Source organism: Paraglaciecola sp. (assembly GCF_039964565.1).
Lineage (GTDB): Bacteria > Pseudomonadota > Gammaproteobacteria > Enterobacterales > Alteromonadaceae > Paraglaciecola.
Genome location: NZ_JBDVXF010000023.1, coordinates 1 through 54,706, shown reverse-complemented (window position 1 = coordinate 54,706; position 54,706 = coordinate 1). Strand labels below are relative to the sequence as shown.

Below are 54,706 nucleotides of genomic sequence, written 5' to 3'. Positions count from 1 at the left end.
TTTGGTGTGACATTGACCAAGTACTTTGATAAAAGTTGTCTTACATTCATAGTGTTTTCCGTGATTATTTTTGTTTGGCGATAGAATTGATCACCAAACACTATGAATGTTCACTTTTTTCTAATTATCTCATTGTTTTTTTATGAGTATTTCGTGGGGATTCGTCAGGGTCAGAGATGTTGATATCGCAGAACTAAAGAGATATCTATAAGCTATGGGAGCCTAGAAAATTGTTTTGTGGTTTCTTGCTCAATGCGCTGACAAGTACAAAACCGAGTCGAGCCTTTTGATATATCTACAGTTCTGATTTCCCCTGCCCATTCAAACACATCTTGAAAAAGTTGTTGATGTAGTGTTTTTAGGTGAGTTAAATTGAATGAATTTATGGATGATATAGCGGATGAATATTCAGTATATCTAACGGAGGTAAATGCTAATTCTGCATCTTTTAAAGTAGCGTCATCTAGAATATTTAATTTGTTTTTCAGTACCTCGAAGTTGGGGTAACAATTATTATTCTGACTTATACCATACTTATCGCGCATACTTTAATTGTAGTTCTTTGATAGACTTGCCTTCATTTTCTTTTTTTAAAGATAAGCCCTCATAGCGAGAGCTTGTCTCAAAATTACTCAATTTAGGAGTGAAAATTCGAGCTTGTTGCTCTTTATTTTTTAAAATTACATTGGCCATATTGTCCCCCCAGAATTTGTTCAAATTATAAGTTATTCTAAGTATATGTTCTTTATGCTGACACTATTAACGCAATCCATTACCAACTTGTGCTTGAGGCGATATTAAGGTGTACAAGTGAGCTGTTTAATTAGAGTGCGTTATGGCACATCAGAATTGCAAAAACATTTACCTTAAGGTGGCTAGGTTGAAAAAGCTGAAAAAGAGGTCGCATTCCATTACAGGTCTCATTGTAATTGCTCGAAGTATAGGCGCTATTTATCCTTAGGTTCTGTCTGAAAATTTATAATACAAAATCACTACGTTTTTAAGGAATACGACCTCTTTACACTTTTATCCTTATCCCCTTATCCCCTTATCCCCTTATCCCTAGTCAGTGTGAATAACACCCAATTAGTATTTTAACGGTTAAAAGTAATTAGATTGATTGTGTCTGTAATAAAATCGTCATTTGTTAGCTGCATACTCCGCGCGGTTCGCCCCAAAAAGCCATAGGAGTTAGAGTTTGAAAATAATACGCCAAAACATAAGGAACAAGCTGTTGTTGTTGCTTTGTTCATCATTGTTGCTGTTGGTTGTCGCATTTTATATTGGGTTTTATTCGTTACGAGGGGTAATTGAAGATTATAGCTTTACCATTAACCAGGATGTGCACTTCATGACTGAAGTGGCAGAACTTAATGTTTTGTTTAAGACACAAGTTCAAGAATGGAAAAATACATTGATTAGAGGTAAAAACCCCAAACAATTAGCTAAATATTGGGGCAGTTTCAATAAACATGCTGATCTGATCCAAGAAAAGTATCAATACCTACTTTCTGTGGTGCCTAGGCAACAACCTGGCTATCAACATCTAAAAGTTTTCGCCGATAATTATCCAGCAATGGTGGCAGCATACCGTGAAGGTTATGCTGCGTTTATTGCGACTAAAATGGATATTGCGATAGCAGATGCAAGCGTAAAAGGCATTGACCGGTCGCCGACCAATGATTTAAATCAGGCTGTCATGGCCATGAATCGTCAGATCGACACTAAAAAAGCTCTTATGGATGACCGTGGTTCCTCAGCGTTTTTAATCACTATCATTGTGGTATTAATTGCCATTCTATTAACAATGACCTTAGTTGCATGGTTTATAGATTCTCGGATTGTGAAGCCTCTGAACAGGGTTAATCGTGTTTCCAAAAGCATAGCCAATGGCGATTTCTCTGATGAGATGCGCTGCAATATTTACGACCAAATTGGTCAGGTTTCCAACAACTTTAATCTAATTCAAGACGGTTTGAGTCATGCTCTAAGTGATATTAGAGGAGACGTAAAGACGCTTGGAGGAACCATCGAAGAGCTACTGCTTGCTTTTGAGGATGTTAGCCGTGGATTGACGTTACAAATTGAAGGAACGCAAAAACTCAGTACAACTATGAACGACATGACCCAATCAAATCATTCGGTAAACGAGGCAATTCATCAAGCCAATGCTTTCGTTACCGAGTCAAATGATCTCGCTGACAAAGGCCAACTTAAATTCGATGAAAACGTTAAAACCTGTCAAAAAATGCTTGATTCCACTCTTCATGCTTCGGATATTATTACCGATTTAAAAAATGATTCTGACAATATTGGTAGCGTGATTAATGTTATCAATGGCATTGCTGAGCAGACCAACTTATTGGCATTGAATGCCGCTATAGAAGCTGCAAGAGCCGGAGAAACAGGACGTGGCTTTGCCGTTGTAGCTGGCGAAGTGCGTACCTTAGCTAACAAAACTCAACAGTCTACTCAGCAAATTTCACATAATATTACCAAGCTACAAAGTGAAGCCGACAAGGCAGTAAAGGCAATGAGTCAAGGTAAAGAGCAAGCTGAAATTAGTTTAGAGCAAGCCAAAAGTTCACAGCTATTCGTCGACAAATTGCATGCGGCGTTTAATCAAATTAGCGGACTCAACCTAATGATTGAACAAGAAATGCAGATCCAGAAGCGGCAGACTGACCAAATTTCACAATTTCTAAAGGAGCTTGATATTCAAAGTAGTAAATCTTATCAACAAACTAAAGTTATGCAGGGGGCATCTGATGTTTTGACAAATATTTATGCAAGCATTGCATCGTCAATCAAAGGATTTAGACTTAAACATATTTAAGTTTGAGTGAGTTCAAATTCCAAATGTAGTTGTAGGGCAGTGTAGTATTTTTTCAAAAATACTACTTAGTTTAGGGCTGCTAGCAATTAAGAACTGGTTTCACTACTGCTATCGCGCTCGTAAACCACTACTTGGTCGCGGCCATTATTTTTGGCTCGATAAAGAGCCGTATCTGCCAAAAGCATAAAGTTCTCTATGCTGTCGTTGGGTGAGTATTCGACGATACCGATAGAGAGTGTCACCTTACACTCTGGGAGCCCTACCTTATGGCTCAAAGTCGACATTTTAGTGCGCAGGCTATCTGCAACTTTAAATCCATCTATGCTGTTAGTGTGGCTAAGAATTAATAAAAATTCTTCACCTCCAATACGACCAATTACGTCGGATTCTCGAAGATTCTGCTTACAAAGTAAGGCAAATTCCTGTAGCACTTTATCACCCGCTACGTGACCGTATGAATCATTGATTTCTTTGAAAAAATCTAAATCTAACATGGCAATACACAAGCTATTACCGTACCTGTTGCTAAGCAACATCTGTTGTTCTAATAAGGTTAAGGTATGTCGACGATTATATAAGCCAGTTAAATCGTCACGAGTAGCCAGTTTTACAAGGTTACGCTTGTGTGCTTTATTGCGAAAAACGATAATTCCCAATAAACCACAAACGATGGTCGCAAAAGCAGTACTAAGGAATAGCTGTACATTTTGGTTTTTTTTGTCCTTTAGCTGTAATCGTTGCAATGAATTTTTTTGTGAAAGGACCGCATTTTCTTGCTGTGTCAATTGCATTTCAAAACCTGATCGAAGCTGATGAAGTTGTCGAGTACTTTCAGAATTTTGCTGTTCTTTATGGTTTTCAAACGCCTGTTTTAGAGTTTCATACGCGACTTTAAACTGAGCTTGTTCATATAATAATCTAGCCTGCAGCACATCATAATCTGATGCGTGAATTAACATGCTGTTTCGATTAAATAGAGTTGTGGCTTGTTGAAAAAAGATTTCTGCTTCAGCGATTTTTTTTGTATCTAGGGCTAGCTCTGTCAATAACATATTAAGAATAAAATTCATTTGAGGATTGTCAGCCTGCTCAAAAATACTTGCTGCCTTTTTCAGCTTTATTTCGGCTTCTAAATAGTTTTCTTCTTGTATGTCTATGGATGCCAATTCTTTTAATGCATAACCGACGCCTTGTAAATCATCGATTTTTTCAGCTAATTGTAGCGATTCGCGTAATTGAGCTTTTCCAAGTTCAAGCTTATCAATGCCTCGATTCGCTCGACCTAATCCGTATAGGGCGATACTTAGTTCTAAATCTGCGCCATTTAGACGGTGTGCTGTAACGGCCTCTTCATAAAACGGAATTGCTAAATCATATTCACGACGATACTCATAGACTTGCGCCAACATTGACGCTACGTGGGCTTTACTTAATTCGTTAGGATCATTGCTAGCCAGTGAATAGGCTTGTTGGAAATCATTAAGCGCAGCCACATAGTTAGGTAGACTCGTTTGAATTATGCCTCTGGAGTATAATGCTTGCAGATACAGTTTGGATTGCTGGTTGCGTTTAGCCCAAACTACTGCTGAGTTGACTCCTTCCATAGCCTGAGCAGGGTTACCAATTAGTTCTAGCGCATCAGATTCTGCAATTTTACAGTTGTGATACAACCATGGCTGCTGTTTTTCAGACACAAAATTTAGGGCAGTGCGTGCATGGTTCAAAGACTTCTGAGGATAGGCTAGGTTGTAATAAGCCCGTGATAAAAAAAGATGATGTTGAGTATGAATTATATCAGGCTGATTTTTGTTCGGTACATCATTGCTAAGTTTATCAATAACTTCTTGGGGGGAATTAACTAATATTGTTGCGTAATCTACAAAAGGTGATGAAAATTCCATAATTTGCGTGTGTTGCGACTTAGCAGTAGCAGCAAACACAAGCCAACTAAATAAAATCAAACACCTTAGCAAAAGAGTTCCTCTGTTTTTTTACTCGATATCAGCCATTAAACGCGTCGTTCACTCTGTTATGGTGTCAATGTTATCACTAAACACTGGCAGTTGGTTAATCAATCAACAATCTCAGTCACCCATGCGATATATAATCAGTATAGTTGGGTGCATTAAGTACTTAAACACGCTTCAAAAAAAATGTTGAGATAAGATGAAAATAATTCTAAGTGGTAATTCGTTATGCAGTGTTTAAAAACAGCCTTTCATTCTGGTGTCGCTCCTAGCGATGTGTCACCTCTGAGTGAATATAAAGTCATCGAGCGTCATGCAACAAGAGCTATCGTAGTAAAGGGAGAAAAGATTCTCTTACTTTACACTCGGCGTTACGACGATTATAGCCTTCCTGGAGGTGGTATTGACAAAGGCGAAGAAGTAGAAGAGGGCTTAATTCGAGAGCTTAAAGAAGAAACCGGCGCATTGGGTATTTGCAATATAAAACCTTTTGCTAGGTATGATGAATATCGTCCATGGCATAAATCCGATGGAGATTTCATACATATGATTTCATATTGTTATGAGTGTGATGTTGACGAAGAGTTAGGGGACACTGCACTAGAGTCCCACGAAATAAAAAATGGTATGAAACCGCTTTGGATAAATATTTATGAGGCTATTGCTCACAATAAAGAGGTGATGATTAATAGCGATAAAAAAGGCCTTTCGATTGAGCGCGAAACCTATCTGTTACAACAAATTGTTGAAAAGATCTTGTGTATTGATGGCGACAATTAGTGTTTAAACTTAAATTATCGAATGGTTAGAGGAAGAGCATTATTTCAGGTTAAAGGTAGTGCGAAATATACTTTAAATGGATTGTACAAAGTATATTTCGCGAATGTCTAAATGAATTACTCTTGTTCTTTGTAGCGACGCTCTACCTTGGATAATAAAGCGGGATTTTCAATTTCTAAAATTACAACTTGATGTAAAACAATCCTTCCTTTTACATCAGACGATGCGTCTATAGTGAGGGTCGGAGGGTTATGTTCACGTGATTTTTCACTCCACCAACCTTGGTTTTCTTGCGACTCAAACTCGATATCTCCTGTTACAACCGATGCGTCAGTAAGAGTAATGCTGCCATTTTTAGTTGTAATGTCATCGCTTACAAAGGTTTGGGTGAGATAAATGTCGCCATTTACAGTGGTAATGTCTTTGCCTACCATGGACCCAGCGCCAATAGTAATATTGCCGTTTACAGTACTGACGTCACGTTTTACTGATAAATAGGATTGTGCTTGAATATCGCCATTAACAGTTGATAATTCATGAACTTGGACGTTATCTGCTATTTCAATATTGCCATTTACAGCATCAACATCACGAGCGCTTGCGTTGTTATCAAAAGTGATATTGCCATTAACTGAAGAAACGTCACCTACACTTTGGTTTTCCGCAACGTCTACACCACCGAATACACTGCTGTATTCGTTATCATCGCTGTAATTTTCACCGTGGCCACCTACATGGATGATGCAGCCTGAAGTGCTTAGGGTTAAAGCTGTTAGCAAGGCCGCGGTTGTTAGTTTAGAAAATCTCATAATTGCCCTTTGTGTGTAGTGAATAAATTATTTTTGTTGTGAAGTTACCTTTTATAGGCACAGCAGAATGTGTGCCAAATAGGTAAGTAATTGATAAATATAGGTACTTTTGTTTTCGCTGATAGTTGGTCGCTGTTAGATCGCAAAAAGTTGGTTAATTTAGCAAATAATTGGTTAATTAGATTGCTTGCTCTTCAATGGATTTTTTAGTTTCCCAAGGTTTAGATATAGTTGATTTGGCTACGGACAACAAAATTGGGATTAATCACAAAGATACTTGTATTTGTGTACCACTTAGGCCATCTTGCTTAGCTTGTTAAATTTTACCTCTTAGTAGTTCGAGACTCTTAATGCTTACATCAGAACAAAAAAAATCTTACCAAAAAAACGGCTATTTGGTTCTAGACCAATGCTTTTCTGCCGAGCAGATGAGTGTGCTAAAAAACTCAGCGAATAAAATAGTCGCAGACTTTGACCCTAACTCTACCCGAGCGGTTTTTTCTACTGAGGATCACAGCAAGACGCGAGATGATTACTTTTTATCCTCGGGTGATAAAGTACGGTGTTTTTTTGAAGAAGATGCCTTTGATGACAAAGGTGAGCTTAAACAAGATAAATCTTTGAGTATTAATAAAATTGGTCATGCCTTGCATCGCCTAGTACCGGAATTTAAAGATTTTAGCCATAGCCAAAAAATTCGAGACATTGCATTAGATTTAGGACTGGTTAAACCACAAATTCACCAATCTATGTACATATTTAAACAGCCTAAAATTGGCGGCGTGATCCGTTGGCATCAAGATGCCAGCTATTTTTTCTCGACACCTCTTTCTGTTGTAACATTTTGGCTTGCAGTGGAAGACGCCACTTTAAAAAATGGATGTTTACAAGTGCAATCGGGTGGGGATCCCATACCTTTAAAAGAGCAGTTTTTACGTTTTCCAGACGACACTACTGAATTAAAGGTATTACATGATATGCCTTGGCCAGATGATAACAGTGCTAAACCCTTAGAAGTTAAAAAAGGCACCTTAGTGGTTTTCAACGGGCTGTTACCACACTTTAGTGCGCCTAATATATCGGATAAGTCACGTCACGCCTTTACCTTGCATATTACCTGTGCAAATACTGCTTATGCCAAAGAAAATTGGCTGCAAGCAGCGCCAAGTCCACTTTAGTTTTTATCAAAGCAATACACGTTTACCACTGGCCGCTGATGCAAAGGCGGCCTGTACCACATGTATATCTCGCAGACCTTCTTCACCAGGCACTAGTAGGGGGCCTTTACCCAAAATGGCCAGAGCATCGTCATCCATTTGTATTGCTTGTTGCAAACCTTTAATGGGCGGAAAATGTCGCCCGTCACTTGTTAATCCTGTAACTCCACTATATTCCGACATCGGACTTAATTGATACCAACCTTTTTCACAGTCGAGTTTAATTTGGTTAAAGCCTTTCACCATGCTCGTGGCACATTCCGCTATTACCCCTTCAGGAAATTCCAGAGTAAAATAAGTGGTTTCGTCGACTTCTTTAAATATGTGTGGATGTGACTTGTCATGTCTGGCTGTAATTGCAATGGGTTCAAGTCCAGTTAAAAATCTCGCCCCGTTGAGCGGATACACGCCCATATCATACATAGCACCACCACCCATTGCCTTTTTCATGCGCCAATTATCTGCAGCCATACCGTTACCCGCATAACCGGCTTGGCTGAGAATACTTTGGACTTTTCCGTAGGGCTTAGTATTTTTAAAGGCCATCAATGCCCGGGTGTTGGGTTCGTGCTGCATGCGATAACCAACTGTGAGCTGGACTTTGTTTTTATTACATACATCGATTATTTGTTGGCACTGTTGGGTAGTCATCGCCATGGGTTTTTCACACCACACATGTTTACCGGCGTTGGCTGCTATCTCACAATATTTAAGGTGTAATGCGGTTGGTACAACGATATAAATGACGTCTATATCTGGGTTATTGGCGATTTCGTGCATGTTATCGTAGGAGTACACGTTTTTGTCTGGGATAGAATAACGTTGTTGCCAAGAGGAAATTTTACTTGGAGAGCCGGTGACAATACCGCGCAATTCACAATGTTGAGTAAGTTCTAATGCTGGAGCCAACAAACCTCTGCTGTAATAACCCAAGCCAACTAGTGCCACTCCCAGCTTTTTTGATGTCTGACTATGGGCATTAAATGCCAAGCTAGTTGATAAACTTGTGGCTATCCCTGAAGCTGTCATTTGCAGAAATTGTCTACGTGATAATTTAGACATGGCGTACCTTTATTTATTGAGGTTAACTTTAGAGCATATGAAATATCCTTATGCCCTATGTTTTGTTTCAGTTATCAGTGTTATTTAATGTAGTATTTGGGTCAAATTATATAGTCCTGCTATTTTAAGAACCCGAGTAAAAGACCAGTGTATCAATTAGAAAATTTCAGTTTAAAGGATCAGGTGTCACAGCAAGAGTGGCAAACACGCGTAGATTTAGCTGCATGTTATCGATTAGTAGCAGATCATGGCTGGGGAGATTTAATCTATACCCATTTGTCGGCAAGAGTGCCAAATACCGATCACTACTTAGTGAATGCCTTTGGTTTGACCTTCGATGAAGTGACGGCTTCTAATTTAGTCAAAGTGGATCTTTCAGGCAAGGTATTAGACGGTTCGCCTTATCAAATTAACCCCGCAGGTTTTACTATCCACAGTGCTATCCACCAAGTGCGTCATGATGCCCAATGTGTGATCCATTTGCATACCAAAGCCACAATATCCGTGGCAACAGTGCAAGGTGGATTAAAGCCTTGGAGTCAATATGCGATGTTTTCGTTGTCATCATTAAGTTATCACGGTTATGAAGGTCTGGCGGTAGACGAGGATGAAAAGGTGCGGTTACAAGCTGATCTTGGACAAAGCAACCACATGTTGTTGCATAATCATGGTGGACTGACTTTAGGGGCAACGGTTGGTGACGCCTTTATGCGTTTTTATGATTTACAACGAGCTTGCGAAATTCAAATGGAATTAATGCAAAGTGGTCAAGGTATAATCGAAATCCCCCAAGAGATTGTTGATGGTATTTATGCTCAAGCAAACATTGTGCATAGTGGCGAAACCGGCGGACAAAAAGCGTGGCCTGCTATGTTACGACGGGCCTACAAACTAGACCCTTCATTTTGTGAATAGCGTGTTCCTTGGAACGCTAAAGTTAAAGATCATTAAAAATAGGAAAAAATATGAAAGTTACCCGTGTTGAGATTTTCGACATTCATTGCCCTAAACGCCCACCTTGGAATCCTGTGTTTATTCGCATTCACACCGATGAAGGTATCTCTGGTGTAGGTGAAGCAGGCCTTGCCTATGATTTAGGCCATAGCGCAGCAGCCCATATGATCAAAGAAATTGCCGAAGCCATGTTAATTGGTTTTGATCCCATGAATACCGAACTGTTATGGTCGCGTATGTTACGTGAAAGTTTCTGGGGATTGGGCGGTGGACCAGTGTTATATGCGGCTATGAGCGCCATTGATACAGCGTTGTGGGACATTAAAGGCAAAGCATTTGGTGTGCCGGTGTACCAACTTTTAGGTGGTAAAACAAACGGAAAATTAAGAACCTATGCGAGTCAATTACAATTTGATTGGGATAAAGAATGCACTAAGTTGACCCAACCACAGCAGTACGCAGAAGCCGCACTTAAGGCTGTTGCCGAAGGCTATGATGCGGTTAAAGTTGACCCAATAGTATACGACGCAGAGGGGAATTCATCTTTTGACCGCACTAAGTTATTTACTAAACCACAAATGCGCTTATTTGGAGATAGATTAAGGGCTATTCGCAGTGCAGTTGGCGAAGATGTAGATATTATATTTGAGTCACATTCATTGATGGGCGCAGCCTCGGCAATTCAGATGGGTGAAATAATCGAAGAAGTTGGCTGCATGATGTACGAAGAGCCAGTGAATTATTTGAATTCGGCGGTACATAAAAAAGTAGCAGAAAACGTACGAGTACCTATTGCTGGTGGTGAAAGACTTTATCATCGTTGGGATGTGCGTCCTTATTTTGAAGACCAAAGTATAGATGTATTACAACCAGACGTAGGACTATGCGGCGGCTTTACCGAAACCAAAAAGGTGTGTGATTATGCTGATGTGTACGATATTCGTGTACAAGCCCATGTGTGTGGCGGACCTGTTGCTACTGCAGCAAGCTTACACTTAGAAACGGCCATTCCTAACTTTTTAATTCACGAGCACCATACTTACGCCATTAAAGAGTGGAATCGTGAGTTGTGTATTCAAGATCCCCAGCCAGTAAACGGTTTTTTTGAAGTATCGGAAACACCAGGTATCGGTATCGAGTTAAATGATGAGTTGGTATACCGTTCGCCTAATATGGAAGTGAAGTAGCAGATTTATTTAGAGTTCAAAGAGACAAAAAAAAGGGCGTTGATGCTCACCATCAACGCCCTTTTTTTAGTTTAGAGTGATTAAGCCGCGTCAGCCTGGATCCCTGGTTTTTCGTCTACCAAGTTTAGATCTTTGTCTAACAGCTCTAAATCAAACGTAAACTCATCAACACGTATCGCGACTTTACGTTTATCGTTGTAGTCGATGACTAAGGCTACGTCTTCTGGGGTTAGATCCCCAGCTTGCTGTAGTTTAGCTACCGCATTTTCAAAAGAAACGTAAGGTACCACTGGGGTTTTACGTAATGCCTTTTGAATTTTCTTAAGCTGTGGCATCACAGCGTGTTTGGCTTTGAACGCTTGCTCATTGATGTCGTTGCCGTCCCCAGGGATGACTTTCACTAAATGTGTTAACTGAGCTTTGATGCTGGTGTCTTGCATAGATGCTTCAGATAAGTTGCGTTTTAAATCGTCAGAAATGCCTTTCACTGCAGTAGTGTAGGTATTGGTTAATAGTCGCATTAAGCCACGTACTGCTGTGTTAGGGAAATTCCCAATAAATTCATTGAGTGCGGTTTCGCCTTTATTTAAACACCACTGAATAGCATACTCGAAGTAAGGTAAGGCTTCATTACGGCTTTCAACACGTTGCTCGTAAAAACGCACCACGGCCATAGCCCCATACATGTAGCTCATTACGTCACCTAGGCGTGCTGATAACATTTCTGCTTTTTTCAAATCGCCGCCTAATACTAGAAGTGATAAGTCAGCCATCGGCGCTAATTTAGCGGCGAGTGAATTCATGCGTTTTTCGTATTTGCGCACTTCTGGCAAAGCTGATTCGGCACCACGTGTGAAAGGTAGGTAACTTTTCGACAAACTGCGGAACGCATTTTTCACGCTAAAAGCAACGGTTTTACCTAATACCTTATTGAATCGTGAATCAGCGCCTTTTTCGTTGCTATGGATTAAATCGACCATTTCTTTCAAATGAGGATGACAACGCATAGTGCCTTGGCCAAAAATCATCAAACTACGGGTGAGAATATTGGCGCCTTCTACAGTAATAGCGATAGGCAAGGAAACATAAGCACTGGCTAAGGTGTTTTGTGGTCCGCGTTGAATAGCTTTACCCGCTTGTATATCCATGGCTGTATTTACCACATCGCGACCTAGTTCAGTCATATGATATTTAGCCATTGCTGTTACTACACCTGGTTTGAGACCAAGATTGAGACCTTCTGTGGTTAATACTCGCATGGCTTCTAGAATGAAAGTTTTACCTGCGATGTCAGCCATTTCTTCTTGAATACCTTCAAAGCGACCAATAGGTACACCAAACTGTTCACGTACAAATGAATATTCAGCTGTAGACTTAAATGAGGTTTGTGCAGACGCCACCCCCATAGCGGGCAATGAAATACCACGGCCTGCACCTAAACAAGCCACCAACATTTGCCAACCGCGACCGATATTGTCTTGGCCTCCGATAATGAAGTCCATTGGGATAAATACATCCTGACCACGTGTCGTACCGTTATAAAACTTAACACCCATTGGATCATGACGATTACCGAGTTCTACACCTGGGTGCGACTTTGGAATAAGCGCGCAAGTAATACCTAATTCTACTTGGTCACCTAACAATCCATCTAAATCGAATACTTTAAACGCTAAACCTAAAACTGTAGCGATAGGAGCTAGCGTGATGTAGCGCTTATCCCATGAAACTTTAAGACCGATTACTTCTTTACCTTCCCACATGCCTTTTGTGACTATGGCTGCATCTGGAATAGCACCAGCATCTGAACCCGCTTCAGGGCTAGTTAATGCAAAACAAGGAATATCTTTGCCTACTGCTAGGCGAGGTAAGTAGTGATTTTGCTGCTCGGCAGTACCGTAGTGCATTAACAACTCACCCGGTCCCAAAGAGTTAGGTACCATTACTGTTACTGCTAAGGCACCACTTTTGGCCGCTAGGGTGGCTACTATGGTGGAGTTAGCATAGGGAGTAAATTCTAAACCGCCAAATTTTTTAGGAATGATTAGTGCAAAAAATTTGTTAACAGATAAGAAATCCAAAATATCTTGTGGTAGATGCTTGGCTGTTTGTAAATCAAAGTCATCCACCATTGCCAGTACTTGTGCCACTGGACCGTCCAAAAAAGCTTGTTCCTCTGAACTCAGTTTAGCGCTAGGTACATTACGTAAAGCATGCATGTCAGGTTTACCCTGATAAATAGAGGATTCTAACCAAACATCGCCAGCTTCTAAGGCTTCTTGCTCAGTAATTGAAATAGGGGGTAATACTTTTTTAAGACTTGTTCTAATACTCATTTTTAGCTCATCCGCTCATCTGACCAGTTGAGGTTTATAATACTAGTTTTCACAAAAAGATCAAAATTCTTTGGTATGTTGCCGCATCGATTGTTACGTAAATGTATTCGTTTTCGGAATAAAAACTAAATTTATCAATGGTATAGTTGGCAATATCAATCATTAGATAAAACCCAATTATTTTTAAAAATAGTTGAAAAAAATTAGTTTTGAAGTGGTTTAAAAGTAATCTTTATTAGGCCGTATTGCATATTTAGGCCTAGAGTTTATGTCTAACATGCTATTCTCACTGTGGTGAATTTTGTGTGTAATAACTATAGATATTGTGGATCATTAGGTTGGAAAAATGAGGTTGGATGAATAAGTGAAAAACACCTGGCTAGACTTTGCGGTTAACCGACCAAAAACGGTTCTTATTGTAGGATTTTTAGTTATCTTTGCCACTGCGTTTGGTGCCAAAAATTTGTATTTTCGAGGGGACTATAAAGTGTTCTTCGAAGAGTCCAATCCGCAAAGAATGGCCTTTGAGCAGATGCAAAACACTTTTAGCAAAAATGATGGTGCCAGCATTATTATTGCCCCCAAATCAGGGGACGTCTTCAATTTGCAAACGTTAACTTTGGTCCATGAAATGACCAAAGAGGCAGAACAAACGCCTTTATCTATTCGCGTGGATTCGTTAACAAACTTTCAGCATACCTGGGCTGAAGATGATGACATGATCGTTGAGGACTTAGTGTATGACGTCGCTGACCTCAATGAACAACGCTTTGATGATATCCGCAGCATTGCTTTAAGTGAACCGAACTTGGTCAATCGCATTGTTTCACCTAATGGCGATGTCACGGTAATTAACGTATCAGTAAACCTTCCTGATGGGGATCAAACCGCTGATGTGAATCGAGTCACTCAGTCAGTTAAAGCGTTAACTGAACAGTTCAAGGTTAAATATCCAGAGCACGATTTTTATCATACAGGCGTGGTCCTGATGAATTATTCTTTCGCGACATTTGCAGAGCGAGATTTTGTCACTATTGTTCCCCTGATGTTCTTGACAGTTATTATTATCATGTGGCTGTTGTTAAAAACTGCGGTAGGGACGTTTTCGACTATCGTGGTAATAGCGACCAGCATAGCCGCAACTATGGGAGTAGCTGGTTGGTTAGGAATGTTTATGAGTACTGCCACTGTCAATGTGCCTACTATGGTGATGACACTTGCTGTTGCTGACTGTATTCATGTGATTTCAACTATGTTGTACGAAATGCGTCAAGGTAAAGATAAAAAACAAGCGTTACTTTATAGTCTTTCTCTTAATAAAATGCCTATTTTTATTACCAGCGCGACTACTGGAGTTGGCTTCTTAACTCTTAACTTTGCAGCTGTGCCTATTTTGGCTGATTTAGGTAATTTAACCGCCTTAGGTGTCATCTTTGCGTGTATTTTTTCACTAACAATATTGCCAGCCTTAGTGATGGTTCTACCTATCAAAGCGCTACCTCAACAACTCGCTAACACTCAGTTGAGTTTTACGGAAAAGTTTGGTGAATGGGTGATTAAACACCATAGGAAAATCTTACCCTATACTTTGTTGGTTACGGTAATCGCAATTAGTTTTTCATTTAAAAATCACTTGAATGATGTACCCACTGGTTATTTTGATAAAAGCACAGAATTTAGGCAGTCCACCGATTTTCAACAGCAACATCTTAGCGGCATGACTAATTTGGATTTCACAGTATTTACTGGTGAGGATTCTGGTATTAATAATCCGCAAACGCTTCAGCACATAGAAGCGTTCAGCCAGTGGCTTAGAGCACAACCCGAAATTGACCATGTTTCAACGATCACTGATACCTTTAAACGTCTAAATAAAAATATGCATGCTGATGATCGTAATTATTATCGGATACCAGACGATAGAGAGTTGGCAGCGCAATATTTGTTGTTATATGAAATGTCGCTGCCATATGGTTTGGATTTGACTAACCAGCTCGATATGAACAAATCGGCAACCCGTGTTATGACCATGGTCAAAAATGTTGGCAGTAAAGAACTCACCGCCCTTGAAAGCAAAGCGCAGCAATGGTTTAAGACAAATGCACCTAGTTTAAAACTGACTGCGGCAAGCCCTGGTTTAATGTTTGCGCATATCGGTGAGGCCAACATGGCGAGTATGTTGGAAGGAACAGTGGTGGCATTGGTGCTTATATCTGGCCTTTTGGTCTTTGCTCTTAGATCTTTTAAGATGGGTGTAATAAGCCTGTTGCCAAACTTACTACCTGCAGGTATTGGATTTGGTATTTGGGGAATTTATTCAGGCGAAGTCAACCTCGGGCTTTCTATCGTACTTAGTATGACATTAGGGATTATTGTCGATGATACGGTGCATTTTTTGAGTAAATATCGCCACGCTCGCGTAAGCGGCAAAGATGCAGAGCAAAGTGTACGCTATGCCTTTGCGAGTGTAGGCAGAGCGCTATGGATTACAACTTTAGTATTGGCAACTGGATTTTCTATTCTGATGCTGTCACCATTTGCGCTAAATTCAGAAATGGGCATGTTGACCAGTATTATTATTGTGGTTGCCTTGGCGGTCGATTTCTTGTTTTTACCGCCGTTTTTAATGACCTTTGATAGAAAAAATATCTCCAGGAGTTGACCCATGAACAAATATCTTCTTTCTTCCTCTACAATATTTACATTAGTTTTCACACTTTTATCCTATTCTGTGAATAGTTATGCCCAGTCTGAGCAAGAAAAGGGCTTAGCGATAGCAAAAGAACGTAAATTAAGAGATCAAGGCTGGGGAGATAGTACCGGCAATATGAGTATGATTTTACGCAATGCCCAAGGAGATGAAGTTGTGCGTAAGATGCGTTTGAAATCTTTAGAGCTAGTCGATGATGGCGATAAAGGTATGACGATTTTTGACCAGCCATTAGATGTAAAAGGCACAGTGTTTTTAAATTTCACTCATGCCAGTGAGCCAGACGATCAATGGATGTATTTACCTAAATTAAGCAAAGTAAAACGCATCCGCTCTCGAAATAAATCAGGTCCGTTTATGGGGAGTGAGTTTGCCTTTGAAGACATGAGTTCTTTTGAGATTGAAAAATATGAATTTAAGTATCTAAGGGATGAGACTTATGAGGGACAAGCGAGTTTTGTGATACAGCAGGTGCCTACAGATAAAAACTCTGGTTATTCAAAACAAATAGTTTGGGTCGACAAAGAACATTATAGAGCCTTAAAAATTGAATTTTATGACCGCAAAGGTAGTTTACTAAAAGAACTTGTTAATCTAGATTTTGCTTTGTATTTAGACAAATATTGGCGTCCCATGCGAGTTGAAATGTTTAATGAACAAAATGGTAAAAGTACCGAACTTATTACCCACGAATTGAATTTTGATACAGGATTAACTGACAACGATTTCAATAAGGGTACGTTGAAGAATGTTCGATAATAAACACTATGATATTGAAAATGGCTAATGAAAATTTTTAAAGGATCCACATTGAAGAGATTGCTCCCATTTATCGCATTTTTGCCAACAGTTGTATTCGCTGACATTGAATACAGTGGCAATGCAGCTGTTGAACAGCGTTACTTTTTCCAAGATGCGCTGTATCCACAGCAAGAACGAGCAAATTTGTCAGGGTATTTTGCTCCTCAAGCCTACACTTCATTCAATGACGGTAGTGATAGCATAGAGTTCAAAGGTTTTTACCGAATTGATCAACAGGATGAGGAACGGACTCATGGAGATATCCGTGAGTTTAAATGGACACATAGTGGTGATGAATGGGAAGTGCAGGCAGGAATAGGCAAGGTATTTTGGGGGCAAGCTGAATCATTGCACTTAGTGGATATTATTAATCAAACCGATGCCATAGAAGCCATTGATGGTGAAGACAAATTAGGGCAACCCATGGCGACCTTTTCTCTGTTTAAAGATTGGGGAAATACCACTGTTTTTGTCTTGCCTTATTTTAGAGAGCGCACGTTCTCGGGTGAAGACGGCAGGTTTAGGGCTGCCTTGCCAGTAGATACTGACAACCCCATTTTTGAATCACAAGACGAAGAGAAAAACCTCGATTGGGCTTTGAGATGGCAACATACACTCGGTGATTGGGAAGTAGGCTTATCGTACTTTGATGGTACCTCAAGAGAGCCTGATTTTGTGTTAAACAGTGAAACCTCAGAGCCAAGCTTGCGCCCATTTTACCCGCAATTGCAGCAAGCTGGTATAGATGTATTGGCCTTGTTGGGTGACTGGATAGTCAAGTTTGAAGGTATTCAACGTAAAGTGTTGGATCAAGACTATACCGCTTTTGTTGGCGGTTTTGAGTATTCGTTTATTGGCTTGTTTGATAGTGTTTACGATATTAATTGGTTAATGGAATACCAATATGATGGTCGAGAAGATATCACTAATGTTATTTCACAAAACGATTTAATGCTTGGTACTCGACTAGTGTTTAATGATATTGATGGCACTGAAATTTTAGCTGGCGTGGTGCAAGACTTGGATTATTCAAATGTGAGGTCTGGGTTTATAGAAGCGTCGAGTAGGATTAATGATCACTGGAAGTGGCGGGTCGACGCATGGATGTTTTCTAGTGATGAACCTGCTGAACCCAGCTTTATGCTGCGCCGTGATGATTATGTACAATTAAGCTTAGAGTATTATTTTTAGTATAGTGTTTTATGCTAATCATCTTGCCAACGATCTTTTATCTCTAATATCGCGGGAAGTTGTTGTTGGAATAAATCTACAAGTTTAGGATCAAAATGGCGCCCTTTTTGTTCCTGAATATAGCCCATGGTCTTTTCTATTGACCAAGCTTCTTTATATGGGCGTTTACTCGTTAACGCATCAAACACATCAGCTAAGGCAACAATTCTTCCTTCAATAGGAATATTGTCACCTTTTAGTTGCTTAGGGTAACCTGAGCCGTCCCACTTTTCGTGATGTGTCATCGCGACCAATTTGGCTAATTCGATTAAATCAGAGTCGGATTCGCCAAGGATTTCAGCACCAATTTCTGGGTGTTGTTTCATTATCGAAAATTCTTCGTCAGTTAGTTTCCCGGGTTTTAACATGATGCTATCCGGAATACCGATTTTTCCAATATCATGCATGGGTGCAGCATGTAATAAGTTGTCGGCGTCCGCTTCTGAAAAACCATAGGCTAAAGCAATGACTTTGGAAAAATGACTCATTCGCATAACGTGCATGCCAGTCTCGTTATCTTTGTATTCAGATGCCCGTCCTAAACGCTGGATTACTTGCAAACGTGTACGTCTTAGTTCTTCTGCATCAACTAATGAAAGATGAGTTTGTACTCGAGCTTTTACTACGGCTGGCGAAATCGGTTTGGTTATATAGTCAACTGCGCCAACACTAAACCCCTTGGTTTCGTCGGTACTGTCACTCAACGCTGATACAAAAATGACCGGGATAGCCCTTGTTAACGCTTGGCTCTTTAATGTTTCGCAGACTTGGTAGCCTGTCATTTCTGGCATCATAACATCGAGTAATACTAAGTCTGGTTGTTCGGTATCTACTAGCCGTAAGGCTTCTTTACCACTTTTTGCAAAAGTCAGACGATACTTATCGTTTAAGGTTTGATTCAACACCCGTAGGTTTGCGGGCTCGTCATCTACAATTAATATTTTGGGGCGACTATCTATCATTTTGCACTACTCGTAAATTGATTGTTACTGACTATCCACTTCTGTCAATTGGGTTCTGAGGTCTTGAAGCAATGTTAACGCTTGTTCAAATTCAAAGTTATTAAATGCCGAAATAATTGCATGAATTTGTTGGTTACCCACTAAGTCTACAGTAGCCAAGGTGTCTAACAATTCATCATCAAATTTATTATGAGAGGCATGTTGCTCAAGGGTTGCAAGCATCTGCAGCAATACTTGTTTAGTTATCTTGGGCCCTGGGTGATTTTGGTTGTCTACTACCTCAGTGGCTGAGTTCGACACTGACGCTGCCACCCTAGTCAATTCTTGTTTGATTTTTTGTATTGTATTTTCGCATTCTTGGCTGTTTTGTCGGCTACAGTTTTGTTCCAAAGTGGTGAACAGCTCATGTATGTTTGGCAATGCCAAGTTGCCAGACAAACCTTTTAGACCGTGGGCTTTTTGCTCAATATTAGACCAATCACCCTCTACCAAGAAGCCCTGTAACATTTCGATTTCGGCTGTGGATGTTTGCATGAACAGTTTTAATTCATTGTAATGTGTCGTTTTTGAGCCCCATAACGCAATTCCGGTATCGGTGTCTATGCTGATATTAACTGCTGTTGAAGGATTAACCTGAGAATTTTCAAAATTGTTTAACTTAAGTACTCTGGCTATCTCATGTTTTAATTGCGCGACATTTACTGGTTTATTCGCAAATCCTTCCATGCCAGCTAGTTCGGCTGATAATTTATCTTCTTCTAAAACACTGGCCGTAAGGGCAATGATCGGCAAGCGCACTGCTGAGGTTTCTTGTTCAAATTTTCTGCGGGCTTTGGCGGCACTTAGACCGTCTAGCACTGGCATTTGGATGTCCATAAGCACAACATCATAACGCTCAGATTTCATTCTTTCTAAGGCTTGTTCACCATCACGGGCAGTGCAAATAGTGTGTCCATCACGTTTTAGAATAATACTTAGCAGTTCGATATTTTGCTCAATATCGTCGACTATCAACACAGTTAAAGGAGGCAGTTGTGTAGGTAGCGGTGCCTGTTCTGGTTGTTTTTCACTATCAGTAACTTTTCTTAGCGGGATGTCAAAACTAAAACTAGAGCCTTCACCTAGCACACTCTCGACGTAAATTTTCCCGCCCATTAGCTCTACAAGTTGTTTACTAATAGTGGTACCCAGCCCAGTCCCGCCAAAACGCCTACTCATGGATTCATCGGCTTGAGTAAATGCGTCAAATACAGACTCTATTTGTTCTGGGGTCATGCCAATACCAGAATCCTTGATTACAAACGTAAATTTTTGTGGTGTATCCTCGGTTACTGTTATCACTATTTCACCACTATGAGTGAATTTAACCGCATTGCCTACTAAATTGGTGAGCACTTGCCTGAGCCTGTCTGGTACGCCATTGTAATACCCCGTAATCTTAGGATCGATATTAAGCTTGATTGGCACACCTTTTTCTTGGGCCAGCAACCACAAGGTTGAAACGACGGCATCTATTTCTTCAACTAACGAAAAGTCTCGATACTCTAATTGAAATTTGCCTTTTTCTAATTTGGCGCTGTCTAAAATATCATTGAGTATATGCATCAAAGACTTAGCTGACTGGTTAATGGTATTTAAATGTTTGTACTGGGTTTTATCAAGTTGGCTATCAAGCAATATATCGCTGAAACCCACAATCGCATTCATAGGGGTGCGAATTTCGTGGCTCATGTTGGCTAGAAAGGCTGAACGGGTGGCAACGGCTTGTTCAGCAATATCTTTTTCGATGATCAACGCCTCTTCCATTTTTTTGCGCTGGCTAATATCCATAATAAAGCCGTCCAAGAATTCTTCGTCACTGTTAGTGCTTTTTATTATTCTGCCGTGGCCTAACATCCACTTTGTTTGGCCAAAACGATCAATGAGGCGAAACTCCATTACAAAACCGTCTGGAGAAGTGAGATCGGTCTGCTCGATTAATTCAATATCATCAGGATGGATAAAATCTTCCAATTGCCTGCTTGGATTAGGCAGTACAAAATCGTCTGCGGGATAACCTGTCACATTTTCTACTTCGTCACTCATGAAAATATGTGGCCATCCTTCGGTGTTAATTGCTCGGTAAACAATACCCGGAATGTTACTCATTAGTGACCGAATTTTTGCCTCGTTGTCACGAAGCGCTGATTCCATTTCTATTCTTGTTCTTAGGTCAGAAATAAACCCAACAAATAGATGTTTACCGTTAAATTCTGCGTGACCAATGGCTAAGCGAACTGGAATAAGTTGGCCGTCTTTAGTCAATGCCTCTACGTCTCGGCCTTTACCAATAATGCTGGCGTTTCTAGTTAGGAGGTATTGTTGGATAAAACTGTCATGATTAGGTTTAACTGCATCAGGGACCAACATTTTGACGTTTTGTCCGATAATTTCATCAGGTGTCCAGCCTAATAAGGATTCCACTGCTTTATTTACACCTGTCACTATGCCTGTTTCTTCGATGGTTACTATGGCATCAATGGCCGTATCCATAGTTGCAATAAGCCTTTTTTCATTTAATTTGGCTTTTGCAGAAATATTTTTATAGCGAAACACCACGTTAAGCGCCAAAACTAACATTGTAATCACAACAGTAATGAAGGTGACGGTAAATGCTAAATACATGGATATTTCGCTGGGCTGCTCTAAAGGTTCAAGTCCTTTAGGCATAACAAATCGTGCCGCAGCCATACCCGTATAGTGCATTCCCGCTATGGCAAAACCCATGACAACACTGGCGATAACGCTGGTCACCAATTTGGGGTAATTGACTAGAAATTTATGGTTTAAACCAAAGCGGATCCACAACGATAATATCGCTAAAACCACAGCTACAACTATCGATACCGCAAACATGGTGAGGTCATATCGCAGCAGCGCCGCCATTTCCATTGCTGCCATGCCAATGTAGTGCATGGTACCCACCCCTGAACCCATCAATACACCACCGAGTATCAATTGGCGGGGAGTGACTTCGGGGCGTACCAATAAATTGAGGGCAACCCAAGACGCAGCAATTGCAGGAACTAATGATAGTAAGGTTAATCCCCAGCCGTAAGACACTGCGGTGCATAATTGAAAGGCAAGCATGCCAATGAAATGCATTGACCAAACACCGCCACCAAGCGTAATACTGCCTACCAATAAAGATATCTGTTTTCGCGATTGCGACATACTTCTAGCGGCTTGTGCAGCGACTTGAAACGCCACAAACGAAGCCATTATTGCAATGCCTAATGAAATAACAACCATCACTAGGTTATATTCACCCACTAAAAATAGACTGTTTTGTGGGTAATCAAACCACTCAAAGATAGCTGTAATCATTGTTTCGATAAGTGCTCTGCATGAAATCTAAGGTGGCTTTCTATATAGCTAGCAATGAAAAAATAGCTATGGTCATAACCTGCATGATATCGAAACTCGGCCTTGTAACCCAATTCTAACGCGACTTCTTCTAATGGTTTAGTGAGTTTCTGGGTATGGTAAAAGTTATCATCTAAACCTTGATCAACTAACATTGGAATATGCAAAAATTTGCCTTGTTGACGCATTAACATACAACTATCGTACGCCTCCCAGTCTTTCGGGTTTTCACCTAAATAATGCCCAAATGCTTTTTGACCCCATTGGCAATCAGATGGATTAACAATAGGCGCAAATGCAGAGACAGAGCAATATTGTTTCATATTTGATAAGGCTATTGTTAGCGCACCATGGCCTCCCATTGAATGCCCAGCAATGGCCGATTTGTCTTTTACCTTAAACTCTTTTTTTATCAGTGCAGGCAATTCTTCGACTATGTAGTCATACATTTTATAATGTTCGGCCCAAGGCTCTTGAGTCGCATTGACATAGAATCCGGCACCTAAACCTAAATCATAAGCGCCATCCGCAGCATCGGGAATATGTTCGCCTCTAGGGCTGGTGTCTGGCATGATTAGCATGATTCCTAATTCAGCCGCCATCCTTTGGGCACCAGATTTGGTAGCAAAATTTTCGTCAGTGCAGGTAAGCCCGCTAAGCCAATACAATGCAGGTAACTTTTCGTTAGGATCAGTGATTGGCGGAATAAATACGCTAAACTGCATTTCACATCTTAGTACGCTAGATTTGTGGCTATATCTTTTTTGCCAACCGCCAAAGCATTTATTGGCGCTAAGCTCTGCGAGTCCTGTTGTTTCTGTTGTAGCTGTCATTAGAAATTCACCACTGTGCGGATAGATTTACCTTCATGCATCAAATCAAAAGCGGAATTAATGTCTTCTAATGGCATAGTGTGAGTAATAAATGTGTCTAATTCGAATTCGCCATCTAAATAACGTTGAACGTAATCAGGCAATTGGCTGCGGCCTTTTACGCCTCCAAACGCTGTGCCGCGCCAAACTCTTCCTGTTACCAATTGGAACGGGCGAGTAGAGATTTCTTGGCCGGAGCCTGCCACACCAATAATAATGGATTCGCCCCATCCTTTATGGCAACACTCTAGTGCCGAGCGCATTACGTTGACATTGCCAATACATTCAAACGAATAATCGACTCCACCATCAGTCATATCTACAATGATCTCTTGGATTGGTTTATCGAAATCTTTTGGATTGACAACATCGGTTGCACCTAGTTGTTTGGCTATTTCAAATTTGTCTTCATTGATATCAATGGCAATAATCCTTGATGCATTGGCCATTTTCGCGCCAATCAAAACAGACAGCCCAATCCCGCCTAAACCAAACACTGCTACTGTATCTCCCGCTTGCACTTTAGCGGCATTAGTCACTGCCCCCATGCCAGTAGTCACGCCACACCCTAACAAACATACCTTCTCAAGAGGGGCTTCTTTGGGGATTTTAGCTAAAGCAATTTCAGGTACTACGGTATGCTCAGCAAAAGTAGATGTGCCCATATAGTGATAAATGGGTTGGCCATTGATAGAGAAGCGACTTGTTCCGTCAGGCATCACGCCTTTTCCCTGTGTGTTGCGTATTGCTTGGCATAAATTAGTTTTGCCAGACATACAGAATTTACATTCTCCGCATTCTGGGGTGTATAACGGGATCACATGATCACCCACTTCAACCAGTGTTACACCCTCGCCAACCGCCTCAACAATACCGGCTCCTTCGTGGCCTAATATCGCAGGAAATAAACCTTCAGGATCTTCACCTGATAAAGTAAAGGCATCAGTATGACAAACGCCAGTTGCCACTATTCTCACCAATACTTCACCTTTTTGTGGTGGCGCTAAATCGACTTCTTCAATTTTTAATGGTTCGCCTGCAGCCCATGCAACAGCGGCGCGAGTTTTGATACTTTTCATTAGTGGTCCTCTTAACTTTTTAAATTCTTGTGTCTATTGTGCACGTTTGCTTAAAAACAAAATCCAAGTAACCGGATACTGTCGGCCTTCCAGATCACGTTGCTGATCTCATAACCTTTTTCGCAAAGCTGCTCTTTGGATAATCTTTGCTTCAACGCCTCAGCCGCTTTGTCTTCCAAATCTAGTTTGGTTTGATTGTTTGCTTGCATGGCTATTCTAGACGGTGATTCTTGGGTAAAACGTTGATCTGTTTTGGGGCGCTCAATTTCGGTACGGCCATCACGAAATAAAGACTCTTTAGAGGTGTTTTGCCAAGAAATACCGTATACAAATTCTGTGACACCTTCTGCGGTAACTCGTGAGTCAAACTTTTCATCTGTCATGATTGGTGGTCGATTACTAGCACAACCGCCAAGTAGTATAGCAATGACGAAGGTTTTAAAAAAACAATGGTTGAACAAATCACACTCCAGTTTTGTGTTCACTGATGGTAGGGATTAATGGATTTTCATTTATTATTAATATGTGAAAACGTACTAACCCCTTATACTAAACAGGGTCTAAGCGGATCGCAATTTGTGATCTGCAATTTTAAATTAAATTTGCTCACATTTTCATAGTGATTCATTCGAAATTAGGGTTATTTATACAACCGTATCAAGATATAAGTTCACTCGCTCTTGCAGCGAAGCATGAATGTAGTATTGTATCCTTCATAGTATGAAATGTGGAACTTTAGCGTGTCAAAAAAGCAGATCTGTGTACTGGTATTTAGTTGGATTGTTAGCATACAAACTTTAGCTGCAGATAATCTTTATACTGTATTTTCAGTAGGTTATTCAGATGTTGATTTTATTCAAGACTCTAACAAAGGCCTTGGATACAAAATCGCGTTTGGGTATCAGTTTGATCCCCAGTGGTACCTAGAAGCGGGTTATCAATTGCTGATCCACGACAGTTTATACACCACAGATTTGCCCACCTCTAACGCTGTCTCTAATGCTGAAAACTTACAACAAGGTGATGCCTTATTTATTGCCTTTTTAGGTAAGGCTTCAGGTCGTACTGGAGAATTATTTTATCGTCTTGGTGTACTCAAAACCGACGTCCGAGGCCAACAACTTTTAGCGGGTGAGCGAGAGTGTGAATTTGGCAAAGCTAGCGTCTTGGCTATTGCCGATTTTGGTACGGCGACCTTGTGTGACTATGATGAAAGTGGAGTGGCTGGGGTAATAGGTTTAGGCTTCGACTATTTTGTAGGAGCTAGAACGATGATCCGCACTGAGATAGAATATATCAAAGGGCAGGACAACTTATCAACTGCAGCGGCTACAGTGGGTTTACGTTATAATTTTTAACTCTTACTGGTTCATTCGTAAAATAAAACTCGACGTCATTAGGTTTAGTCTTGTTGGTGTTTTATCAACTTCTTGTGAATTTTCAAAAGACTTCAAAGCAAAGATGTGATTTTATTCCAACGCAGTTAACTCCTGTGCGTTGAGCATTTGGAGTATCCTAGCTACCCGTTAATGTAGAGTTATTTGTTATCATTGATATAAAATTTATTCCCTCCACCGAAATCACCTGTGCAAACTGCCAAGCGTGTTGTTGTCGCTTAGAAGTGATGCTTTTTGGCGATGTCGGGGTACCTAAAAAACACATTCACGTAGATGCAAATGGCAGTGAAACCATGCTGCGCTTAGATGATGGTTGGTGTTCGGCTTTGGACAGAGACACCTTTATGTGTACGATTTACGAAAATCGCCCTTGGATATGTCGAGAGTTTGAGATGGGATCTTACGAGTGTATTGATGAACGATTGGAGAAAATTTCTACGTAGAAGTTTTTCAAAATTGATACCAAGTTTTTGCATTATTGAAAGCCATTTTTTCTAAGCTTTGAGGAGAAATCTCAGGCAAAGTAACGTAGCTGTTCCATAAATCAGCATAAGGCATCGAAAAGGTACACAGTGGAAAGTTGCTCGCTAACATTATTCGTTCATCCCCAAAAAAAGATAGACAGTGACGCAGTAGTTTCGCGACTTGTTCAGGTTGCCACGCTCGATTTGACATTTCCCAGCCGGATAATTTCATTGCGATGTTCTCGCATTGGGCAAGTTTTTGTAGGCCGGTTAGCCACTTTTCTTGAGCTCGTTTGTCTGTGTCAGAGGGAGGCCAACCTGCGTGATTGATGATAATCCGCAACGACTTATGTCGGTTTGCCACTGCAACTAACAAATCCAAAGCTGGTGTGTCTGATAATGATAACTGAGCATCAAAACTAAAGTTTGTGTCTGCCAATAAAGCAAAATGTCTGTCTATAAGATGGGAACTAAGAATAGCTTGGGCTTGTTCATCGAGAATATGGCGAATACCCACCACTGTGGAGCGTTGCTGCAATTGGCGCAGGTGTTCCTCAAAAACATGGGTGGTAAGGTCTGCAAAAGCTACACTTTTAAAGGGTAAAGTGCAGTGCTGTTGCAACCAGTCGATTTCTCGCCATGGTTGTTGGTTATCAAAGCCGGCTTCAACGTGAACAAATCCAGCTAGATGTATTGGCACCGGTAAGCAAAGGTCTTTTTCTATAAAATTTCTATTTATCCTTTTTTTATCTGGCCAAAAAGGAGGGTTTTGAGGTTTTAACCACTGATAATCGCCCTGTTGTAAGTTGAACAAATGCAGGTGAGGGTCGATTATTTTTAGCAAGGATTGCGTCATAATTTTTGAGTCTTACTGAGTGGTATAACCACCATCAATCACCTGCAAACTGCCAGTGATAAATTGCGCTTCGTCTGACGCTAAGAAATACGCCAATGCGGCAACTTCATTGGCTTTTCCAAGGCGCCCTAGTGGCTGCAGAGCGGCTTCTTCGGCATGCACTTGGTCAATGTCGGCGCCAGATTGAGCAACGTAATGATTGATGGCTTTGTGGTAAAGCGGAGTCTCTATCGTGCCTGGGCAAATAGCATTAGATCTAATCTGATATTTGGCATAATCCAAAGCAGTGGTTTTGGCCATTGAAGCCAACGCAGTTTTACTCATGTTGTAGACAAATGAGTTGTGTTTGGCAATCAGTGCTTGGTCGGAGGCCATATATAGAATCACCCCGTTTTTTTGAGATTTCATCTGTGGCAATACCGCTTTAGTGGCCGCTATTGCTCCTTTTACGTTGAGGCCAAAAACCCGATCAAACTCTTCTTCAGTAGTATCTTCTATGGTAGCAGAAAAATGCATACCAGCATTTGAAACCAAACAATCTATTCTACCGTATTGCTCTACAATATTTTGAATGTTAGTTGATACTTCGGCCGAAACTGATACATCACACTCTAGCCAAACAATCGCTTGGGATTGTGCTGGGTTAGCGTGTATGTCTAGGTTAATAACCTGGTAGTTTTGCGAGTTGAATTTTTCGCAAACAGCATCACCTATGCCATAGCTGCCGCCAGTCACTATACAAACTGGTTTATCAAACTTATGTGGGGTCGAAGGGGTTAACATGTGAACTTATTTTTAATTAACTTATCAGACAAGGGTAAAGCAAGATTATGCCAATCACCATAAATAATACCATTACTACTTAACAACTCGTTACTCGAAAAGCTCAGCGTTTCATGTTTGGTGTTGCTAACACTAACCTTATAGTTGCTTAGATCAATCTTTATGGAAACAGCTGAAGTATTGGTCCAAAGGTAAGGGCAAGTAGGTATTTTGTGCAATACACTTGTAGTGGCGTATTGTAGAATAGCCACAATTTATTTTGAGGTGTTAGGCGTTTGTTTTTATATATCGGCCTAGGTTAAAAGCGAGATGTTTTGTCACTAAATATTCCATTGTTAAAATCACTGAATCTATTCATCATTATATTGTTTATGTGCTGCAAAGCGCATGCAGCAGAAATTGACATAAAAGGTCTTGAAGACACCCGAATTTTAAAAAATGTAAAAGCGCATATTGAAACTTTAGAGGTTCCTAGTGCGGTTTATCAGTTTTCACAATACCAAGAAAGTTTGCAATCGAAAGTCTCAACGGCAACCCAAGTCTTTGGTTATTACCAAACAACCACAACGATAACCCCTCCTAGCGTCGTCAACAAAAACTGGCAAATGTTGATTAACTTAGGCGCCGTTACTCGTTTACGAGAGGTTTCAATTAACCTTAGTGGGCAAGGGAAACAGGATAGTAAAATTCAATCTTTACTCAGTTCGATTAAGCTAAAGCAGGGACAACCTCTAGAGCACTCAATTTACGAAAATGCCAAAAAAGACCTACAAAGCTTAGCGCTTTCATTGGGGTACTTTGATTTTGAGTTTGAAGAAAATAGTATCAAAGTGTTTGAGTCGCTACGTAGCGCAGATATTAGCTTGCAGATTAACACTGGTGAACGATATAAATTCGCTGAATTGCGATTTGGTAATGATGTTCGCTCGCAACAATTGATAAAAAACCTTGCGCCATTTAAGGCTGGCGATTTATATCAAGCCAGTCAACTGGGATTACTGAGTCAAAGGCTTAAACAAACCCAATATTTTCGACAAGTTGTTGTCAGGCCTTTAGTTGCAGAAGCGGCTGATACTGCTGTGCCTGTTCAAGTTATATTAACCCATAAAGCCAAAGATAATTTCGATGTAGGAGTGGGATTTTCATCTGATGTTGGACCGCGTTTTACTGGAAAATGGAAACGACCATGGGTAAACGCTAGTGGCCATTCGATTGGCGCCGAAGTGTTCGTGTCATCTCCCGAACAATATGTCACTTTGGATTATAGAGTGCCCTTGGAAGATGCCATTCAAAATTACTTAAGTTATCAGGCTGGGTATCAGGCGCAAAATGATAATGATACCAGTAGCCATAAGTGGTCGGTGTCAGCCACTCGACATTGGACTGTTGAGAATTCAGATTGGCAACGCTCCGCTTTTATTAGGCTTGAGCAGGAGACCTTTATTCAAGGGTTAGAGTCTGAGCAAACCACACGCTTGCTTACCCCTGGATTGTCTTTAAGCAGGCTTCGAAGTAGAGGCGGCTTAGATATCCATTGGGGGGATAAACAAAGTATCACAACAGAGTTTGCTTCAGAGTCCCTGTTATCTGATATCAATATGGTTAGAGTAACGGCCGCAACTAAATGGGTGAGAAGTATTCAAGCACATCGTTTTTTATGGCGTGCAGAAATTGGAGGGATAGTCACCAATGATTTTAGTCAAGTGCCCTCTAGTTTGCGATTTTTTACTGGTGGAGACCAAAGTGTACGGGGCTTTGATTACAAAACCTTATCGCCATTCGAGTTAGACTCTGATGGAGAGCGAGAACTCATTGGTGGGCAATACTTAGCGGTGGCTAGTATAGAATATTCTTACCCTGTCGCCGAAAACTGGCGAGCTGCAGCTTTTGTAGATGCTGGTAATGCTAACGACGAATTATTTGAAGACCCAGCTATTGGCATTGGATTCGGTGCGATTTGGAATTCTCCGATAGGCCCCGTGCGGTTGTATTTAGCAAAAGGCGAGAGTGATTTTGGAAGTACCCGGTATCTGCATATCTCCATGGGTCCTTCGCTATGAGTGGTGTTTCTAATAAACAAAACTCGGATCAACAAAAAGTTAAATCCGGCTTTAGTCGTACGGTAGGCAAAACGGCAGTCAAACTTGTCATAATGATAATAATACTGATGAGTGTTGCAGTTGGGTTTGTGCTGACTCCTTGGGGAGCCAAAGTGGCGATTGATTCGGCCAATAACATGGTTGATGAATTAACTATCGAATATGCTAGAGGCGGCTTAGGCTCTGAGTTAACCCTGTCTTCGGTTACATGGAAGCAACATCTTAACCAAGTTGAGATCGTCGATTTACGTCTATCGTTGCAGTTATCTTGCTTATGGAGATTAGGTCTTTGTATCGATTCGGTCAGTAGTGACAAAATGGCGGTTCAAGTTCAAACAAACCAAGACGAGAATGATTCCGAGTCCGATGCCTCAACCTTTACTTTACCTTTTCCCGTTTCAGTCAAGAATATCACTCTCGGTGAGTTTTCGTTAAAAGTCGTTGATGAGATCCAAGGTGAGAGCCAAAAACGCGCAGGTATCACTTGGCAGAATTTAACCGCTAAACTGGATTTCTATCAACGGCTTCGCATCGAAATGCTGCAGATAGACGGGTTTAACTTAAAAACATATGATTTAGAAGAAGAACCAATGGCGTCTCAGGCCAAAGCTTTTGATTGGACGACTTGGCAGTATCAAGGGATTTCGCCGCTACCTATAGTGTTACCGCTGCATTTTGATGTGTTGGCTCTCAATATGTTTGAATCTGAAATACAGTTAGCGGGCCAAAAACAAGTCGATCTCAACAAAATTACGCTACAAGCCAAAGGAAACGCAAAGAAAATTCAATTGCTTGGGTTATCGATAGAGCATGAGTTTGGGCAATTAACTGCCAAAGGTAATGTACAGTTAGAGGGTTATTTTGATCACCAATTGTCTGTAAATGCCAACACCCAAATGCAGCAATACCCGCCTTTAAATCTTACCCTAAGATCTTCTGGCGACATCAATTCAGTCACGACTCAACTTGAATTGCGTGAATCATCCCAATCAGCCGTAAGTCGCGCTCACACTCCTAAGTTAGAAATAAAAATCACAGCGCAACCAACAAAGCCATTGTTACCCCTTAACTTACAAATAGACTGGCAGCATTTATTTTGGCCTTTGTTTACAGAGCCTAAGGTAAAATCTGATGCGGGCTCTGCAGCTATTAGTGGTGATCTCAGTGCGCTTCAATTGAGTCTAAAAACAAGGTTATCGGGGCAGGATGTGCCAGAAGCTCACATCAACCTAGAGGCTAATGCAATAGCAACAGCTCAACAAAAAACACTCAAGATAAATGAACTATTGCTAGAAACTTTAGACGGTCAGCTGCAAAGTCAAGGAAGTTTGCATATAACTGATTATATTCAGTGGCAAGGTTTAACCCGCATGCAACACCTAGATCCAAGTACTTTTTGGCCAGAACTAGTGGCAGATATCAATGGCGAATTATCGACACAGCTTGATAACAAAGAAGGCGTTTGGAAAGCTAAGTTAGGCAAACTTAATATTGATGGGCAGTGGCAAGGCTACCCTCTGAGTATGTCAGGTAGCGTCGATTACCATCAACGCCTTGGTTTGCAATTACACGCACTGACGTTAAAAAATGCCGATAATACTTTGCTGTTAGACGGTAAGATCTCTGAGCAGCAGCAACTTAATCTTGAGCTTTCCATAGATGCTGCTGAGTTATCTAACTCACTGCCACAACTTGGCGGTTCTTTGAACGTATCCGGTAGTTTAACGAGAAATGTTGAACAACCTGAATTCAGCTATGAGCTTTCAGGTAAAGATTTGCTGTTTTCTGAAGTGCTTGTACAGCAAGCCGAAGGAAAAGGTGCAATCAAATGGGACCAGCAAAAATCTGCAGATTTGAACTTAACACTGACCGGTATTCAAGGTATTAATAACCAGATTGACAGTGCGCAGGTGGTGTTAAAGGGTGATGCAAGTGCACATCAATTAGATGTCACTACTAACGGGCAAAGCAAGGTTAACTTGGGGATTCAAGGGCAATTAAAGCAGTCGTCTTGGGAAGGTAAGTGGATAACGGGTGATGTGCAGACAACTTATGCGAATTTAGCTTTGTCCAAGCCGTTTGAGATTTCTGCAGATTGGAGCAACCACAGTTACGTTGTTGCTCCCCATTGCTGGGAACATAGCAATAACAAATTGTGCGTTAAACTGGCTGAGTTTAAGAACAATATTTTATCTTGGGATGTGTCACTACGAGAGTTTGACGTACTTTCAGTTATCAGTCGCTTAATGCCAGAGGTTCCTGATATTGACACTAAGAGTCGCTTAAATTTGGATATGACAGGTAACTGGGATAGTAAATCGTTACCCAATGTTGATTTAAGTGCCAGATTAAGCCCCGCAGATTGGGTTTTCAGTAGACAGAACAACCTTAAATTGAGTCTAAACGAAACTTTAATCAAGGCGCAGCTCACCCCCAAAAACATTGTGGCAAACATCAATGTATCTGGTAACGAAATTGGCACTTTGAGCGCCAATCTCGAAGGGCAATCGGGCGTATACACTGATCCGTTGGCTAGGCCGATACAAGGTGAGTTAATGATTGAAAGACTTGACCTAGCAGCTTTAAAAGTACTGTTGCCACAATTAGATGTGTTGCAAGGAAGTATTAACGGTCAAGCGAACATTGACGGTACCTTAGGAACGCCTCTACTAACTGGAGAATTAAACCTAGCCAATGGCGCCTTAAAGGATGAAACCTTGCCTGTAGCACTGAGTGAGATTCAGCAGAATATTAAACTGCAAGGCCAAAAGGCTGACTTTGCTGGCAGTTATAAGCTTGGCAAAGGTCAAGGTCAAATGGACGGTGAAATCAGTTGGACACCGGAATTGAAAGGTAAATTGAATATAGTAGGGGAAGCATTGGAGTTTGATTATCAGAGCATGGTCAAAGCAAGTGTTAGCCCCGATATGAGCATTATATTTGAACCTAATAATGTAGAGTTAAAAGGGGAGGTGACAGTCCCTTATGCGCGGATAAAAGTTCGCGAACTACCAAAAGATACAATCTCACCATCAAAAGACGTGATATTGGTTGAACAACAAGCGCAGCGCACGGCCACTCAGCAAAGATTGGCACTTAACGTTTTGTTAAAAGTGGATCCTCTTAGCAGCAACAACGTCAAGCTGGACGCTTTTGGCTTAACAACAGATTTGCGTGGACAGCTTAGATTACAAAACAATAAAGCTGATATCTTTGGTAGTGGCGAAGTGCAATTGGTAAACGGACGTTATCGAGCATATGGTCAAAACTTGATTATACGAGAGGGAGACATTTTATTTACTAACTCCCTTGAAAGGCCGTTTTTGAATATTGAAGCGGTTCGCGATCCTGAGTTAACCTCTGATGGTGTCATAGCGGGGCTGCGGGTTGAAGGTGTGGCGCAAAATCCAAGTATCAGTGTTTTCTCTGAACCTGTGATGGAGCAGCAACAAATTTTGTCGTATATGTTAACTGGTAGAGGCATGGGAGAGTCGAATGGCGACAGTCAAGATACCATCCTCGCCAACGCTTTATTGTCTTTGGGACTAGGTCAAAGCGAAAACCTTATAAGTAAAGTTGGCAATAAATTGGGTTTTGAAGACGTGAACCTAGATACCACAGGTCAAGGAGACGAGACTCAGTTATCGTTAACTGGCACAATAGCCCCCGGCGTGCAATTGCGATATGGAGTGGGTGTGTTTGACTCTATCTCTGAAGTTGCAATTCGATATGAACTACTACCCAAATTGTATATTGAAGCGGTAAGTGGAGTCAGCAATGCCATTGATATCTACTATCAATTTAGTATCGAGGGTAATCAAGACAATCAACAAAATAATGATTAAGCCAATTTGTATAGTGACTAAAAGGTGAAAATAGATGTTTGATTCATTGGCTTACGCGTTAGACGTGACTTTGCCTATTAGTTTGATTATTGGTTTGGGGATCCTGTTAAAACGAATTGGTTGGATCAGCGACGAATTTGCTAAATCGGGCTCTGAATTAGTTTTTAACCTTACGCTACCTTGCTTATTGTTTGTGAGTATTGCGACTACTAACTTAACGGACCATTTTCCAACCTTTTTGATGGTGTTCGCTGGCATTGTCATGACAGCGGCTTTTGGATTTTTTCATTTTATGGCTTATGGCATAACTAATAAATTAGCCAGAGGTGCCTTTGTGCAGGGGGCTTGCAGGGGCAACATGGCGATAATAGGTTTAGCGTTATCGGTCAATGCCTTTGGTGAGTCAGCGTTGGCAATCGCTTCAATGTACTTAGCTGTGCTGGTGGTACCTTTAAATATCTTTTCGATATTAACTTTGTATTTTCACCAAGAAAAAACACCTAATGTTAAAGAAGTGGCGAGAAGTGTGTTTACCAACCCTTTAGCTATTGCCATTTTCTTGGCAATAATCGTGGCCTTGTTGCCGATGCAACTTCCGAAATTAATCTTAGATACGGGCAACTATTTGGCAAAAATGACTCTTCCTTTAGCGTTACTGTGTGTGGGGGCCACGATTCGCTGGCAAGAGTTTCGCTCATCTAATTTATTGTATTGGGCAATCAGCAGTAAAATAGTGTTTATCCCTTTAGTCGCAACGGTGTTGGGTTTTTATTTTGGTCTTAGAGATGAGCAACTCGGAGTACTGTTTATGATGACCGCTGCACCTACCGCTGCTGCGGCTTATCCAATGGTTAGAAGTATTGGCGGTGATTATCACCTCACTGCGGCGATAATCGCTGGTAGCACCCTTATGTCGATAGTTAGCTCAACTGTAGGCTTGTTTTTATTGCGCGAATTACAATGGGTATAGAGTCACTCGTCGTACATATTTTCTTTACCCATCTGTAATGTTCTCGTCGCTAATTGCACTTCTTTTAAGAACGTCAGTAACGCACAAATCAGTAAAAGTAATGCGATAATAAAAAGTGTGACTATGACTTCACTTAAACGAAACGTTAAAAAGTCTCCTAAAAATAAAAGTGCTACAACAGCACATACAAACAAAGCGGAGGCAGTACATAAACCAATTGAGCGATTAATTAGTTTTATTCTGCGCCATATGTTTTTTAACTCGTTTTCTGATTGTTCAAGAAACTCAGGGTTTTTAATAGTGTGCACGCGACGTTCCATTATCCTTGCGCGGTCAACAATTCTGCCTAAACGTCCAGACATTACGTTTAAGAAACCGGCAATGCCGGTCAACATAAAAACGGGTGCCACAACAATTTGTATGGTTTGAGCTAAATCAGTAACAGTCGCGTCCATTTTTATCATCCTTTTTTAAGCGTCTTCAATGTTTTCTTCATCATCTACTTTAACTGCCCACAAATCGTATTCATTACTGTGAATGATCTGCGCCCAGATAATGTCGCCCGGCTCAACATCAAATTCATCAGTTAAATGCACATTACCATCAATCTCTGGTGCATCAGCATAACATCTACCAACAGCGCCTTCTGGTGTGACTTCATCAATAATGACCTGATACTCTAAGCCAATTTTCTCTTTTAACTTAGCGGTACTGATCTGTGATTGTTTTTGCATAAAACGGTCGTAACGTTCTTGCTTGATGTCTTCGCTTACTGGATCAGGTAAGTCGTTGGCTTTTGCTCCTTCTACATCTGAATATTTAAAACAGCCTACACGATCCAGCTGGGCTTCATCTAAAAAGTCTAACAACATTTGAAAGTCTTCTTCAGTTTCGCCCGGAAAGCCCACAATAAAGGTCGAACGAATCACTATATTCGGACACACCTCACGCCATGCATTGATACGAGCCATAGTACGCTCAGCTGCTGCGGGGCGTTTCATTAATTTAAGAATGCGCGGGCTGGCATGTTGAAAAGGAATATCCAAATAAGGCAGAATTTTACCTTCAGCCATCATTGGCATTATCTTGTCTACAGAAGGGTAGGGGTAGACATAATGTAAGCGCACCCACATACCCATTTCACCGAGTTTCTCACATAGGGTTTTCATATCGGTTTTGACCGGCATGCCATCCCAAAAATCCGTTTTATTTTTAACATCGACACCGTAAGCACTGGTATCTTGAGAAATGACCAATAACTCTTTTACACCGGCATTTTTAAGCCTTTTCGCTTCATCTAAAATGCTGCCGATAGGGCGACTCACCAAATCGCCGCGCATTGAAGGAATAATACAAAAAGTACACCTATGGTTGCAGCCTTCGGATATTTTTAAATAGGCGTAATGACGGGGGGTTAATTTGACACCTATATCGGGCACCAAATTTAAGTAAGGGTTGTGCTCAGGCTGTGGTAAATGTTCATGTACTTGATTTACCACTTCTTCGTAGGCATGAGGACCAGTAATAGCTAATACATTAGGGTGTACTTCACGTATTTCATCTTCTTTTATACCCAAACAACCAGTAACTATCACTTTACCGTTTTCGTTCAACGCTTCGCCAATAGTGTCTAATGATTCTTGTACGGCAGAATCGATAAACCCACAAGTGTTCACAATCACTAAATCTGAATCGTTGTAGGTCGGCACAACGTCGTAACCTTCAGTGCGCAGTTGCGTCAAAATACGCTCTGAGTCTACTAGGTTTTTAGGGCAGCCTAGGCTAACAAAACCAATTTTAGTGCCGCTGGCTTTGTTAACAGGGCTGTCTTCCAATACTTTAACTGGTGTTTCTAAGGTAGTGGTGTTGTTTGGGGTATAGGTTTCTACTGTCATGATGTTGTCTTAAACGCTTTAATTGCCGCAATTATACGTTAACTAAGGCGTTGAAGGCAGGGGAAGTGCTGTTTTATTTGGAGGTACATAAAATCTGTGAATTTAGGCTTGGCTTTTAGTTGCAAGGGCCAAGCTGAAAGCGACTTTTAAACCCCCTTGTTTTTGATTTTCGAGTTTGAGTTTACCGCCGTGGGCAATGACTATCTCGTTACAAAGTGCTAACCCTACGCCCGTTCCTTTAGATTTTGTGGTGTAAAAAGGTAATAATGCTTGTAGAAGTTGTTGTTCTGTCATGCCTTTACCTTGGTCGCTGACAGCGAAGGTTAGGTGCTGAGAGGATTGATATATTTCCAGCAAAACCCCATTTAAAGTTGAACCTGATTCTTTGGCATTTTTAATCAGGTTTATCAATACTTGTTCAATCTGTGCTGGGTCGCAAAACAAGGTATCCGCTTCAAATCGAGTAACGGTTTCAACGGCACATAATTGTGAAATGGTTTGAATAAAAGGTCTGAGTTCTACCTGTCTTTTATGTGGTTTAGGTAAGCGAGCGAAGTGAGTATACTGTTCAATAAATTGATGTAGGTGTGCGCTGCGCCGTGAAATGGTGTCTAACATATCAGGCAGCATATGTAGCTTATCACCAGAGACAATGATTTTTTTGGCAGAGTTGGTCAGTGAACTAATTGGAGCCAGAGAGTTGTTTAGTTCGTGACTGATTAAACGGATCACTTGTTTCCAAATCTCACTTTCTTTACGTGACATGTCAGAGGTGAGGTTTTTGTATAAATACAGATTGTGTTGCTGTTTATTTAAAGTGAATGCCTGATAATTCAAGTGGTATACAATGGTTTCGTCGTTTAGTTTTTCAGTGATCAGGCCGTCTTGTTTATTGGCTGTCGCTTCCATCAGCGCTTGTGGCATATGTTGATATATATCCACAAAACTCATGCCTTCTAAGCTTTTCTTCTGGTTTAGCAGCGTTTTTGCGGCGTGGTTACTATAAACAATATGATCATGATTATCGGTTAATATGAGTGCGACAGGCGTAGATTGAATCACGGTGTCGAGCAACAATTCTCTTTGGTAAATCGCCATACGTTCATCACGCATGATTTTTGCTAAATTATTATAGGTGTTAATTATTGCGCTAAATTCAGTGTATTGTTGTTTATCAATGGTGATACTGAAGTCTTTGTCATTAAAAGAACTCACACCAATATCTAGTGCTTGTACCACTTCATTGACTGGGTGTAATGCTCTGACTATCACTAACACAATAGAGGCGTTGCCAATTATTAGCACCCCTGATATCCATAGTCCAGGATCCGCCATAGTTAGCCAGACAAAAAACAATAATATTAGCTGGATCACCATCACCAACGATACATTGCTCACTAGGTTTTTTCTGAGGCTAGTTTGTTTTTTCACTATAGCGACATGCCTTTATACATCTTTTATATCAAACTTTTTCATGCGTCTATAAAACGCCGAACGGCTTAAACCTAGTGATTTGGCAGCATCTGAAATGACGCCACTTGATGACTTAATCGCGGTCACAACGTCTTGTTCGGTGACGTCTTCTTTAGGGCCAAGTTTGTTTGTTTTTATTAACTCAATACCTAAATGTTGTTCGGTAATTATGCCGTCGACACATAAAAGTTGTGCACGTTTTATAGTGTTTAATAACTCTCTTATATTGCCGGGCCAATCATGGCTTAATAACACTTCTCGGCTTGCTGAGCTAAGTTGGTATTTACCTTGGAGTAAGGTGTCTACTAAAGGAAAAATGTCCTCTTTACGTTCATTTAATGGCGCTAACTTTAAGTTGATGACATTGAGTCTGTAGTACAAATCTTCTCTGAAATTACCACTTTGTATCGCTTTTGGAATATCAGTATTGGTGGCGCTGATGATCCTGACTGACACCTTAATGCTTTGACTGCCACCAATACGTTCAAATTCACCGGTTTCCAATACTCGCAATAACTTGGCTTGGCCTTGCATGGACAAATTACCAATTTCATCCAAAAACAATGTACCTCCGTTGGCCCTTTCAAAGCGACCAATTCGTGTTTTATTGGCACCCGTATAACTACCAGCTTCAGCACCAAAAAGTTCGGCTTCGAGCAGGTCTTGTGATAGGGCGCCTACGTTGACTTTTATAAAGGGGCCATTTTTACAACTAGAGTTAGCTTGAACTACTTCAGCTATTTTTTCTTTACCTGAGCCATTAGGTCCGGTAATTAATATCGGCACATCTGCGGCAGCAACTTGGGTGGCCATTTGTAATAGTTGTAGCATGGCGTCGCTGCGAAATTGCATATCACATAAGTTGTACTGCTGTTCTAACTGTATTTGTTGGTTTTGTTTGCTTTTTGCACGTTGACGTTGCTGGTCTTGAAGTTCATTTAATTCCAGTAAATTATTAACCGTAATTAATAATTTGTCATCGTTCCAAGGTTTGGCGAGGTAGTCGGCAGCACCCGATTTAACGAGATCAACGGCAGTCTCAAGATGAGTCCATGCAGTGATTAATATAATAGGGATATCTGGATTGATTTGACGTACATCGTTAAACAGTTGCATGCCTTCTTCACCTGAGGTGGTATCAGCAGTAAAGTTCATGTCTTGGATCACCAAATCAAAATGTTGCTGTTGTAGCAATGCTAAGCCGTCTTGTGGCGAGTAGGCCAAGGCGCATTGCAGATTATTAATGGTAAACAATACCTGCAATGCTTGCGCAATATCTTGATTGTCATCGATGATAAGGATGTTGGCTTTCATGTTTTTATGGGTACTCTTATGCTGATCTAGTGACAATCGCAGGCGCCACGTTGGCTGCTTTCTTTGCCGGTAGATATACAGCTAACTGATTGACCAATATGATAAAAAATGCAGTGGCGAAAATATAACTCATATCAAGAATATTGACACCACTATCTTCAGTCAGCACAAATGCAAATGCAATACTCAACACTAAACCTATCACTATTCCTATCGTGGTGAGTACCCCGTTTTCTAACATGAAATAACGAACCACATCCCATTTTTTGGCGCCTAATGCGCGCCTAGTGCCAATTTGTTTTTGTCTTTGAGTGACTAAAAAAGAAACCAGTCCAGCCATGCCAAATGCGGTAATGAGTAACAATACTGAGCTTATCACCAACAACATAATTGCATGGCTACCGCGGCCATCATACATGCGTTTTTGAGTGCGGGTTAATACCTCTACGCGATTAACATAACGCCCGTCCACTTTGTATAATTGGTTTCGTATGGTTTCAAGCAACCCATCGGCCATGCCATCTTCGACTCGTATTAGATAACTAGGATCGGCACGGTTTTGCCAAGTTACAAGTGGTTGTAATATGGTTCGATAGGACTGACCAAAATAGTTGAGGTTTTCACCATTCATAAAGTTGCTATATATGCCTATTATTTCTGCGGGGGCCGCACCTTTTTCCAACCAAATGGTTTGACCGAGGGCATTGTTATCCGGAAACAACACCTTTGCCATAGCTTCGCTAATCATGACTATAGGTGGCATGGCAGGTAGTTCATCTCGCTGACCTACTACAATTTCATCTTCCCTAAAAAAGCGTCCTTCAATTAGCGATAGCTGCAATACTTCAGGTAAATTAGCATCTCCAGTAAATATATTCGTTTCGTATTCTTGGGCTTCGTCTGATGCTTCAAGATAGATTGTTTGGATACCTTGAGCGTCAAAAGGCCGCTGAGTAGCGGGACTGACATTGATTACCTCTGGTATTGCTTTTATTCGTGCTAAGTCGTCTATCAAACTTTGACGAACATCAACCTCCAAGTCATAAAACTCCGGGACTGCAGAAATAATATTATAGTGAGGAATACCTGAAGGTAAGTTCCATTCTTTTAGGGTTGAAGTTGTCAATAATAGCGATCCGCTCAACACGGTAAGTGTGATTGCTACTTGGATAATCACTAACATTGCTATGGCTTTGTTGTGTTTGATACTTAAAAATATGGGTTTAATTTCCATTTTTTTCACCTAATTTTTGTTGCTGCTAGTGAATCAACTAGCAGTCTGTATAAAGAGGAAAAGTAAAGAGATAAATCAATCATTGAGCTTTTAGTTGACTGGCTGGCGAAACATTACAAATGCGCCATATCGGATATAAACCCACTAGTAGGGTACAGCTAACCGATACAGTAAATGCCATCATTATCATTTCCCAGTCCATCTGGTGATAAGGCATGAGGTCTGCGGCAGTGCGCACATAATCACTTGCGTACAAACTGACTCGCAACATGGCTTGCAAACCAATGTAGCTGAACAAAATGCCGAATAATCCGCCAATGATGCCAATAAAAACTACTTCGATTAGATGCTGCTGCAAAATAGTGCGTTTTTTGGCGCCTAACGCTCTACGTAAGCTGACTTCTTTGGTACGACGCATAAACTTGGCCAGTAAGATACTGACCGCGTTAATAAGACACACTGCGAAAAACATATAACTAATTACACCGAGCATTTGCTCTCTTCCGATCATTTTACTAATCACCTCAAGTTGATCGTTTATGTTGGTTAAAAAATATTGGTTTTCCCGGGGAAAACGACCTAGACGTTTTTGGGAGTCGATATATTGACCAAGCTGGGTTTTATAGTCCTCCAAATTATGGTTGGGAAGTTTCGCCCAGAAGGTGATCCATGCACATTCAGAGGTTTTTAATTCAGTTAGGTAGTTAGTGCGAAATTTACCTGGATTAGTGGTAGTTGACCAACAGTCAAATCGGGCGTTACGGGGTAAGTCGCTATCAAACGCAAAATTGCTGGGAATAAATGCTTGGTCGGGCCAAGCTTGATAATAACTGCGGTCATAGAATTTTCGCGCTAAAAACCAGTCGTCTAGTACACCTATAACGGTTAACACATGAGTGTTCAGTCGCACTTGTTTACCAACACTGTTGATGCCACCAAACAAATAGTCGTTGCTTTTTTTACTTAATACAATGACCGCTTGAGAAAATTGATCAGCATCGCTATCCCAACCTTTGCCATATAAAAATGGCACTTCGAACATGGTAAAAAACGCCTGATTTGTTGCCACTACTGACGAACGTTGTGGCTGAATTTCTTGCTCTTCGACATTTAAAATACCATTGGTATTCCATGCTAAAGTTTGTTCTACACCTGAGCTAGGTAGCTTGAGTAAATTTTGAGTATCTTGGTAGGTGAGATCTACCATCTGGTTGAAATTTTCCGCTTCATCCGCTGTCACTTCGCGATTGTCTAATTGCACCAAATGAATCTGTTTACTGATGTGTGGCATGGGTATTTTCCCAGCTTGGTGACTTAAGGTTAACATAGTCATAAATAAACCCAGACCGACGGCTATGGCCGCTACCATCAGAATAGTCAAGGAAGGTCTATCGTTGAGGCTTTTAAAAGCCAACTTTAGATTATAGGCAAACATTTTAGGCTCCTACTCTGATTTAATTAATACGTCGGTTTGGTCTTGGGCTAAGTCACTGACCTGACCGTCAAATATCTGGATATTACGATGTGATCTGCGGGCAAGTTGATCATCATGAGTCACCATAATAATGGTGGTGCCTTGTTGATTAATTTTTTCTAGCAGCTCCATAACTTGCTGCGCCATTAATGAGTCCAAATTACCGGTCGGTTCGTCTGCAAGCAAAAACTTGGGTTGACCGGCAATTGCTCTAGCGATGGCAACACGTTGTTGTTGCCCACCCGAAAGTTGCGTAGGAAGGTGTTGCATGCGTGACGACAAACCAACAATTTCTAGGGCATTTTCGATACGGTCTTTGCGTTCTTTGGCGTTAAAACCTCTATAACGTAGTGGGACATCTACATTGTCAAATAGAGGTAATTCTGGCAAAAGGTTAAAACTTTGAAAAATGAATCCTATTTTTTCATTTCTTAGCTCTGAAAGTTGATTGTCGTTTAGGCCTTTAACGTTTTGACCATCTAAATAAAAATCGCCTTCTTCAAAGGTTTCTAGCAAGCCCGCTAAGTTCAAAAAAGTGGTTTTACCTGACCCTGAAGGTCCGGTTACTGACACAAATTCGCCGGCTCCGATGTGCAAGTCAACTTTACGCAACGCATGGGTTTCGATTAAGTTGGTACGATAAATTTTGCTAACGTTTTCCATTTTTAACATGTAAGTTCTCCTGCCATCATTGTGACTAATTAGTAATATTGATTAATTCGCTTGCATTAAATTGGGAAATACTCGATATGATGATTTCATCTCCCTGTTCGAGGCCGCTTAACACTTCCACTTCGCCTATGCTTCTGGCGCCTAGCTGAATACTGCGTTTGCGGGCACTTTGATTGTTGACGACATAGGCGATACGTCCGCCACCTGATTCAACAAATGCGCCTCGTTTTACCTTAAGTACGTTTTCTTTAGATTCAATTAACACTCTGGCCGTGACTCTTTGATTTTGGCGTAACCCTGCTACGTCAGATTTTTCGAAACGGATACGGCCAACTACCTGTCCTTCAAATACTTCTGGTGAAATAGCGGTCACCTCACCTAGGTGAGTTTGGCCGTTGAAATTTATTTCTGTTTTAAGACCAATGCCTAAATCATCTGCATAGTTTTCGGGGATCATGACTTCCACTTCAAAAATGCTCAGGTCAATAATGGTAAGAAGGGGCGCATTGAGCGCAACCGTGTCTTTTTCACGTATGTTGACACTACCGATGATTCCACTGGTAGGAGAGGTGATAGACAAATTTTTCACTTGCCTACGTAGGTCTGTTACTACAAATTCCTGACGTTCGAGTTGGGATTGTTTGCTTTTGAGGTCGAACTCCATTGTTTCTTTTTGTAATTGATGATTTTGTAATGCATGGCGGTAGGCAAGGTCGGCTCTTTTAAACACTGCGACTTTTTCTTCCAGTTCCCGTTGACTTATCAATGAGTCCTGAATACTCAATTCCGCGCGGTTTTTCTCTACTTTAGATGCTTCCAAATTAACCAACGCAAGTTCAATGGCTTGTTGGTTATTAAGCAGTGAACTTTTTATCTGAATTTTGTGACGGCCTACCTCTATCCCTAATTGTTCATAGGTTGACACTTCTTGGGAAAGTTGGTTTGTCAGTTCGGGGCTATAAATTGATGCTAATACTTGCCCTTCTTGTACTTTATCTCCTGCTTTGATTTTTAAGCTCACAATACCAGAAGAGGGGGCAAACACGGTTGGACTATTGGCAGCAATAACTTTTCCTTGAACAGACACGTCACGCTGTAAGTCGCCGATTTGCACTTTAGCAAAGCGTAATTGTGCTTGAGATATAGTTTGGTTAGCGCTAAATAGCCGAGACAAACTTGGCCATGCGTAAACTAATGCGATGACACCTATTACTAACAAAGCAATGCTCACTATGGTTTTTCTGTAAGGAATAGTGGCTTTTTCTATGGCTCTATCTTGTCCAGATGTACTTCTTATATTCACTGTATTGTCCTCAAACACTTTATCGGTTACCGATATTTCTCAACAATTTTTGTTCCATATGGCATGCACTGCAAAGGCCTTGCCAAACTTAAATAGTTATAAATAACAATAAGTTACCATTTCTGTTTGGATGGATAGTGGTGACCGCACACATAGCGGACACAAAGCGAACACAGGCGCACAGCTGATAAACAATTGAGAGTTAGCTTGAGGAGCTTGAACCTATATAGGCGTTTAAAAGCAAAAGGTCACCGCATAACTGGAGTTTGTTTTACTTTTAAAGGGGGAGGGAAGGCAACTGAAACTTTCTAGTTTCAGTTGTATTTTGCAATTAAAAAAGCCGGCGAAGTGCCGGCTTAAGTCTTAACGTTTAGTTGTTTATTCAAACATGTAGGAAATACTTGCGCCAAATGTTCTTGGCTGATTTGGATAAACTTGTATGCTTCCAGATTGAATAGGACGTGGGAACGCTGAAAGGAAATACTCATCATTGGTTACGTTACGTACGTAAAACTGCAAAGTTACGCCGTTTTCAAAGTTTAGACCCGTACTTAGGTTTAGGGTGTTAACTTCACGGGTCACATCTGGGTTTATATTACCTACGACTCGAGTTTCGCTTTCGTAGATATAATCGGCTCGCACATATCCGTACATTCCGTTATCAAACTCAAAGTCATATTTGGCACCGGCAACAATACTTTGTTCATGGATACCAGGCACTGATGTACCTGATAGATCGGCAGGGCCATTTTCATCCTGTCCACCAACGAATGACACATACTCAGGGTCTAAGAAAGTACCCGCTAGAGTTAAGGTTAATTCATCTGTCGCACGGAAAGTAGAATCAAATTCTATGCCTCGAGTATTTTGTTCACCCGCATTAGATAACACATAACCTGTTCCTAAGAAGGTACTTGATTGGAAACCTTCTATCGTTTGGTCAAAAATTGTGGCGTTAAATGACACGTTTGAGAAGTTCGACTTTATGCCTAACTCATATACAGTGGCTTCTTCAGGAGCTGCATAACGTGTACCGTAAGATTGATTAGGTAATTGTAAGCTAGGGATAGCTTCAATTGCGGCTTGATCTGAAGGAAATGGACGTGAGTCACGAGACAAATTCCATGATGAAGCTTTAAAGCCTGTAGCTGCGGTTGCGAAGACGTTCACATTTTTGTTAATCGTATATGCACCACGAAGTGACCAAGTGATCTTGTCATCACTAGTCGAATTAGCTTCAGCGTCATTGGGTAATTCTAACATTTGTGGTTGAAACTGGAATGCTTTCAATGCTTCAACTGTACCTAAAGCCACGGCTTCAGACATTCCTTGACCCATAAATACTTGGTAAAGTGGCACACCATAAACAGTTAAATCATTGTTAAAATCAACCTGAGAAATTGCGTCGGTATTTTCAGATTCAAGGGTGATGTCTTTTTCATCTTTGGTGTAACTGACTCCTAAAGTAGCAGTGAAGTCATCGGTTATGTGGTAATCAAAGTTAACAAATAACGAATAGGCTTCGTTCTTTTGGATAAAGTCGTTACCTATTGTACTACCAGCTCCTAATATATCCCCGGGGTTAAGTGCTGGATACAGCGCTTCTAGGGTATCAAATAGTCCATTTGTTGAAGGCGTAAATGAATTCAATACATCAAAATAAGGTCTTGCCATAGTGCCGTATGTTAATACGTCACCAGTGGTATCTACATTTTCGTCGAAGTAAAACGCACCCACCATCCAATCAAGCTTAGTATCACCTGTAGAGGTTAAACGGAATTCTTGAGTAAAGGTGTCAATTTCAACGTTAGCTTCTTCAATAAGAATATCCAATGAAGTAAAATCAACGTCATTTTTGAAACCAGAGTCGTTAATTCGGTAGGCTGAAATCGATGTAAATGTAAATCCATCAAAATCGATATCTGCTTGCAATGAAACGCCGCCGTCTTCTACAAAGTTTGTTGGATCGTTATTGAGTGCAGATTCGTAAGAGAATGGGTCTTCATCAGAGGTAACCAATCCGCCAAGCGCTTGAACAGCTGCGGCTGTCGGACCATTTTCATAACCTGCTGTGGTACAGCAAGATTCATCAATTTCACTGTAGTCAGCAATAAAACGGAAGGTTGCATCTTCGGTTGGTTCAAACAAAAGTTGACCACGAAGATTCCAGCGATCACGATCATTAATTTTTCCAAGTCCAGAAATACTATCGGTATAACCATCCCGGGTATTCATGCCACCGGATACACTGAACGCTAAGTTATCTGTTATACCATTTGAAAAATAACCACGAACAAGTTGCTGATTATAGTTCCCAATGCTGGCTTCAACTTTTCCTTCCATATCATAAGATGGACCACCAGTACGTACGCTGATTACACCGGCCGATGCATTCTTACCAAATAAGGTACTTTGAGGGCCACTTAATACTTCTATCTGTTGTAATTTCGGTAAGTCACCAATTAAAGCTGCGGCACGTGAACGATAAACACCGTCAATGAATACGCCAACTGAAGGCTCTATACCCGTATTGTTCGTTCCATTACCAAAGCCACGAATAGAAAAACCTGTGTTTATTGAACGTTGAAGTGGTGTCACTCTTAACGTAGGCACTAACACTTGTAAATCGCCAATATCTAACACTTTGGCTTGTTCTACCGTTTCGCCACTCGTTACCGAGACAGCTATTGGGGTTTGTTGTAAACCTGTTTGACGTTTTGAGGCCGTGACAAAAATTCGCTCAATGCCTCCCTCGTCTGCCTCAGCAGTGTCACTTTCTTGGGCATGAATGCTAGTGGTACTTAAAGCACCTAAAATCGCAGACATTAATAGTGTTTTCTTGAATACTCTACTTGCACGCGGGAGGTTATTGATCGCATTTTTATTCATTGACGTTTCTCTATTTTGACTTTCTTGTTAAAAAAAATGACAAACAGTGAATCCCCAAACAGCCTTGAAGCCAAAGACTCACTCATCAGACCTGTAACTTTAGCAAGAACATAAGATGAAAGTAAATGATTGGTTATTCAAATGTTAATGAAAAAACGTGATTGAACAATATAGCTCACATTTATGCATCGGTGTTTACAGGTCCTTAAGTAATACTTAGGGGAAATTAAAAAGCCGGCTAAAGCCGGCTTGTTGACGTATTGTAAATTGTAGAGTGAGTTAAAAGCGTTTTTTGACGGTCACTCCAAAGGTGGCGGGTTCTGCCATATAAGCATTTAACTTACCAGTCTGTAGTGGTGCATTAAAGTTAGTACGGTTGATGTACTCTTCGTCAAGCAGGTTCCGAGCCCAAACGACTACATCCATATCGGACTCTTCAAAGTTCATGAAGAACCTTAAGTTAACGATGTTGTAAGCGTCTTGAATCGCGTAAGGGTCGTTACTTCCATCTAGAATAACTTCGCTCGTGTGACTAAAATCGCCTTGGACATAGCTATAAACACCATCGGCAATGCTAAAGTCTTTCTTTACACTAATAACTGCGTAGTTTTCTGGCTCGCCACCAGGTCTGTCACCGGAGCGATCACAGAATTGGTCTGTTGGATTTTGGCGGCCTGGATCGTCAATGCCAGTATGGAATGTATAGGCTACCCAACAGTTTCCACCTTTGAAGGTTTTGTACTCAGCATCTACAAATGCCCAAGCAAAATTTACCTCAAGGCTATCCATTGGTACCCAAGTCGCTTCAACTTCGAACCCAGAAATCTCATAATCACCGGCGTTCTGCAGGTTAAAGCCGTTACCTGTAAAGGTATTTGCTTGGAAGTCCTCTACAGTAGTGTAGTGAGCTGCTGCATTTATTCGCAAATTGTAATCTTGAATGTCTTTCTTTATACCTAATTCGAAAGACTCAGAAGTCTCAGCATCAAATAATGGTTCAAAACCATCTGCTATTCGGTCTGTATTTGTTCCGCCAGATTTATAACCTGTACCGAATGAACCGTAGACCAAAGTGTCTCGGCTAGGTTGCCAACTTAACTTAACTGTACCAGTTATTTGGTCATCTTCTATAGACTCAACAATGTTAGGACGAGCAGCAGTTGTTGCACCTAACGCATTAAACCCCCAACCTATTGTTTGAAAAGGGCGTATAGCTTCTAGGTCCGCGGCTGTAGGAGCTTGTCCTGTTGTCAACGCTGCAGCTATGTTGCCTAGCGCTACACCGGCCGCGCCAGCTCCAATCGCTAACTCGGTTGTGGACGAATAGAAAGTCGGAAACTCTTGGTCATTAGCCATGTTTTCACTAAATACGGTAACTAAATCTTTAGACTCATCTGTATAACGTATACCTGCAGTTAGTGTCAGCTCATCAGTAAATTGATAATCAAATTGAGCAAATAAAGCGTAACTTTCATGTTCCTGCTGGGCAATATGATCAAAGCCAGTGCCTGCAGGCGCACCTTCAGCAGCGGGAGCAATAAACCCACCGGTTAAGGCACTGATATCATTTAACCCGTTAAGAAGTGGATCCAATGCACCGCCTAATGATGACATGAAAAAAGGGTTGAAAGAGTTATCTGTGTATAGGCTATATGCCAAATCTAGCTCTTGCGTAAAGTAGTATGCACCTAAAATGTAATTTACTTTATCGCCGGTATAATCCAAACGTACTTCTTGTGAAAATGATTCTTGAGTGGAATCGTTATAAGTTCCAAATAGGTCAGCATCCGTGAAGTCAGTATCAAGATTATCGTAAGAATCAAAGTTACGGTAAGCTGAGATTGAGACGAGTGTGTAGTTGTCATCTAGATCCCAATTAATTTCGGCTGACAAACCTTTGTCTGTCATTATGGCCTCTGGTAAAAATGACAGTGCTACCTCTCTATCATAAAAGGCATCTCCACCTGGGAAAACCGTTCCACCTAAAGTAGGCAACGCTGCATCTGAACCATACACCCCAGGTAATTCAGTGGCTTCAAAGTTACTAAGTTGAACCGGTGCTCCACAACAGATTTCGTCTATTTCTGAATAGTCTGCAATCACTCTAACTGATAGGTCATCGCTAGGCGTGTACAAAGCTTGGACTCGTGCTCCCCAACGGTTTCTGTCGTTAAGTATGTCATCACCTAGATTGACATCGCTGATTGTTCCATCTCGTTGACTGCCAAAAGCAGTCACACGAAATGCCAATACGTCTTCTATCGCAGAAATTGATGCAGCCCCAGACAAGTTAACTAACCCATAATTGCCTACCGTTGCTTCAATAAACCCATCGCCACCGTCATGACTCGGCTTAACTGTACTAACGAGTATGGCGCCAGAAGGGGTGTTTTTACCAAAAAGTGTACCTTGTGGGCCACGCAATACTTCTACCGCTGCTACGTCTACCAGGTTATTAATCATTGAGTTTTGACGAGCGCGGTACACGCCGTCTACATAAAGACCAACAGAAGATTCAAGTCCAAAATTTTGTGATGATGTACCTACGCCACGTATCGAAAAACTTGAGTTAGTGGCACTTTGACTTTGAAATGCGCCTAAGCCAGGGACATTTGTTTGCAAGTCATACATGTCTTTAATGACCGCCTCGGCCATTTCATCACCGGTAAAAGCAGTGACCGATACTGGAACTTCTTGTAGGTTCTGAGCTCTTTTTTGCGCGGTAACCGTTATGGTTTCTAAGCGGCCTTCTGATTCTGCCTCTTGAGATAAAGCGAGAGTGCTTGTCAGTGTTAAAGACAAAGCAACCGTGCTTGAAATGGCAGAACGTGTAAAACATTTAGGGAGAGTTTGTGTCATTTTATATTCTCTTTATGCTAGCGAAGCTAGTCTAGTTTTGGGCTACTTATATTTAATTTGTAGTGGTGACTCCGTGTTCTAATTTATCGCCCTTAAATACCCCACTGATCAGACCTGTAACTTTATCAAAAATCTTGGTTTAAAGTAAACGTTTGGTTTGTAAATTGTTAATTGCGAGGTAAGTGTAATGCAAAGGCGTTTACATATTCACCAGTAAATTCACCTTTGTAATTACGCCAGAATAATAGCTCTTTCTATAGCTTAGACTACATATGGTGTAGAAGAGTCAGATTCCAGTGGCAGATTTCGATTAAGTATTATAGATATCCTAAATGTAAAATAATTAAAATAATAAATTCAACTAATAGTTCTGTTGGTAATACTATTTGAACAGTTATCGAACGAGCGGAGATTATGTGTCTGAATTTTATTTGGTCCGACATGGGCAGGCTTCATTTGGAGCCAAAAATTACGATAAACTAAGTAATCTTGGTCACCAGCAATCGCGATGGTTAGGTGAATACTTCAGTGCAAGAAACATTGCTTTTTCACATGCGTTCATGGGAGATATGGTTCGTCACAGAGAAACAGCCCAAGGCATCATGGTTGGCTCAAGTCATAATCCTATTGTTTCCATTGACCCAGGGTTTAACGAATTTAATTTTCAAAATATTGGTGACAGTTATCTCTCGCTAAATCCACAACGCAAGTTGCCAGAGAATCCTAAGCCAGCAGATTTTTATCGGTTATTAAAGCTCGCAATGTATGCATGGTCTGAGGATCAGTTGCATGATGAATCTCTAGAAGAGACTTGGGCAGGTTTTAGAGAACGAGTGCAAGCTGCGTTGCATAATGTTTGCCAGCAAGGCGGAGACAAACCTATTTTGATCGTTAGTTCTGGAGGCGCGATTTCCATGTTAATGAGTTTGGTTCTAGGTTTAGATGCCAAGCAAGTGATAGAGCTAAACATGCAAGTCCGCAACACCAGCATTAGCCATTTTTACTTCAACAAAAATACAATACGTTTAGCAAGTTTTAACAATATTCCTCATTTAGACAGTCCAGATAGACTGGACTCCATCACCTTTAGCTAAAGGATATACAACTATGAATTTTGATTACTCTGACAAATCCCAAGACCTTATCAACCGCTTACAGGCATTTATGGATGAGCATATATATCCTATTGAACAAGAATATATTGACGCTGTACATAACAACCCAAATCGTTGGTCAACCCCTCCAATGCTTGAAGCGCTTAAGCAGAAGGCTAAGGATGCAGGACTATGGAATCTTTTTTTACCAGAAGAATACCTTCCTTATGGTGCCGGACTCAGTAATCTAGAATATGCGCCACTATGTGAGCTGATGGGTCGAGTCATGTGGAGTAGTGAAGTCTTTAACTGTAGCGCTCCAGATACCGGTAATATGGAAGTGTTGGCGCGTTACGGTTCAGAAGAAGACAAGAAAAAATGGCTGGTACCTTTATTAGAAGGTGAGATTCGTTCTGCTTTTGCTATGACTGAGCCAGCTGTAGCCTCATCTGATGCCACTAATATAGAAACTTCAATTACACGCGATGGTGACGAATATGTCATCAATGGGGTGAAGTGGTATACCAGTGGAGCGATGAACGAGAATTGCAAAATCATGGTTGTTATGGGTAAAACCGACACCTCTGCTCCCCGTCACCAACAACAATCGCAAATATTGGTTCCTATGGATACTAAAGGAGTCACTGTCATTCGACCTATGGCTGCTATGGGCCATTATGATGAACCTGTTGGGCATGCAGAAGTTTCATTCGATAACGTGCGTGTGCCAGCTGCTAATTTATTAGTGGGTGAAGGCGAAGGTTTCGCTATCGCCCAAGGTCGTTTAGGGCCTGGTAGAATACACCATTGTATGCGTTTAATTGGTTGTGCACAGCGCGCTTTAGATTTGGCATGTGAAAGGGTAGAAAACCGTATCGCGTTTGGACAGCCTTTGAGTAAACAACAGTCAATTCGGGAACGGATCGCTCAAATGCATTGTGACATAGAGCAAGCTCGGTTGTTGACATTAAAAGCGGCCGACAACATGGACAGATACGGTAATAAAGTGAGTAAAAACATCATCGCTGCGATCAAAATTGTGGCCCCTAAAATGGCGTGTAACGTAATCGACCAAGCCATTCAAATGCACGGTGCAGCGGGCACTAGCCAAGATTTCATTTTGGCCGCAACCTATGCATATGCTCGAACTATCCGTTTAGCTGACGGCCCTGATGAAGTGCATATGATGCAACTAGGCCGAAACTTAATTAAAGATGCTAATGCTTAGTCTGAATTTATTAAAGAGGAAAATGTTATGACTGATAGAGGCTCAGTTGATCAACTAGACGAGCAACTTCTGGCAGATTACTTGACTCAACACGTTGCAGGTTTTAAAGGACCTGTAACCGCTACTAAATTTGCAGGTGGCCAATCAAATCCCACTTTTAAACTGCAGACTGCCAATCAGTCTTATGTATTGCGCCGACAACCTCCCGGTAAGCTACTTAAGTCAGCACATGCGGTTGACCGAGAATACAAAGTATTAGCTGCATTAGAAAACTCTAGTGTACCCGTTGCTAAGGTCTATCATCTGTGTGAAGACACGACAGTGATCGGCAGCATGTTTTACATCATGGAATATGTGGAAGGGCGAGTTTTTTGGGATAGCGCATTACCCACTATTGCTGATACGCAAACTCGTGGTCAAATGTACCAAGATATGGTTGAAGTCATGGCAGCGCTGCACAGTGTCGATATCGAAAAAGTCGGCCTGAGCGATTACGGTAAACCAGGCAATTATTATGAGCGCCAATTCAGTCGCTGGAGTAAGCAATATAAGCTGTCAGAGACCCAAGACATCCATGAAATGCAACAATTAATTGCGTGGCTAGAAAAACATTTGCCTGAGGATGACGGCAAAGTATCGCTAGTGCATGGTGATTATCGTATGGACAATTTAATGTTCCACCCTTCAGAACCTAAAATATTAGCCGTTTTAGATTGGGAATTGTCGACTTTAGGTCATCCATACGCCGACTTAGCCTATCAATGTATGCAATTACGATTACCTGAAAATGTCGGTAAAGCGACTGGCTTAGGAGGCATTGAAAGAGCACCACTGGGGATCCCAGAAGAACAAGAATATGTCGACGCTTATTGTAAATTGGTGGGCATTGACAAAATCGATAATTGGAATTTCTACTTAGCTTTTAGTTTCTTCCGCTTAGCGGCTATTGCTCAAGGTGTGGCAAAACGAGCAGAAGACGGCAATGCATCGAACAAAGAAGCCCAAGCTGTTGGAGCTATTGTTAAACCTTTGGCTCAATACGCCTTAAAACTTACTCAATAAAACAGCAAGCCTTAAAGGGCTTGCTGAAATACTAGATATTTCACGGAGAATGTAATGAAAGCTATTGTATGTGAAGAATTTGCCCCAGTTGAAAAATTACAATACAAAGATGTACCCGACCCTGTTGCTAAGAAAGGTCATGTAGTTGTTGACGTCACCGCATGCGGGGTTAATTTCCCAGACGGATTGCTGGTTCAAGGTTTGTATCAGATGAAGCCTCCGTTCCCTTTCGTGCCTGGTAATGAAGTCGCTGGCGTCATTAGTGAAGTAGGCGAGGGCGTACCTCACCTTAAAAAGGGTATGCGAGTGATTGCTATGTGTATGTTGGGAGGATATGCCGAAAAAGTATTGTGCCCAGCTACGCACATTATGCCTATTCCAGATGAAATCCCCGATGATGAAGCCGCGGCGCTTGTCACTGCACACGCGACTGCTCATCATGCGCTTAAACAGCGCGCTCAAATTCAGCCAGGTGAAACGTTATTGGTGACTGGAGCCGCTGGAGGAACGGGTTTAGCAGCGGTTCAAATCGGGAAAGAAATGGGGGCCACGGTGATTGCAGTTTGCTCTACCCAAGAAAAATTAGATATGGCTAAAGCGAACGGCGCAGATATTCTGATTAACTATACCGAAACCGACTTAAAAACTGCAGTCAAAGAAGTAACCGACGGCAAAGGTGTGGATGTGGTATATGAATGTGTAGGCGGAGATACGTTTCACGCTTGCTCACGAAGCATGGCTTGGAACGGTCGATTATTGGTGGTGGGGTTTGCTGGTGGCACTATTCCAGAGTTTCCTGTCAATTTAGCTTTGGTTAAAGGTTACTCGGTTATGGGGATTTTCTGGGGCTCGTTTACCCAACATCAGCCTAAGGACTTTGCTGATAACATGAAAGAATTATTAACTTGGTATGTGCAAGGTAAAGTTAAAGTAGTCGTTGACGAAGTGGTTCCTTTAGAAAACGCCAAAGACGCATTGAATAAAGTTATGAATCGTGAAGTAAAAGGTAAAATGACTCTGAAGCCATAAGAAAGTAGAGTTGGATTCTGGGACTCATGTTTCAAAGCATTTTAACTGAAGAGTACTCCGAACCTCTCGGTGAATAGAATACAAGGATGTGAGCAACAATATTGTCTCACATCCTTGTCTCAGATTTTATGTGACACTGCCGTTTACATGAGTTTTTTTACAACCAAAAAAAACGGCCTCAAAGAGGCCGTCTTCCTATGGTAAATAACCTTCTGTTTAAAGAGATTGCTACTTACCCACCATGTTGAACGTTTCGGTGGCCGAAGCCAAGTTCGTTCTAGAACAATTCTTTTAAGCTTATATTCTGTCGTTTAGTGCAGCGACGATAGGTGAAGCGTCTAAGCCATTTTCAGAGGCCCAAGCGAGTACCGTTTTGCCGTCTTTTTCTGGCGAGCTTAAGTCACCTTTAGGCATTTTTTTGACCATCAAGGTACCTGTTTCTACTGCATTGTTTAGCATAGCGGTACGAATAAGGCTGTTACCGCCACAAGACACACCAGTGTAGTAATCTTTAAGTTTTAATCTGAAATCAGACTGAACACGTTTCATTTTTTTACGT

At 41.1% G+C, this 54,706-nt stretch carries 41 protein-coding genes; 17 read left to right on the top strand and 24 right to left on the bottom strand.

Annotated elements, in window-relative coordinates; all coding sequences use genetic code 11:
* Positions 1-212: 212 nt before the first annotated feature.
* Together ABJK37_RS09575 and ABJK37_RS09570 are read right to left on the bottom strand one after the other, a co-directional pair.
* Entirely contained in the window at positions 213-545 is a 333-nt protein-coding gene (locus ABJK37_RS09575; RefSeq protein ID WP_348352470.1) for a hypothetical protein, read from the bottom strand.
* Complete coding sequence (locus tag ABJK37_RS09570) at positions 535-693, bottom strand: hypothetical protein (protein ID WP_348352468.1); 159 nt, start codon at positions 691-693, stop codon at positions 535-537. The genes ABJK37_RS09575 and ABJK37_RS09570 overlap by 11 nt, the downstream gene beginning before the upstream one ends.
* Positions 694-1,198: 505 nt before the next feature.
* Between ABJK37_RS09570 and ABJK37_RS09565 the strand changes: the two genes are divergently transcribed.
* Positions 1,199-2,836 (top strand): methyl-accepting chemotaxis protein, encoded by a 1,638-nt coding sequence (locus ABJK37_RS09565; RefSeq protein ID WP_348352466.1) that lies wholly within the window; start codon positions 1,199-1,201, stop codon positions 2,834-2,836.
* A gap of 86 nt (positions 2,837-2,922) precedes the next feature.
* Here the strand turns inward: ABJK37_RS09565 and ABJK37_RS09560 are convergent, their stop codons facing one another.
* Positions 2,923-4,809 (bottom strand): tetratricopeptide repeat-containing diguanylate cyclase, encoded by a 1,887-nt coding sequence (locus tag ABJK37_RS09560; RefSeq protein WP_348352464.1) that lies wholly within the window; start codon positions 4,807-4,809, stop codon positions 2,923-2,925.
* Between the two features lie 222 nt (positions 4,810-5,031).
* Between ABJK37_RS09560 and ABJK37_RS09555 the strand changes: the two genes are divergently transcribed.
* Positions 5,032-5,583: an NUDIX hydrolase gene (locus ABJK37_RS09555; RefSeq protein ID WP_348352462.1), complete on the top strand. Its 552-nt coding sequence runs from the start codon at positions 5,032-5,034 to the stop codon at positions 5,581-5,583.
* Between the two features lie 116 nt (positions 5,584-5,699).
* Here the strand turns inward: ABJK37_RS09555 and ABJK37_RS09550 are convergent, their stop codons facing one another.
* Positions 5,700-6,392 carry a hypothetical protein gene (locus ABJK37_RS09550; protein WP_348352460.1) on the bottom strand — a complete coding sequence of 231 codons (693 nt, stop codon included), beginning with the start codon at positions 6,390-6,392 and terminating at the stop codon, positions 5,700-5,702.
* 350 nt (positions 6,393-6,742) lie between these two features.
* Here ABJK37_RS09550 and ABJK37_RS09545 point away from each other — a divergent pair, with 350 nt between their 5' ends.
* Positions 6,743-7,570 carry a phytanoyl-CoA dioxygenase family protein gene (locus ABJK37_RS09545; protein ID WP_348352458.1) on the top strand — a complete coding sequence of 276 codons (828 nt, stop codon included), beginning with the start codon at positions 6,743-6,745 and terminating at the stop codon, positions 7,568-7,570.
* A gap of 6 nt (positions 7,571-7,576) precedes the next feature.
* Here the strand turns inward: ABJK37_RS09545 and ABJK37_RS09540 are convergent, their stop codons facing one another.
* Entirely contained in the window at positions 7,577-8,671 is a 1,095-nt protein-coding gene (locus ABJK37_RS09540; protein ID WP_348352456.1) for a Gfo/Idh/MocA family oxidoreductase, read from the bottom strand.
* A 147-nt stretch (positions 8,672-8,818) separates the two neighbouring features.
* Between ABJK37_RS09540 and ABJK37_RS09535 the strand changes: the two genes are divergently transcribed.
* Both ABJK37_RS09535 and ABJK37_RS09530 read left to right on the top strand, forming a co-directional pair.
* Positions 8,819-9,586 (top strand): class II aldolase/adducin family protein, encoded by a 768-nt coding sequence (locus ABJK37_RS09535; protein WP_348352454.1) that lies wholly within the window; start codon positions 8,819-8,821, stop codon positions 9,584-9,586.
* A 50-nt stretch (positions 9,587-9,636) separates the two neighbouring features.
* Positions 9,637-10,812: a mandelate racemase/muconate lactonizing enzyme family protein gene (locus ABJK37_RS09530; RefSeq protein WP_348352452.1), complete on the top strand. Its 1,176-nt coding sequence runs from the start codon at positions 9,637-9,639 to the stop codon at positions 10,810-10,812.
* Positions 10,813-10,892: 80 nt separating this feature from the next.
* Here ABJK37_RS09530 and ABJK37_RS09525 read toward each other — a convergent pair whose 3' ends face one another.
* Entirely contained in the window at positions 10,893-13,148 is a 2,256-nt protein-coding gene (locus tag ABJK37_RS09525; RefSeq protein ID WP_348352450.1) for an acyl-CoA dehydrogenase, read from the bottom strand.
* Between the two features lie 364 nt (positions 13,149-13,512).
* On the opposite strand from ABJK37_RS09525, the gene ABJK37_RS09520 reads away from it, so the two are divergent.
* From ABJK37_RS09520 to ABJK37_RS09510, 3 genes are read left to right on the top strand one after another with little or no spacing between them, the layout of a single operon-like run.
* On the top strand, positions 13,513-15,810 hold the full coding sequence (locus tag ABJK37_RS09520) for an MMPL family transporter (protein WP_348352448.1): 2,298 nt from the start codon (positions 13,513-13,515) through the stop codon (positions 15,808-15,810).
* A gap of 3 nt (positions 15,811-15,813) precedes the next feature.
* Positions 15,814-16,617 carry an outer membrane lipoprotein-sorting protein gene (locus ABJK37_RS09515; protein WP_348352446.1) on the top strand — a complete coding sequence of 268 codons (804 nt, stop codon included), beginning with the start codon at positions 15,814-15,816 and terminating at the stop codon, positions 16,615-16,617.
* Positions 16,618-16,668: 51 nt separating this feature from the next.
* On the top strand, positions 16,669-17,850 hold the full coding sequence (locus ABJK37_RS09510; RefSeq protein ID WP_348352444.1) for a hypothetical protein: 1,182 nt from the start codon (positions 16,669-16,671) through the stop codon (positions 17,848-17,850).
* Between the two features lie 14 nt (positions 17,851-17,864).
* Here the strand turns inward: ABJK37_RS09510 and ABJK37_RS09505 are convergent, their stop codons facing one another.
* The 5 genes from ABJK37_RS09505 to ABJK37_RS09485 are packed head-to-tail and all read right to left on the bottom strand — an operon-like array spanning position 17,865 to position 24,668.
* The gene (locus ABJK37_RS09505; protein WP_348352442.1) at positions 17,865-18,851 is read right to left on the bottom strand and encodes a two-component system response regulator; all 987 of its coding nucleotides are present in this window, start codon (positions 18,849-18,851) and stop codon (positions 17,865-17,867) included.
* Positions 18,852-18,875: 24 nt separating this feature from the next.
* Entirely contained in the window at positions 18,876-22,217 is a 3,342-nt protein-coding gene (locus ABJK37_RS09500; protein WP_348352440.1) for an MHYT domain-containing protein, read from the bottom strand.
* Positions 22,214-23,089, bottom strand: a complete 876-nt coding sequence (gene fghA / locus ABJK37_RS09495; protein ID WP_348352438.1) for an S-formylglutathione hydrolase — start codon at positions 23,087-23,089, stop codon at positions 22,214-22,216. Before fghA ends, ABJK37_RS09500 begins: the two co-directional genes overlap by 4 nt.
* Entirely contained in the window at positions 23,089-24,207 is a 1,119-nt protein-coding gene (locus ABJK37_RS09490) for an S-(hydroxymethyl)glutathione dehydrogenase/class III alcohol dehydrogenase (protein ID WP_348352436.1), read from the bottom strand. Before ABJK37_RS09490 ends, fghA begins: the two co-directional genes overlap by 1 nt.
* A 50-nt stretch (positions 24,208-24,257) precedes the next feature.
* The gene (locus tag ABJK37_RS09485; protein ID WP_348352434.1) at positions 24,258-24,668 is read right to left on the bottom strand and encodes a hypothetical protein; all 411 of its coding nucleotides are present in this window, start codon (positions 24,666-24,668) and stop codon (positions 24,258-24,260) included.
* 279 nt (positions 24,669-24,947) lie between these two features.
* Between ABJK37_RS09485 and ABJK37_RS09480 the strand changes: the two genes are divergently transcribed.
* Positions 24,948-25,565 carry an outer membrane beta-barrel protein gene (locus ABJK37_RS09480; RefSeq protein ID WP_348352432.1) on the top strand — a complete coding sequence of 206 codons (618 nt, stop codon included), beginning with the start codon at positions 24,948-24,950 and terminating at the stop codon, positions 25,563-25,565.
* Positions 25,566-25,753: 188 nt separating this feature from the next.
* Positions 25,754-26,047 (top strand): YkgJ family cysteine cluster protein, encoded by a 294-nt coding sequence (locus tag ABJK37_RS09475; RefSeq protein ID WP_348352472.1) that lies wholly within the window; start codon positions 25,754-25,756, stop codon positions 26,045-26,047.
* A gap of 7 nt (positions 26,048-26,054) precedes the next feature.
* On the opposite strand, the gene ABJK37_RS09470 is transcribed toward ABJK37_RS09475, so the two are convergent.
* Together ABJK37_RS09470 and ABJK37_RS09465 are read right to left on the bottom strand one after the other, a co-directional pair.
* Entirely contained in the window at positions 26,055-26,924 is an 870-nt protein-coding gene (locus ABJK37_RS09470) for an amidohydrolase family protein (RefSeq protein WP_348352430.1), read from the bottom strand.
* Positions 26,925-26,936: 12 nt separating this feature from the next.
* Positions 26,937-27,707 (bottom strand): SDR family oxidoreductase, encoded by a 771-nt coding sequence (locus ABJK37_RS09465; RefSeq protein WP_348352428.1) that lies wholly within the window; start codon positions 27,705-27,707, stop codon positions 26,937-26,939.
* 314 nt (positions 27,708-28,021) lie between these two features.
* On the opposite strand from ABJK37_RS09465, the gene ABJK37_RS09460 reads away from it, so the two are divergent.
* The 3 genes from ABJK37_RS09460 to ABJK37_RS09450 are packed head-to-tail and all read left to right on the top strand — an operon-like array spanning position 28,022 to position 34,621.
* Positions 28,022-29,767: an autotransporter assembly complex family protein gene (locus ABJK37_RS09460; RefSeq protein ID WP_348352427.1), complete on the top strand. Its 1,746-nt coding sequence runs from the start codon at positions 28,022-28,024 to the stop codon at positions 29,765-29,767.
* Positions 29,764-33,651, top strand: coding sequence for a translocation/assembly module TamB domain-containing protein (locus tag ABJK37_RS09455; protein ID WP_348352425.1), 3,888 nt, complete (start codon positions 29,764-29,766; stop codon positions 33,649-33,651). Before ABJK37_RS09460 ends, ABJK37_RS09455 begins: the two co-directional genes overlap by 4 nt.
* Before the next feature lie 34 nt (positions 33,652-33,685).
* The gene (locus ABJK37_RS09450) at positions 33,686-34,621 is read left to right on the top strand and encodes an AEC family transporter (RefSeq protein ID WP_348352423.1); all 936 of its coding nucleotides are present in this window, start codon (positions 33,686-33,688) and stop codon (positions 34,619-34,621) included.
* A gap of 2 nt (positions 34,622-34,623) precedes the next feature.
* On the opposite strand, the gene ABJK37_RS09445 is transcribed toward ABJK37_RS09450, so the two are convergent.
* The 10 genes from ABJK37_RS09445 to ABJK37_RS09400 all read right to left on the bottom strand — a co-directional run bounded on the left by ABJK37_RS09445 (position 34,624) and on the right by ABJK37_RS09400 (position 49,734).
* Entirely contained in the window at positions 34,624-35,076 is a 453-nt protein-coding gene (locus ABJK37_RS09445) for a DUF2721 domain-containing protein (protein WP_348352421.1), read from the bottom strand.
* Positions 35,077-35,091: 15 nt separating this feature from the next.
* Positions 35,092-36,516 carry a 30S ribosomal protein S12 methylthiotransferase RimO gene (rimO, locus tag ABJK37_RS09440; protein ID WP_348352419.1) on the bottom strand — a complete coding sequence of 475 codons (1,425 nt, stop codon included), beginning with the start codon at positions 36,514-36,516 and terminating at the stop codon, positions 35,092-35,094.
* Positions 36,517-36,618: 102 nt separating this feature from the next.
* Positions 36,619-37,947: an ATP-binding protein gene (locus ABJK37_RS09435; RefSeq protein WP_348352417.1), complete on the bottom strand. Its 1,329-nt coding sequence runs from the start codon at positions 37,945-37,947 to the stop codon at positions 36,619-36,621.
* Between the two features lie 15 nt (positions 37,948-37,962).
* Positions 37,963-39,303 (bottom strand): sigma-54 dependent transcriptional regulator, encoded by a 1,341-nt coding sequence (locus ABJK37_RS09430; protein WP_348352415.1) that lies wholly within the window; start codon positions 39,301-39,303, stop codon positions 37,963-37,965.
* A gap of 16 nt (positions 39,304-39,319) precedes the next feature.
* Entirely contained in the window at positions 39,320-40,537 is a 1,218-nt protein-coding gene (locus ABJK37_RS09425; RefSeq protein ID WP_348352413.1) for an FtsX-like permease family protein, read from the bottom strand.
* A 79-nt stretch (positions 40,538-40,616) separates the two neighbouring features.
* Positions 40,617-41,972 (bottom strand): ABC transporter permease, encoded by a 1,356-nt coding sequence (locus tag ABJK37_RS09420; protein WP_348352411.1) that lies wholly within the window; start codon positions 41,970-41,972, stop codon positions 40,617-40,619.
* Between the two features lie 9 nt (positions 41,973-41,981).
* A complete protein-coding gene (locus ABJK37_RS09415) occupies positions 41,982-42,683 on the bottom strand; it encodes an ABC transporter ATP-binding protein (protein ID WP_348352409.1) in 702 nt (233 codons plus the stop codon).
* A 25-nt stretch (positions 42,684-42,708) separates the two neighbouring features.
* Positions 42,709-43,986 carry an efflux RND transporter periplasmic adaptor subunit gene (locus ABJK37_RS09410; protein WP_348352407.1) on the bottom strand — a complete coding sequence of 426 codons (1,278 nt, stop codon included), beginning with the start codon at positions 43,984-43,986 and terminating at the stop codon, positions 42,709-42,711.
* A 378-nt stretch (positions 43,987-44,364) separates the two neighbouring features.
* Positions 44,365-46,875, bottom strand: coding sequence for a TonB-dependent receptor (locus ABJK37_RS09405; RefSeq protein WP_348352405.1), 2,511 nt, complete (start codon positions 46,873-46,875; stop codon positions 44,365-44,367).
* A gap of 279 nt (positions 46,876-47,154) precedes the next feature.
* Positions 47,155-49,734, bottom strand: coding sequence for a TonB-dependent receptor (locus tag ABJK37_RS09400; protein ID WP_348352403.1), 2,580 nt, complete (start codon positions 49,732-49,734; stop codon positions 47,155-47,157).
* A gap of 416 nt (positions 49,735-50,150) precedes the next feature.
* Between ABJK37_RS09400 and ABJK37_RS09395 the strand changes: the two genes are divergently transcribed.
* Genes ABJK37_RS09395 through ABJK37_RS09380 form a run of 4 tightly spaced genes read left to right on the top strand, consistent with a single transcriptional unit; the run spans position 50,151 to position 54,147 of the window.
* Positions 50,151-50,828 (top strand): histidine phosphatase family protein, encoded by a 678-nt coding sequence (locus ABJK37_RS09395; RefSeq protein ID WP_348352401.1) that lies wholly within the window; start codon positions 50,151-50,153, stop codon positions 50,826-50,828.
* Positions 50,829-50,841: 13 nt separating this feature from the next.
* On the top strand, positions 50,842-52,056 hold the full coding sequence (locus tag ABJK37_RS09390; protein WP_348352399.1) for an acyl-CoA dehydrogenase family protein: 1,215 nt from the start codon (positions 50,842-50,844) through the stop codon (positions 52,054-52,056).
* 27 nt (positions 52,057-52,083) lie between these two features.
* On the top strand, positions 52,084-53,118 hold the full coding sequence (locus ABJK37_RS09385; protein WP_348352397.1) for a phosphotransferase: 1,035 nt from the start codon (positions 52,084-52,086) through the stop codon (positions 53,116-53,118).
* A gap of 54 nt (positions 53,119-53,172) precedes the next feature.
* Positions 53,173-54,147: an NADPH:quinone oxidoreductase family protein gene (locus ABJK37_RS09380; RefSeq protein ID WP_348352395.1), complete on the top strand. Its 975-nt coding sequence runs from the start codon at positions 53,173-53,175 to the stop codon at positions 54,145-54,147.
* A 297-nt stretch (positions 54,148-54,444) separates the two neighbouring features.
* Here the strand turns inward: ABJK37_RS09380 and ABJK37_RS09375 are convergent.
* A partial coding sequence (locus ABJK37_RS09375; RefSeq protein WP_348352393.1) for a DUF3718 domain-containing protein occupies positions 54,445-54,706 on the bottom strand: 262 nt, incomplete at its 5' end.

Coding starts and splice junctions, on each gene's coding strand:
- ABJK37_RS09575 (WP_348352470.1), bottom strand. CDS start 545: ATGCGCGATAAGTATGGTATAAGTCAGAATAATAATTGTTACCCCAAC.
- ABJK37_RS09570 (WP_348352468.1), bottom strand. CDS start 693: ATGGCCAATGTAATTTTAAAAAATAAAGAGCAACAAGCTCGAATTTTC.
- ABJK37_RS09555 (WP_348352462.1), top strand. CDS start 5,032: ATGCAGTGTTTAAAAACAGCCTTTCATTCTGGTGTCGCTCCTAGCGAT.
- ABJK37_RS09550 (WP_348352460.1), bottom strand. CDS start 6,392: ATGAGATTTTCTAAACTAACAACCGCGGCCTTGCTAACAGCTTTAACC.
- ABJK37_RS09545 (WP_348352458.1), top strand. CDS start 6,743: ATGCTTACATCAGAACAAAAAAAATCTTACCAAAAAAACGGCTATTTG.
- ABJK37_RS09540 (WP_348352456.1), bottom strand. CDS start 8,671: ATGTCTAAATTATCACGTAGACAATTTCTGCAAATGACAGCTTCAGGG.
- ABJK37_RS09530 (WP_348352452.1), top strand. CDS start 9,637: ATGAAAGTTACCCGTGTTGAGATTTTCGACATTCATTGCCCTAAACGC.
- ABJK37_RS09525 (WP_348352450.1), bottom strand. CDS start 13,148: ATGAGTATTAGAACAAGTCTTAAAAAAGTATTACCCCCTATTTCAATT.
- ABJK37_RS09515 (WP_348352446.1), top strand. CDS start 15,814: ATGAACAAATATCTTCTTTCTTCCTCTACAATATTTACATTAGTTTTC.
- ABJK37_RS09505 (WP_348352442.1), bottom strand. CDS start 18,851: ATGATAGATAGTCGCCCCAAAATATTAATTGTAGATGACGAGCCCGCA.
- ABJK37_RS09500 (WP_348352440.1), bottom strand. CDS start 22,217: ATGATTACAGCTATCTTTGAGTGGTTTGATTACCCACAAAACAGTCTA.
- fghA (WP_348352438.1), bottom strand. CDS start 23,089: ATGACAGCTACAACAGAAACAACAGGACTCGCAGAGCTTAGCGCCAAT.
- ABJK37_RS09490 (WP_348352436.1), bottom strand. CDS start 24,207: ATGAAAAGTATCAAAACTCGCGCCGCTGTTGCATGGGCTGCAGGCGAA.
- ABJK37_RS09470 (WP_348352430.1), bottom strand. CDS start 26,924: ATGACGCAATCCTTGCTAAAAATAATCGACCCTCACCTGCATTTGTTC.
- ABJK37_RS09465 (WP_348352428.1), bottom strand. CDS start 27,707: ATGTTAACCCCTTCGACCCCACATAAGTTTGATAAACCAGTTTGTATA.
- ABJK37_RS09455 (WP_348352425.1), top strand. CDS start 29,764: ATGAGTGGTGTTTCTAATAAACAAAACTCGGATCAACAAAAAGTTAAA.
- ABJK37_RS09450 (WP_348352423.1), top strand. CDS start 33,686: ATGTTTGATTCATTGGCTTACGCGTTAGACGTGACTTTGCCTATTAGT.
- ABJK37_RS09445 (WP_348352421.1), bottom strand. CDS start 35,076: ATGGACGCGACTGTTACTGATTTAGCTCAAACCATACAAATTGTTGTG.
- rimO (WP_348352419.1), bottom strand. CDS start 36,516: ATGACAGTAGAAACCTATACCCCAAACAACACCACTACCTTAGAAACA.
- ABJK37_RS09430 (WP_348352415.1), bottom strand. CDS start 39,303: ATGAAAGCCAACATCCTTATCATCGATGACAATCAAGATATTGCGCAA.
- ABJK37_RS09425 (WP_348352413.1), bottom strand. CDS start 40,537: ATGGAAATTAAACCCATATTTTTAAGTATCAAACACAACAAAGCCATA.
- ABJK37_RS09420 (WP_348352411.1), bottom strand. CDS start 41,972: ATGTTTGCCTATAATCTAAAGTTGGCTTTTAAAAGCCTCAACGATAGA.
- ABJK37_RS09415 (WP_348352409.1), bottom strand. CDS start 42,683: ATGTTAAAAATGGAAAACGTTAGCAAAATTTATCGTACCAACTTAATC.
- ABJK37_RS09405 (WP_348352405.1), bottom strand. CDS start 46,875: ATGAATAAAAATGCGATCAATAACCTCCCGCGTGCAAGTAGAGTATTC.
- ABJK37_RS09400 (WP_348352403.1), bottom strand. CDS start 49,734: ATGACACAAACTCTCCCTAAATGTTTTACACGTTCTGCCATTTCAAGC.
- ABJK37_RS09390 (WP_348352399.1), top strand. CDS start 50,842: ATGAATTTTGATTACTCTGACAAATCCCAAGACCTTATCAACCGCTTA.
- ABJK37_RS09385 (WP_348352397.1), top strand. CDS start 52,084: ATGACTGATAGAGGCTCAGTTGATCAACTAGACGAGCAACTTCTGGCA.
- ABJK37_RS09380 (WP_348352395.1), top strand. CDS start 53,173: ATGAAAGCTATTGTATGTGAAGAATTTGCCCCAGTTGAAAAATTACAA.